The following is a 57,671-nucleotide window of genomic DNA, read 5'->3' as shown; positions in this document are numbered from 1 at the left end:
TTGGTTTCGCCCAAATGAGAAGCGAAGCTTCGCAAGGAAGGCATCTTGCGGAGCAACACTCCTCACCGCAAAACTCGTCAGCCTCCATCGACTAGTAAATTTGTCGCAGAAACAATCATTTTTAAATCTAGTCCTGCCTCAAACAGTTGCGGATGACTTTTCTACTTGTCAAATATGATCATGAATTTAAAAAAGAAAATTCTAGTCAATTTCTTAACTGACTGGCATTACTCATCTGAGGCTCTTTTTTATTGAGCATAACGCTTAAATAAAAGCAGCGTCATCAATATTCCTAAGATAGAAAGACAGGCTGTGACTGTCGCGATATGGGCCCATTGTTGTGTCGTGGATACCAGTGCCGCACTCAGAGGAGGTACAAAGAATTGCGCACAGGCTGAAACCTGTAAAACCAGACCGACACTGGCGGCTGCGGCATTGGCACGCGGTGCATAGCGCAGGGTAATCGCAAAGATCGTGGTCGGAATCATCCCGCCAATGAGTGAAAACAGTACGGCACTCACAAACTGTAATTCAAATGACAGCCAAGAGCTTGCCGCAAAAGTCAGCAAGCTGCTGCACAGCATGGCGATAAATCCTGTGCTTAACAGGGTTTTGGGTTTCCAGCCACCTTGCAGCAACATACCTGCGCCAAAGGTACCGCCTAAATTAGCAAGCACCACCATCGAGACCAGAGCCCCTGCGACTTTTAAATCAATCCCATGTTCGACATACAGGGTAGGCAAGAATCCAGTCACGGTTATCCACTGACTGGTATAACAGGCAAAAATAATGGCCAAACACAAAATCGGTGGGTGAGTCAGGGTCACTTTAATAATTTGCCAGAAGGAGGTATTTTCTGTGCCGGCTTGCGGGTGATTCGGCTGTACCGGTGTGACCGCTTCAAGATATAAATACCGTTTAATCATCACTGCAATGAGCAGACAGAGACTCCCTAAAATGGCCCAAATGCTTTGCCAGCTCAGGTATTCAAGCAACATGGGAATGGTAAAGACAGCAAGACTGACACCAACCCCCATATAGGAACTCCAGAGTCCCATTTTAAAATTGAGTGTTTCAGCTCGGCTGATACGTTTGAGAATGGCAGGGGCGCATAAGGAGATAGTTAAAAATCCGATCCCTTCAGTAAAACGGAAGAAATACAACGCCGCGACATGCTGAATCCAGAGGCCTGCCATACTGCTGAGGCCTAAAATGATCAATGCCAAGATCAGACAGCGTTTTAAACCGACTTTTTCTGACAATGCACCAATACACAAGGCAAACAGCATCCCCGCGCCTTGAACCAGAGATAGGGAAAAACCGGCTTGCGTAAAGCTGAGACCTAAATCCTGTTGTAAAATGGGAAGAACCGCAGAAAGTTTCCCGACATGAATAGCCGCCAAATAGCCGGCCAAAATAATCCATAGGTCACGAATTGATATTTTTGACATTTATAATGATTTAATCCATTCAATCAATGTGCTAATACAGCTAAAAAAGTATATAGCGATATGGATAACATAAAATTTTATTAAGATTTATATGATTTAGGCATAAGTTAATAGAGCAATTAAACTGGTGAATGAATAGAAATTGCTGAGAAAATCCCGAAAAACAAATAGATCTAACAAATACAGTGAGGGAAAGATTAAATGAAAGAGGGTTAAAATTGTGTTTATATGTCACTTAAGTCTAAGGAAAAATGCCTGCCTGATAACAAAACTAGTTTAAACTTTAAAATCGTATGAAAAAAACAATTAATGCCTTGTTGAAATAAAGTAAATAAACTTTCAAGGCCCTACAATTGTGATTACAATTGACCACTTAAATCAGATTTCCTGTTCCATTTTTTAAATTGAAGAATTAGACCGTGACCGACGCTCAGCAAAAACAGCCTAAACATGTCATGATGATGGCCGCAGGTACGGGTGGACATGTGTTTCCAGCGTTAGCCGTTGCAAAAAACTTACAACAACAAGGGATTGAAGTGTCTTGGCTGGCTACGCCTGCAGGCATGGAAAATCGTTTATTAAAAAATCAGAATATTCCTATTTATCAAATTGATATTCAGGGTGTGCGTGGTAATGGTTTTGTACGTAAGGCCTTGGCCCCTTTTAAAATCATGAAAGCGACTTTTAGTGCCATGAAATACATGAAGCAGCTAAAAGTCGATGCCGTAGCCGGCTTTGGTGGTTATGTGGCAGGGCCGGGTGGTCTGGCTGCGCGTATTCTAGGCATTCCGGTGCTGGTTCATGAGCAGAATGCGGTGGCCGGTTTTACCAATAGCCAATTGTCGCGTGTTGCCAAGACGGTGTGTCAGGCGTTTCCGGACACCTTTCCCGCACAGGATAAAATCGTGACCACGGGCAATCCGGTGCGCCAAGAAATTAGTGACATTTTAAATCCGTCCTGGCGTTATCAGGAGCGTGAAAAAGCAGGATTACCCTTACGCATTTTAATCGTGGGCGGATCTTTGGGGGCGCAGGCCTTAAATGAACGGGTGCCTGAAGCCTTAAAACAGTTCAATGTGCCTTTAAATGTCTATCATCAGTGTGGTCAAAACCATGCTGAGGCGACGCGTGCACGTTATGCCAATGCTCCGGCAAATCTGCACGTCGAAGTCCAGCCTTTTATTGAAGATATGGCCAAAGCCTATAGTGATGCCGATGTGGTGATCTGTCGTGCTGGCGCATTGACGGTGACCGAAATTGCGACGGCAGGTGTGGCTGCGATTTTTGTACCGCTTCCAAGTGCGGTGGATGATCACCAGACTGCCAATGCCGGTTTTCTGGCCAAGATTAATGCGGCAAAAATCTGCCCACAGGCCAGCATGACCCCGGAAAGTTTAAAAACCTTATTAGAGCCGATGCTGAATCGCCAGCTATTAATGGAAATGGCGGTAAAAGCACGTCGACAGGCTCAACCCGATGCGACTCAACATGTGGTCCGTTTAATTCAAGAATTATCATTCGAGTAAACTATGTCTCCAGTAACCCCCGCTGAACAAGCGAAAAAATTAATTAAAGTGCCGGAAATGCGCCGTATCAAACACATTCATTTTGTGGGCATTGGCGGTGCAGGCATGTGTGGTATTGCCGAAGTATTGAAAAATCAGGGCTATAAAGTTTCCGGTTCAGATATCAAGGCATCCAATACCACGGCGCAGCTGGAAGAAAATGGGATCAAGGTTTATATCGGGCACACTGCAAATAATATTAAAGGGGCCAATGTGATCGTGGTGTCTACTGCGATTGACAAGGAAAACCCGGAAATTAAAACCGCGATTGAAAGTCGTATTCCTGTGGTTCGCCGTGCAGAAATGCTGGGTGAGCTGATGCGTTACCGTCATGGTATTGCGGTTGCCGGCACGCATGGCAAAACCACAACCACCAGTCTGATCACCTGTATGCTGGCAGAAGAAAACATGGATCCAACCTATGTGATCGGTGGTTTGCTGAACCGTACCGGTATGAACGCAGCCTTGGGCGCCAGCCGTTATATCGTGGCCGAAGCCGATGAGTCAGATGCTTCTTTCCTGCACCTGGAACCGATGGCTGCCGTGGTGACCAATATTGATGCCGATCATATGGATACCTATGGCGGTAGCTTCGATGTCCTAAAAGATACCTTTATCCAGTTCCTGCAAAAACTGCCATTTTACGGCTTGGCCGTAGTCTGTGGTGATGATGCCAATATCCGTGAAATCATGCCGCGGATTGCACGTCCGTTACTGACTTATGGTTTCAATGAAGACAATGACATCCGCGCAGTAGATGTTGATCAGGATGGTATGCAAACCCACTTTACCGTATTGCGTAAAGAGCGTGAGCCATTGCGTGTAACGGTCAACCAGCCAGGCTTGCATAATGTGCTGAATGCCTTGGCCGCGATTGGTATAGCAACCGATGAAGGCGTGTCTGATGCTTCAATCTGCCGTGCACTGGAAGGTTTCAGTGGTGTGGGTCGCCGCTTTGAAGTTCAGGGTGAGTTTGCGATTGAGGGTGGTGACGTGAAACTGGTGGATGACTATGGTCATCATCCAAAAGAAGTCGAAGCCACCATTAAAGCCGCGCGTCAGAGTCATCCGGATCGTCGCCTGGTGATGATGTTCCAGCCACACCGTTATAGCCGTACCCGTGACTGTTTTGATGATTTTGTGGAAGTACTTTCTACTGTAGACCAGTTATTGTTATTGGATGTTTATCCTGCCGGTGAAAAACCGATTGTAGGGGCGGACAGCCGTACTTTAGCCCGCAGCATTCGTTTACGTGGCGAAGTTGAGCCAATTCTGGTCGATGCGGTGGACGGTAATCTGAATCAGATCATGAGAAAAGTATTGCAAGCAAATGACTTGTTATTAACCCAAGGCGCAGGTAATGTTGGAGCAATCTCAGTCGAACTTGCGCAAAATCACTTATATATAAAATAGTCATCTTGCATGACTGAATTGAATTGACCAGATTGAAAAAAGTTTAAGGATATAAACGTGTCAAATGCTTCAAAATTCGGAAAAGTTGCCGTGTTGCTTGGTGGTAAATCTGCAGAGCGTGAGGTTTCTCTAGACAGTGGTACGGCGGTACTTGAGGCATTAGTGCGTTCAGGGGTCAATGCGGAAGCTTTTGACCCGCAGCAACGTAGTGTCACAGAACTGGTAAATTATGACCGTGCTTTCATTGTATTGCATGGTCGTGGTGGTGAAGACGGTCAGATTCAGGGTGTACTGGAATGGCTAAATGTGCCCTATACCGGTACGGGGGTACAAGGCTCTGCAATCGGCATGGACAAGGTCAAGACCAAGCAGGTCTGGCAGGGTTCGGAATTGCCGACAGCGCCTTATCGTATTGTTACCAAAGATTCCGATGCAGCTGATATCGTCAATTCTTTAGGCCTGCCTTTGATTATCAAACCGGTACATGAAGGTTCCAGTATCGGCATGAGCAAGGTTGAAAAAATTGAAGACTTTGCAGAAGCAATTGCCAAGGCAACTGAACATGATGCCGTGGTGATGGCAGAACAATGGATTACCGGCCGTGAATTCACCATTGTGGTTTTAAATGGTCAGGCGCTGCCTGTGATTCGTCTTGAACCACCTCAAGATGTTGCTTTCTATGATTATGAAGCCAAATATAACCGTAATGATGTGCAATATGGCATTCCATGTGGTTTGACCGAAGCTGAAGAGCAACAGTTAAAAGCCCTGAGTCTGCGTGCATTTCAGGCAGTCGGTGCCAGCGGTTGGGGCCGGATTGATGCCATGCAGGATGAACAGGGCAACTTCTGGCTGCTGGAAGTGAATACCGTACCGGGCATGACCAGTCATTCTTTGGTGCCAAAAGCGGCAGCTGCAGTCGGTTATAGTTTTGATGACCTGTGTGTTGCGATTCTGGAACAGACCCTGACCGGGTCGGCACACTAAATATGGCTCAACTTCCTGTTTCCATGCGCCGTAAACGTGCTGCGATTACCTCAATTCACGACAAGCCGCCGACACGCAAAGAAAAGCTGTCCAATTTTGGTGGCTGGTTATTGTTGTGTATTGCAGTGCTGGTGCTGGCCTTTGGAATATTGGGCTTATATAAAGTCATGACCAATACCGAAGTGGCAGAGCTGGGCGTGTTAGGTACCCGCTCGGCTGCTGAACAGCGTCAGGTCATGCAATATGTGTCACCGGTTGTGACCGAAAACTATTTTACTTCGGATCTGGAAGCGATCCGAGATCGTACCTTGGAGCTGTCCTGGGTGGATCGGGTGGTGGTTTCCCGAGCCTGGCCAAATGGCATTCGGGTACGGATCATGCCACATCATGCGATTGCACGTTGGGGCACAGGACGTTTATTGAGTGACAGTGGTGTCATTTTCACCGAAGTCACACCCAAGAATTATGAGGCATTACCGTTACTACATGGGCCAGCGAGCCATGCAGAAACCATGATGCGTCGTTATAATGAAATTAATCAGTTATTTTTGCCACACGGCATTCGTCTAAAAGAACTCTATCTCACCGAGCGAATGACCTGGTTTATGCAGTTTGATTCGGGTTTAAGAATAATTGTTGATAAAGATCAGACCATGAGCAAATTACAGCGCTTGAGCCATCTGTCTCAAAGCGACTTAAAGCCGGTCTGGTCTAAAATTTCGGCCATCGACCTGCGTTATCGCAATGGATTGTCGATACAGTGGAAAAATTCAATTCCGCCTAAAATTGTAAATGGACATTTTATTGTAACCATTGATGACACGGGCGTTGAGAATAAGGTAACAGTAAAGCCATAATGATCGGCTTTAAAAAATAGAGGCATTTAAAGCCATAAATCTAACAAACACGTAATGGTAGTAGTGAATAATGAGTGAAGCTGTTCCCTCGGTTGTGGCGATTGACATTGGGACACACAAAGTTTCAGTTTTGATTGGCAAGGTACACGCGCCAGACAATATCCAAGTGATTGGTATGGCCACCGCTCGTAACCGAGGCATGAGTAAAGGGAAAATTGTCAGTCTCGATAAAGTTATTACTGCAATTAAAAATGCCGTTCAAGAAGCAGAAGATATGGCGGAATGTCGTGTACATTCTGCCTGGGTTTCTATTCCAAGTGCCGAATTAAAAAGCTTTTATGCTTCAGGTCGTACCTCGATTGACAATAGCGAACATGCGATTACCACCAGTGAAGTGGTGCGTGCACTGGAATTGGCCAAAGCCAGTCATTTGACTTCAGATCATTATCTGGTCAGTGCTGTGCCTCTGGGTTTTGAGCTGGATGATTCACCGGAATGGGTGCTAAACCCGATTCGTATGTCGGCACATAGCATGACCGGGCATTATCATCTGATGATGCTGCCAATCAGTACCATGCAGAATATTGACCGTGCCCTGAAAGGTGCCAATATTGGCGTGGAAAAAATGGTGGTGTCGAGCCTGGCCACTGCCGAAGCCAGCCTGCTCAAAGATGAAAAAGAATATGGCGTCTGTCTGGTCGATATCGGTGCCGGCACCACCAATGTGGCGGTATATGTGGATGGTCGTCTGGCCTTAACCCATACCTTCCAGCGTGGTGGCGAGCATGTGACCCGTGATATTGCGGCGGTGTTACAGACCACGACCGAAGAAGCTGAACGCCTGAAACTGCTGTATGGCTGCGTAGACCTGAAAGTGGTTAAGCCTGACCATATGATTCAGTTCCAGGGGATTGATGGGCCACAAACCATCAGCCGGATTGAGCTGACCGAAATTATCATGGCGCGTTATGACGAGATTCTTGGATTGGTGCGTGATGAACTGGTGAAAAATGGCGCGATCCAGGGCTTGTATCATGGTGTGGTCCTGACCGGTGATGCCAGTCATATTGAAGGTATGGTGAGTTTTGTACGCCGTACCTTGGGTGTGTCAGCTCATTTGGGTAATCCACCAACGCAGGTGTATGCCGATGAACAGCATCAGGCGGCGCTACGCCGTTCGCAATATAGTACGGTCGCGGGTTTGCTGATGTTTAGTCAGAGTGATACTCAAGACACGATTGTAGAACAGGATGATGTAGAGCGATTATCGTTAACTCAGCGCGTCAAGCGGGCTTGGTCTGGCTTTAATGACACCTTGAAATCAATCTTTTAAGTCGATTTTTATTGTGAATATTGTTGAGAAGATGTAGTTAATCGGGCTTGTACTTGACAAGTTAACGCATGAGCAGCATTCTTAAAAACAATTTTATTAAGATTAAGGCAGTGTACGGGCTTAGTGACTGCCAATTATGAATTAGGAATTTTATAGGTCATGGCCTCATTTGAATTTTTCGAAGACGATCATAGCGATAGCAATGGTCAAGCCCGTTTCACTGTGTTTGGTGTAGGCGGTGCGGGTGGTAATGCTGTACAACACATGTTGCAGTCCGATATCCAGGGCGTAAAGTTTGTTTGTGCCAATACGGACAAGCAGGCACTCGATCGCATGGAAGCCGAATTTAAAATTCAGCTGGGTGAGCAAAGTACCCGTGGTCTGGGTGCAGGTGCCAATCCGCAAGTGGGTCAGACTGCAGCAGAAGAAAGCCGTGAACTGATCCGCCAGCAGCTTGAAGGGACCGATATGGTCTTTGTCACTGCGGGTATGGGCGGTGGTACCGGAACGGGTGCTGCGCCAGTGGTTGCTGAAATTGCCAAAGAAATGGGTATCCTGACGGTTGGTGTGGTGACGACGCCATTCAACTTTGAGGGCAAGCGCCGTTTACAATCTGCGGAAAAAGGCATTGAAGCGCTTGAGCAGCATGTCGACTCATTGATCATCATTCCAAATCAGCGTTTATTGAAAGTCTTCCGTGATATTTCAATGAAAGATGCCTATAAAAAAGCGGATGATGTGCTACTGAATGCGGTACGCAGTATTTTTGATCTGGTGGTACGTCCGGGTCATATCAACCTTGACTTCGCCGATTTGAAAACAGCGATGAGTACTCGTGGTTATGCCATGATGGGTGTTGGTTTAGGCCGTGGTGAAAACCGTGCCCGTCAGGCTGCTGAACAGGCTATTCGTAGCCCATTACTCGATAACGTAACCATCATGAATGCCAAAGGTATTCTGATTAACGTAACGGGTGGCGATGATGTCACTTTTGGTGAAATTGAAGAAATCACCGATGTTGTTAACCAGATTGTCGATTTGGATGAAGGTCAGGTGTTCTACGGTACGGTATTTGATCCGGATGCACGTGATGAAATCAGTGTGACCGTGATTGCAACGGGTTTAACCCGTCATGCAGCGGATTCGGTTGAACCGACCAAACGTACCAATGTACAGGCAACGCGCCCAGCAGCAGCTTCACAGGCTGTGGTAGAAGATGATGATGTACCAGCGATTCAGCGCCAACAGCATGAAACCGCTACGCCAGCGAATGTTTCAGCATCAGTTTCAAGCCCGCGTCCAACACCAATGAGTATTCAGGATTATCTTAAGAATCAACAGCGTAAATAACATGTAACATCATGTGTTTACCATGATTACACAGGAAAGGTGGCTTTTAAGCCACCTTTTTGTTTTTTCTCAATGGCCAAATATGCTAACGTATAGCGGTTTTATTGATGAACAGATGAAAGAAGCATGTTGAAACAACGTACCCTGAAACGTATCGTGAAAGCGAGCGGAATCGGTCTTCACAGTGGGCAAAAAGTCATGATTAACTTTGTGCCGCACCATGCCGATGGGGGAATTGTGTTTCGTCGTATTGACCTGAATCCGCCGGTCGACATTCCTGCCGATGCGATGCTGATTCAGGAAGCTTTCATGTGCTCGAATCTGGTTCAGGAAAATGCCAAAGTCGGTACGATTGAACATGTCATGAGTGCGATTGCCGGTTTAGGAATTGATAACCTGATTATCGAAGTCTCTGCCTCTGAAGTGCCGATTATGGATGGCAGTGCAGGCCCGTTTATCTATCTGCTCATGCAAGGTGGTCTGCAAGAACTGGATGCTGCGAAAAAATTCGTCAAGATTATTAAACCGGTTGAAGCACTGATTGATGATAAGCGTGCCATTTTTAGTCCGCACCATGGCTTCCAGCTGAATTTCACCATTGATTTTGATCATCCTGCTTTTAAAAAAGAACATCAGTCCGCCAGTATCGATTTCTCGACTGAAACTTTTGTTTATGAAGTTAGTGAAGCGCGTACCTTTGGTTTTATGAAAGATCTGGATTATCTCAAAGCCAATAATCTGGCACTGGGAGCCAGTTTGGAGAATGCCATTGGTGTGGATGAAACCGGAGTGGTGAATGAAGAGGGTCTAAGATTCTCTGATGAATTTGTACGCCATAAAATTTTGGATGCAGTCGGGGATTTGTATCTGCTTGGACATCAGATCATTGCCAAATTTGATGGTTATAAATCTGGACACGCTTTAAATAATCAGCTGTTGCGCAATGTGAAAAGTGATCCAAGCTGCTATGAAATTGTAACATTTGATGACGAGGCCAATTGTCCAATCATGTATGTGAATGTGACATAAGTCATTGTGTTTGTGTCTTTATGTTTTAGTTATTGCGTCAATAGTGTGACATGTGTCGCATAATACTGCTTTTCTAATTTATTACATTTGATTGCTATGTTACTTTTTATTGCTTGCCAAACGTAGCAAAGCTTGGCTAAGCTTAGAGTCGCTTATAAAGTCAGCTGCACCACGAAGTAATTCCTGTGTTTCTGCATTTAAGGCTCTTTCAGGTGTTGCTGCAACAGGTTGCGTTTGTGAAGGATTCCGCAAGCAAACTTGAAGTTTTGTAAGATCTGTTAATTCATTTATTTGAGAGAGTTGTGAAATGTATTGCTTTTGAAGATAGGCCAATTGACTGATCATGGCCTGGTTTTCACCGGTAATCGTTAACACACCATTTTGATAGCACACAACTTGCCAGCGTTCCGGTTGGGGCAATAGCGGTTGTACGAGTTTCGTAAGTTTCTGCCAGGCAGCAACTTGTGATGAGAGAAACGAAAAGTTTCCTGTTTTTATCTGTTTTCTGGTTTGTTGAAAAACGTTGACAGGTTCTGACATACATAATTCCTACATGTTTATGTCTTAATCTTATGCGCTTCTTTTAGTGGATATCAAGGATAGAGATCTTCAAGGAACTCGATTAAAGCAGTTTAGAGAGGTTTTTTATGCATATGCGACGTATTTTGTTGGCATTTTCTTTATCAGTTTCAGCTGCTTCGGTAGCCTTTGCAGATTTAGTCAATCTAAATCAAGAAAATGGTTCAACAGATCGTATCGAGCAATTGACGCGTACTCTGGCACAGGGTGCATATACTCATCCAGATGATATCGATATTCCGGTGCAAACCAAATTGAATGTCCAGCTACGTGAAAAGCCAGTTGAGCTTAACAATCGCACGCTGGCACAGAAGTATGCAAATACCTCATCTAATCGAGCTGCTGCAAATAGTGCTTATTCCTGGCTGATCGCTCATCCCTTACCCAATTCTCGCGTAAGTTCAAATTACGGTGGTCGTACCATGGGTGGCCGTGCTGAAAATCACTCAGGTCTTGATCTTGCAGCGCCAAGTGGTACACCAATTTATGCCACAGGCCCAGGTATTGTAACCAAATCAGGTTGGGGTACGGGTTATGGTCAATATGTTGAAATCAATCATGGCAATGGCTATTTAACACGTTATGCTCATGCTTCACGTCTTATTGCACGTGTGGGAGAGCAGGTACAGGCAGGTGATCATATTGCCAACGTTGGCTGTACTGGCCGCTGTACCGGTCCACACTTGCATTATGAAGTAGTAAAAGACGGTCAACGTAAAAACCCATCTACTTATTTGGCTATGTTACCTTAAGTATAGACCTGAATTTCTATTAGGCTCTTTATACATAAGCATCTCTCCAATAAGCATTTCAAAGCGATTAAGCTAAGGCTCTTCAACCCACATTGAAGGGTTCTTCAGATAATCGCTTTTAAGTCTGATATTATCACCAACTATTATAATGAATGTATAATAAATCTCCTATATTGACTATTTTTTGTTATGTTGTGTAATTAAACGTCACCAATCATTTAGTTCCTAAATAGTACTGCCAAATCGCATTCAGCCAGAGCCATACCTGCTGAGGTCTCAAATATGGTACATATAAGACATTAAATTAGGCTTTTAGGAACTGTAGATTATGGCGTTTTATGGCGATACAGACGCGCAAGAAACCCAAGAATGGCAAGATGCATTTGACTCTGTTTTGCAACACATGGGTACCGAGCGTGCAGCATTTTTATTAGAAAAACTTTATCAACGCGCAATTGCAAAGCATGTTCCTATTCAGCGTTTAAATACTCCCTACTTAAATACGATTTCCGTTGAAGAACAACCGGCAATGCCGGGCGACCAGGATATGGAACGCCGGATTCGTGCGCTGGTTCGCTGGAATGCCTTGGCAATGGTATTACGCGCGAATAAAACCGGTGATGATCTCGGTGGTCACCTGGCGAGTTTTGCTTCTTCCGCAACCCTTTATGATGTGGGCTTTAACCACTTCTTCCGCGCCAATAGCGACAGCTTCGGCGGCGACATGATCTATTACCAGGGTCACTGTGCACCTGGTATCTATGCGCGTTCATTTTTAGAAGGACGTTTGACTGAAGAGCATCTGAATAATTTCCGTCGTGAAGTAGGCGGTAAAGGTCTGCCATCTTATCCGCATCCTTATTTGATGCCGGACTACTGGCAGTTCCCAACCGTATCGATGGGTCTGGGCCCAATCATGTCGATTTATCAGGCACATATTCAAAAGTACCTGATGAACCGTGGCCTGATCAAAGAAGAAGATCGTAAGGTTTGGGCGTATTTGGGTGATGGCGAGATGGACGAGCCGGAAAGCCTGGGTGCAATTTCTCTGGCAGGTCGCGAAAAGCTCGATAACCTGATCTGGGTGGTGAACTGTAACTTGCAACGTCTGGATGGTCCGGTACGTGGTAATGGCAAGATCATTCAGGAACTTGAGTCACTATTCCGCGGCGCAGGCTGGCGTGTGATTAAAGTGGTGTGGGGCCGTCATTGGGATCCACTACTGGATAAAGATAAATCCGGTGCACTGAAAGCAGTGATGGAAGAAGCCGTCGATGGCGATTTCCAGCGTTACCAGGTCAAAGGTGGTGCTTACGCACGTGAAAAGTTCTTCGGTAAATACCCAGAAGCCAAAGAGCTGGTCAAGGATTTAAGCGACGAAGATATTGATAATCTGAACCGCGGTGGCCACGACCCGTACAAAGTCTTTGCGGCTTATGCCGAAGCATGTACGGCCAAAGGTCAGCCGACCGTGATTCTGGCGAAAACCGTCAAAGGTTATGGTTTGTCCGAGGAAATCGAAGCAGTCAACAAAACTCACCAAATCAAGAAGATGCAAATCAATTCTTTGAAATACGTGCGTGACCGTTTCAATCTTCCGTTCACCGATGAACAGCTGGAAGAAGTACCATTCTACCGTCCAAGTGAAAATTCGCCTGAAATCAAATATATGAAGGCGCGTCGTGAAGCATTGGGTGGTTATCTGCCGGCACGTCGTAAGGAAAGCGAACAGCTGGCGATTCCTGGACTTTCAGTATTTGATTCGGTCTTGGCCGGTTCAAATGGTAAAGAACAATCGACCACGATGGTGATGGTACGTTTAATCTCTGCGCTTCTTAAAGAGAAAGCAATTAAAGACCGTGTTGTTCCGATTGTGCCAGATGAAGCACGTACTTTTGGTTTGGAGGGCATGTTCCGCCAGCTCGGTATCTATGCTGCGCATGGTCAGAAATATACGCCTGAAGACCAAGAACAGTTGATGCATTATCGTGAAGCCAAAGACGGACACATGTTGCAAGAAGGAATTAACGAAGCCGGCGCCATGAGTGCCTGGGCCGCGTTAGGCACCAGTTATTCAACCAATAACCTGCCAATGATCCCGATGTACATGTACTACTCGATGTTCGGTTTCCAGCGTATCGGTGATATTGCATGGGCAGCCGGTGATGCACAGGCACAAGGTTTCTTGCTCGGTGCAACTGCAGGTCGTACTACACTAAACGGCGAAGGCTTGCAGCATCAGGATGGTCATTCCCATATTCTGGCCAATACCATTCCAAACTGTGTCTCTTATGACCCATGTTTTGGTTATGAACTGGCAGTGATCGTGCATGACGGTTTACAACGTATGTATGTGAATCAGGAACGTGTGTTCTATTACCTGACCGTGATGAACGAAAACTACGAGCATCCGGAAATGCCAAAAGGTGTTGAAGAAGGCATCAAGCGTGGTATGTACTTACTGGAAGAAGATGAAAAAGCCACGGTTCAGTTACTGGGCTCGGGTGTGATCCTGCGTGAAGTGATCAAGGCGGCGAAGATTCTGCGTGAGGAATATCAAATTCACTCAAATGTCTACAGTGTCACCAGCTTCAATGAACTGGCACGTGATGGTATGGCATGTGAAGAATACAACCGCCTGCATCCACTTGCTGAGGATGTGAAAGAAGCATGGATATCGAAACAGCTACGCGGTACCGAAGGTATTGTGGTGTCTGCAACTGATCATATGCGTGCCTATAGCGAACAGATTCGTGCCTATCTTCCAGATGGCCGCCCATTTGTGGCACTCGGTACCGATGGTTATGGCCGTTCAGATACACGTGGTAATTTACGTAGCTACTTCGGTGTCGATGCTGCCCATATTGTGGTGGCAACTCTGAAAAAACTGGCAGATGAAGGTGAAGTTGATCCGCGCCTGGTGAAAGACGCGATCTCGACGTTTGAGCTGGATACCGATCGTCCGGTGGCTTGGGCACCGCAAGACACCCCATCTGTACATGCTGTTGCTGACTACAAAGAGGAGAACTAAGCATGCAAATTACGACTCCCGATATTGGTGTAGATCAGGCAACCGTGGCCGAAATTCTGGTCAAAGTCGGTGATACGATTGCGATTGATGACAGCATCGTGTTGCTTGAATCCGATAAAGCCTCTGTTGAAGTGCCCAGCACTTCAGCAGGGGTGGTGAAAAGCATTCTGGTCAGTCAGGGTGATGAAGTGACTGAAGGCGCGGTACTGATTGAACTGCAAGCTGAAGATGGCAGTACGGATGTGGTCGAGCCACAGCAAGCAGATGCCTCACAAAAAACCTCAGAAAATACACCTACGTCTTTGCCTGATCAGGAAATCATGCAAGAACTGGCATCACATCAGCCAAAAGTTTCTGCTGCGCCTGAGGCTCAAGCAAGTTCACAAGTGGTCGATGTTCAAGTCCCCGATATTGGTGTAGAGAAAGCCACTGTCGGTGAAATTCTGGTCTCTGTCGGTGATGAAATCGAGGTGGATCAAAGCATCGTGGTGGTGGAATCGGACAAGGCGACTGTTGAAGTGCCAAGTACGGTTGCAGGTACGGTGGAATCCATCGACATTAAAGAAGGCGACACGATTAAAGAAGGTGTGGTGATTCTAAAAGTGAAAACTTCAGGATCGACCCCGACTGTTGCAGCAGAAGCGCCAAAAGCTGAAGCTGCGCCAGTTCAAGATGCTAAAGCGGAGCCAGTGGCTCAAGCTGCAGCAGCACCTGCGGGTGAGGTTGAAGTGATGGTGCCTGACCTCGGGGTAGACAAAGCAGCTGTGGCTGAAATTCTGGTTTCTGTCGGTGATACGGTTGAAAAAGACCAGAGCATCATTGTGGTGGAATCAGACAAAGCCACGGTTGAAGTGCCAAGCACAACTGCTGGGGTGATCAAGGCGATTCATGTTGAGCTGGGACAAAATGTCTCTGAAGGCATTGCACTGATGACAATTCAAGCTGAAGCGCAAGCAGAGGCTGCACCTGTTGCGGCTAAAGCGGAAGCACCGAAAGCAGCTGTTGCACCAGTAGAGACCACCAAAGCAGCACCTGCGGCATCTTCTACTCCAGCGGTGGCGACCTCTGACAATGCCGACAAGCTGACGAAAGAGCAGAATGTCGCCAACTCGAAAGTCTATGCCGGCCCTGCTGTACGTAAACTGGCGCGTGAACTGGGCGTAGTATTGTCAGAAGTTCAGGCTTCAGGTTCCAATGCCCGGGTGATGAAAGAAGATCTGAAGGCTTATGTCAAAGCGCGCCTGACTGCGCCGCAGGCTGCTCCTGTAGCCGCTGCTGTTCAAGCCGCAGGTCTACCAAAATTGCCAGACTTTAGTGCTTTTGGTGGTGTGGAAGAGAAAGCCTTAACGCGTTTGCAACAAGTGTCTATTCCGCAGTTGTCGCTGAATAATTTCATTCCGCAAGTGACCCAGTTTGATGCAGCCGATATTACTGAACTGGAAGCGTGGCGTAATGAGCTGAAAGGCAACTTCAAGAAAGAAGGCCTGAGCCTGACCATTATGGCCTTCATCATCAAAGCAGTTGCGCACTTGTTAAAAGAAGAGCGCGAGTTTGCTGGTCACTTGGCCGATGATGGCAAGTCAGTCCTGCTACGTAACGAGATCCATATGGGGATCGCGGTGGCAACGCCAGATGGTTTAACGGTTCCGGTATTGCGTCATCCCGATCAGAAGTCGATTAAACAGATTGCCACTGAGCTGGGAAGCTTGGGTCAAAAAGCGCGTGACAAGAAATTGTCGCCAAAAGATCTGCAAGGGGCGAACTTTACCATTACCAGCCTGGGCTCAATTGGTGGTACTGCATTTACGCCGCTGGTGAACTGGCCGCAAGTGGCAATTCTGGGAATTTCACCTGCCACCATGCAACCGGTCTGGAATGGTGAAGGTTTTGATCCACGCTTGATGCTACCGTTGTCTTTGTCATACGATCACCGTGTGATTAATGGTGCAGATGCTGCGCGTTTCACCAACAAGCTGACCCAGCTGCTTAAAGATATTCGTACTTTATTGATCTAATCTGATCAGATCATTTCAATCATAAACCTTGCTTCGGCGGGGTTTATTTTTGCCACATTGAAAAATAATGGATTTGATTCTATACTTGGCGCACTTCATTGGGGAGTAGCCGCCTTTTGCGCAAAGCAGAAGGGTGATGGTCAACATATTTGTCCTGAACCGGACATGGTCATCATAGCAAAGAACCAAATGAGCTTCTCGAAGCTTTCTTTTGTTGGCAAGACCTTTGATTTACCACTCTGCAGATTTTGGCTAGCAGGAGCGGTGAGTCATTGGTATTGGATGCTAGCCAGAGAAAGACCTCATGTATGAATTCTTACTGTCGACCGCAATCGTGGCACTGGCTGAAATGGGTGACAAAACCCAACTGCTGGCTTTGCTGCTTGCCGCACGTTTTCGCAAACCCGTTCCTATTTTAGTTGCTATTTTATTGGCGACGCTGATTAACCATGGCCTTTCTGCGGTATTGGGACAATGGATCACCACGGTGATTGGGCCGGAAGTGTTGCTGTGGATTGTGTCGATTGGTTTTATTGCGATGGCGGCCTGGATGCTGATTCCGGATGAACTCGGAGATGAAAATGCCAGTATCAATAAATGGCAAAAATTCGGGGTATTTGCTGCGACCTTCATTTTGTTCTTTCTGGCAGAAATTGGCGATAAAACCCAGATTGCCACAGTCGCGCTGGCAGCACGTTTCGATAGTATATTCTGGGTGATGCTCGGTACCACTTTGGGGATGATGCTGGCCAATGCACCTGCGGTATTTCTAGGAGATAAACTGGCGAACAGGCTGCCGATCAGCCTGATTCATAAAATTGGCGCGGCCATTTTCCTGGTGATTGGTGTCGCCACTCTGCTTCAATATTATTTATTTTAAAAATACAGTAATAATTGCATGAATCCTGAGCTAAAAACTCAGGATTTTTTATGCCTAAAATAAGCTTAAAACTTTGATAAGTAGTGTGATATGGCCAGTTTTATTGATTGTAAGTTCAACTAAATACTTATATGTTATATGGGTATAAAACAGCACTTTTAAATTTAAATCGGGGAATATATACATGGTTTTTGAACGCACCACATCGCAGGTCCTGTTTGATGACGGGACACATAAATGCATCAGTTTTACCAGTCTGGTCAAAGGTGAAGGCGTTCAGGCAAACCAGTTTTTAATCATTGATAACGAGCGGGCGGCGGTACTCGATCCGGGTGGTGATCTCACCTATGTTCCGCTAACCATGGAACTGAATAAATACACCCGGTTGACCAATCTGGATTATGTCATGGCTTCGCATCAGGATCCTGACATCATTACTTCGATGCCACGCTGGCTGGTATATACCGATGCCAAAGTGGTGGCTTCCAAGCTCTGGGCGCGTTTCTTGCCACATTTAAACTCGGCTTTTATGAGTGACCGGATGAAAGGCAACTGGCTAGATCGGCTGGTCGAGCTCCCGGATCATGGTCAGATCATTCCTCTGGGTAATGCCAATATTGTGGCGGTACCAGCGCATTTTCTGCATTCAGTCGGCAATTTCCAGTTTTATGATCCGATTGCCAAGATCCTGTTTTCGGGAGATATGGGTGCATCGATGGTCGATGATGCTGCCAAACCATTGGAAAACTTTGCTGCGCATATCCCAAAAATGAAAAGCTTTCATCAGCGTTATATGTGCAATAACAAGGTGATTCGTCTTTGGGTGAACATGGTGCGGGGCATGGATATCGAGATGATTGTGCCGCAGCATGGCACGCCTTTTATGGGTAAAGAGCAGATCACCCAGTTTCTGGACTGGATTGAAACGCTGCAATGTGGCACCGACCTGATGGACGAAACTGTTTTTACCTGTCCTGAATAGTTCACAGAAAAATAAAATTTTTCTTGTGTAGAAAAACAACATTTTTTATATTTCTTCTCCAAAAAACTTTTTTTTGATCATGAGAACTTATAAGAAATGTTATCTCAAGTTCCAACACCAGATGCATGTTTAAGCTGCGGGGCGTGCTGCGCCTATTTCAGGGTTTCGTTTTACTGGGCAGAAGGGATTCATATGCCTGAGCATTATACGGAACCTGTAACAGCAGTTTATTCATGTATGGCTGGAACCAATCAAAAAAATCCACGCTGTATTGCACTGGATGGCACCATCGGCCAGCAGGTCAGTTGCGGTATGTATGAGCTGCGCAGTTCATCCTGCAAAGAAGTACAGATCGCCGATGATCAATGCAATAAAGCCCGTTTGGCACATAATATGTTGCCTTTTATTCAGATTGAAAATGATGAAGCTGACAATGATGACAGTTTTGAATACGTCAGCTAAATCGACCCAAAGCAGAGTTTAGGCTCTGCTTTTTAGCTTTTCAAAGTATCGGGATTGAGTTTAAGCATCAGACTACTGTGGTCAGTTCTTTTCTGATGTCGTAGTTCTCAAATTGATTCACTGGAAAAATCCAGCCCTCAAAACTATTTTAATGCAAAAATAATTTTGCAATTGCAATGAAATTTAAGTCGATATTTGTTTATAATAGTGCACGGAAATTACCAGTGAGACTGTTATGTTGACCATCGTTCAAGACGCGTTAACCTTCGATGATGTCCTATTACTCCCTGCCTATTCTACTGTTCTCCCAAAAGATGTCTCTCTAAAGACACGCCTGACCCGTGGCATTAACCTGAATATTCCTCTTGTGTCTGCAGCGATGGATACGGTGACTGAGTCCCGTATGGCAATTGCAATGGCGCAAAACGGTGGTATCGGTATTTTGCACAAGAACATGGATATCGCTGTTCAGGCTGCAGAAGTGCGCCGTGTGAAAAAATTCGAAGCGGGTATGGTCAAAGACCCGATTACAGTTACTCCTGAAACCACAGTACGTGAATTGATTGCTTTGACTCAAGCCAACAATATCAGTGGTGTACCAGTGGTGAAAGATGGCAAAGTGGTCGGTATTGTCACCGGTCGCGATACACGCTTTGAAACCAATCTTGAGCAGCCAGTCAGCAACATCATGACTGGTCAGGATCGTCTGGTAACAGTTCGCGAAGGCGAATCGAAAGAAAATATCCAAGCCTTATTACAGCAGCACCGTATTGAAAAAGTATTGGTGGTGAATGATCAGCAAGAGCTGAAAGGCTTGATTACGGTGACAGATTTCCGTAAAGCTGAACTTTATCCAAACAGCTGTAAAGATGATTTAGGTCGTCTACGTGTCGGTGCTGCAGTCGGTACCGGTGCAGAAACCCCAAGCCGTGTTGAAGCACTGGTTGAAGCTGGTGTCGATGCGATTGTTGTCGATACAGCACATGGTCATTCTGCGGGTGTGATCGAACGGGTACGTTGGGTTAAAGCCAACTATCCACAAGTTCAGGTGATTGGCGGTAACATCGCAACTGGCGATGCTGCATTGGCTTTGCTTGATGCAGGTGCGGATGCGGTTAAAGTCGGGATTGGTCCGGGTTCAATCTGTACCACACGTATTGTGGCCGGTATTGGTATGCCGCAAATTTCTGCAATCGATTCTGTTGCTAATGCGCTGAAAGATCAGATTCCGTTGATCGCGGATGGTGGTATCCGTTTCTCTGGCGATATGGCCAAAGCGATTGGTGCGGGTGCAAGTACCATTATGGTTGGTTCATTGATGGCCGGTACTGAAGAAGCACCGGGTGAAGTTGAATTCTTCCAAGGCCGTTACTACAAAGCCTACCGCGGTATGGGTTCGTTGGGTGCCATGGCGGGTGCAACCGGTTCGGCTGACCGTTACTTCCAGGACTCTAAAGCCGGTGCCGAGAAACTGGTTCCTGAAGGCATTGAAGGTCGCGTACCGTACAAAGGTCCAATGGGCAATATCGTGCATCAGATGATGGGCGGCCTACGTTCTTCGATGGGTTATACCGGTTCTGCCGTGATTGAAGACCTGCGTCAAAATGCCAAGTTTGTGAAAATCACTTCTGCCGGTATGTCGGAATCACATGTGCATGATGTGACCATTACCAAAGAAGCACCCAACTATCGCGTGGGTTAATCTCCTGTGATTTAAAATTTTTAAAAGCCGTCATGCAAATGACGGCTTTTTTATTTTGGTGTAAAGTGTGGCACAGGGAAAAAATGGGTGAGATCAATCATCCGCTAAGAAGTGAGATAAAGATGAGTTATTTTGGTACGGATGGTATTCGTGGAAAGTTTGGCGAATTGCCGATTACCCCTGAGTTTGCCCTGAAATTGGGGTTTGCAGCCGGTAAAGTTTTAAAGCGTCATAGTAAAAAAGCCAAGCCCTTGGTGGTTTTGGGTAAAGATACCCGTTTGTCCGGTTATATTCTGGAAGCCGCCCTCCAGGCTGGATTAAATGCCGCCGGCGTTTATGTTCATCTATTAGGTCCACTGCCAACACCGGCGATTGCCCATTTGACCCGCGCCTTGCATGCCAGCCTGGGAATTGTAATTTCTGCTTCGCATAATCCGTATTTCGATAACGGTATTAAGTTTTTCTCGGCGGAAGGCAAGAAATTACCGGATGCCTTGCAAGAAGAAATCAATCAGGAACTCGAACAAGATTTCATCATTGAAGATACCGCGAGCCTGGGTAAAAGTATCCGGGTCAAAGATGCCAATGGTCGCTATATTGAATTCTGTAAATCGACTTTCCCCTATCATCTGGACTTGAATGAACTCACCATTGTGGTGGATTGTGCCAATGGTGCCGCCTATAACGTCGGGCCTGCTGTGTTCCGTGAGCTGGGCGCACGTGTGATTGCCATTCATAATGAACCGACCGGGTTAAATATCAATAAAGACTGTGGTTCGACTCATCCTGAAAGCTTGCAACAAGCCGTGATCCAGCATCAGGCCGACTTAGGTGTTGCTTTTGATGGCGATGCCGACCGTGTAGTTCTGGTGGATCAGTCTGGAAAGCTGATTGATGGCGACCATATTCTGTATATTCTTGCCACGCAAAGCTCGAAAAAGCCGGCAGGTATCGTCGGTACCTTAATGAGTAATATGGCACTGGAACTGGCACTGGAAAAAGCTCAGGTGCCATTATTACGTGCCAAAGTCGGCGACCGTTATGTGTTGCAAGGTCTGGAAGAAAATGGCTGGACCATTGGTGGTGAGCCTTCAGGTCACATTCTGACTCTGGACAAGAGCACCACAGGCGATGCGATCATTGCCGCCTTGCAGGTCTTAACGGTGATGGTGGAACAGAAAAAAGCCCTGCATGAACTGGTAGCTGATTTTCAACTGTTGCCAAATGTCCTGGTCAATGTGCGTTTAGATGCCATGTTTGATCCTTATTCAGTACCGGCCTTGGCCGCTGAATTTGAAAAAGCCGAACAGCAGCTGAAAGGCCGTGGCCGTTTGTTGATTCGCAAATCAGGCACAGAACCAGTCATCCGGGTGATGGTCGAAGGTGATGATCTGGCTGAAGTTACCACACTTGCAAATAGCTTGGCAGATGCTGTACGTGCCAATGCTGCTTAACGGGAGCATAAATGATGAGTGATCTGATTAAGGATCTGAGTGAGCTACGCCTGAATTATGAAAAAGGCGAGTTGCAGGAACAGCAGGTCAATCCGAATCCGCATATGCAGTTCCTGCAATGGTTTAACCATGCACTGGAAGCAAAATCGCATGAACCCTATGCTATGTCGCTGGCGACTGCCAATGCACAAGGGCGTCCGCATGTGCGTACTGTGCTGTTACGTGGCGCCACTGAAGCGGGTTATGACTTCTATACCAATTATGACAGTCAGAAGGGTCTGGATCTGGCTGAAAATCCGTATGCCGAGCTGTTGTTTTACTGGCAGGATCAGGAGCGCCAGATTCGTATTTCGGGTCGTGTAATGAAAATCTCGGAAGAAGAATCCACCGATTACTATCATAAACGTCCACGTGATAGCCAGATTGCCGCACATGTCAGTACGCCGCAAAGCGGGGTGATTGGTAGCCGTGAAGAGTTGCAACAGCGTTTCTGGGATTTACATCATCAGGTTGCGAATCAGCAAGAGCTGGACAAACCGGTCTTCTGGGGTGGCTATCGTCTCGAGCCAGATTATTATGAATTCTGGCAGGGTCGCCCCAACCGTTTACATGACCGTCTGAGTTATCGTAAAAGCGATGATGGCTGGACTTTAGAGCGCTTAATGCCATAACCATGCAAAAACTGGAAATCAAGCAGCGACCTTTTGTAACTCGTCCTGAAAACTTATCGGGTGTTCCTACATTTGTAGCCGAGATTCTGGCCCGGCGTGGGGTAGAGTCCGAGCAGGAGCTGGAACTCAAGCTGAAGCATCTGCTGGCACCGACCATGAAAGGGTTGCCTGAAGCCATTCAACTGATCGATCAGGCGATTGATCGTGGCCAGAAAATCGTGATTGTCGGTGATTATGATGCGGATGGCGCGACCAGTACTGCTTTGATGGTACTGGCACTTCGGGATATGGGGGCAAAGGTCGATTATCTGGTACCGGACCGTTTTAAATATGGGTATGGACTGACACCTGCAATTGCAGACCTGGCCTTTGTCAATTTTACCCCTGATTTACTGATTACCGTGGACAATGGCATTTCCAGCCATGACGGAGTAAAACAGGCGCAGGATCACGGCATGCAGGTGATCATTACCGATCATCATCTGACGACCAAGCTGACACCCGAAGCTGAAGCGGTGGTCAATCCCAATCAACTGGGTTGCGACTTTCCAAGTAAAGCCTTGGCCGGGGTCGGGGTGGCTTTTTACGTTCTTGCTAATTTGTCCACACATCGTAAAAAACTGGGAAAATCCACCACCTCAATTATTAACTATCTTGATCTGGTGGCGCTCGGTACTTATGCCGATGTCGCGAGCCTGGACTACAACAACCGGATTCTGGTCGATGCAGGTCTGAAACGGATTCAGCAAGGACACTGCCGCGCAGGAATCAGTGCGCTACTTGATATTGCCAAACGTGACCCCGCTGGTCTGAAAGCTCAGGATTTGGGCTTTGTGCTGGGCCCGCGGATTAATGCCGCTGGACGCATGGAAACTATGGACATTGGCATCGAATGTCTGCTGGCTCCTGATCTGGCCACGGCCTATCCACTGGCTGAACAACTCAATCAGCTCAATGTCGAACGCCGTCAGGTGGAAGGAAAAATCAAGCAGGAAGCGCTGCTTGAGCTGGATAAAATTCAGTGGGATGCAACTGAACTGCCTGCTGCACTGATTATGTTTGAACAGCATTGGCATCAGGGCGTCATCGGGATTGTAGCAGGACGTTTGAAAGAGCAGTTTCATCGTCCAAGTATTGTCTTCGCTGCTGATGAAGATGGCATTCATATTAAAGGTTCGGCACGCTCGATTGAAGGTATTCACATTCGGGATAGCATTGAACGGGTTGCGGAACAGTATCCGCATCTGGTCAGCCACTTTGGTGGACATGCAGCTGCGGCAGGTTTGACGATAAAAAAACAGTACTTTTCTGAATTTAAACAGGTTTTTGAAAATCTCGTTGCACAGATGGATGAGGATTTATTCACTGCAACTTTATGGACAGATGGGGAATTGCCAAGTTCTGCTTTTCAGATTGAAACAGTCGACTTGTTGCAAAACTTAAGTCCTTGGGGGCAAAAATTTCCCCAGCCGACTTTTGAGGGTATATTTAAAATCATGGACTATCGCTGGCTTAAAGATGTCCATCTGAAATTGCGCGTGGCTTTGGAGAATGGTCAGGTGGTGGATGCGATTGCCTTCAATGCAGCGGATAAATATAGTTTTGACCCAATGAAAAATACGCGGTTGGTCTATGAGCTGGATAAAAATATCTTTAACGGCAATGTCAGCCTGCAGATGCGGATTATTCATTTAGAACAGTAGCTAATAGGCCATAAAAAACCGCTCACTAGAGCGGTTTTTTCTTTTCAACGGAGAGATTAGAAGCGGAAAGTACCGTTAATTCCAAAAGAGTCAGCACCGTCAGTAGTCGTATAATTTACGCCAGCTGCAATAGCAGGGGTAAAGAATTTTTGTGCGCGTACTGAGAAGACAGTATCAAAATCTTCTAAAGTTGTATCGTTAATAGATACACCAACGCTTAACGTTGGATCAATATAAAGATCAGCAGCAACACCATATGCTGTTTCATCACCGAAAGCAGTTGACGCTTCAAAGTTAGCGTAGTGGTTGCCAATGAGAGTTACATATTTAGCACGTAGAGTAAAAGCAGTATCATCTGCTAATGCAGAAGCAGAGCTAAAAGTATTGATAAAGCCTTTTTTGCCTGCTTGATACGCATCGATATTTTCTTTTGAAACACCAACCGCTAAAAGTAGGCCATTAATCGGTAAATAACCAGCTTCAACAGCGTAACCTGTATTGTCATCAGACACTTTACCAAATTCATTTTCAACAGTTACTTCTGCACGGTTTAAGCTACCAGCAACGTAGAATTGCGAATCTGGAATAAAGAATTCACCATTGATGCCCACAGTATCAATTTTAAGCTCAGCGCCTTCATCGTCAGTATTCGCATGAGCATAAGCTAAACCAATATTACTTGCTCTACCTAAAAAAGCTGCTTCAGCAAGAGGTGAATTTTTAACTTGCACTCCGTTTAAATAATATTTTCCACCAATAGAAAATGTATTTACATCATCACTAAAACCATCAAGATCTGTGTTCTCATATCCAGCATTGAGTTCAGCTTGATAAGCATGTGCAGTTCCCAGACCAGCAAGAAGCGCTGTAGCAAGAGCAAGTTTCTTAAGTATTTAGATTTCTCTCTTTGTTATAAAAATATGACTGTTTGATGAATAGTTGTAACAAATTGTACAGCTTATATTCGCCCCGTCAATGTGCAAAAAATACCTAAATGCTTGTTAAGAGTGCAATAAAAAACCCATCCGAGGATGGGTTTCTATGAATGACTAATTTTTGGTTTTAGATTAGAAGCGATATTTCGCTGCTACACCAAAAGAGTTGTAGTCATTGTTAAACTGTTCGCCAAAGCCGACACGGCCTTCCAAGCTCACTTGCTGGTTAATGAACTTACGTGCATTGATACCAAATTCGCTTTTGTCTGTAATATCATTGTTATGATAATCAGCACCGATACTCAAGGTTTTGTCGATGAAATAATCTGCTGCCAGATTGTATTCATCTAGATCACCGAACGCTGCACCTGCTTCCAGGTTAATGTCTTTACCGTTACTTAATGTAGTCACATATTTAGCGCGAAGTGTTGGATCTACGCCGTCATCGTTGTCATTATCCCAACCTTTCAGACCTGCAGCAATCAATAAACCTGGAGCTGGTAGATAACCAACTTCAGCTGCATAGGTGGTTAAATCATTTTCGAAATCATCATTGTCTTTCAAATCATGACCATTGACGTTACCGCTCAGGTAGAAGTCAGAATTTGGTACAAAGTATTCAACACCTACGCCATAACGATGCGCGTCATTATCACCAATTTCATTATATTGATATTGCGCACTCACGTTACTTGCACGATCAAGGAATGCTGCTTCTGCTAATGGTGCATTACGAGTTTGAACTGGATTGAAGTAATATGTACCATCAACACCGAAAGAACCGCTGGTTCCACCGTTGTCCGGATCAATTACTCCCGCTGATCCACCAATTTCAGCCTGGTAAGCATGTGCTGCTGTTCCAGTCATGGCTATTGCTGAAAGTAGTGCTGAAGCAATCGCTAATTTTTTCATGGTTAATACCCCTCAAATCGTGAGTTAAAATATTACACTTTTTGTTACAACTTTAAGTGTAGACCAATTCCAAAGATCGTCAATCACAGGAAAGTTACCGCAATGTGAATAGCGTAATCTTATGTAATTTTATCTAAATAAGTCACTGAATAATAAAAGTAAATTTATAATGTAGTGTTTTATTAAAACTGTGTAGATATTGTGGAATGTATTGAAATTGCTACTTTTTATTTTTTTTAGCATGCCTTTTAAAAAAGAAAAAAACGATCCACAGGCTTCAGAGACTAACTGAATAAATAGCAGCAAAAAATAATAGAAACCATTAAATAAAAAAATAACTAATAAAGGGATTTTAGGGCGGTGCTGAATTCTACAAATAAGTCCTAAGAAATAATCATTTGAACTTTTAGCCAACACTGAGGACGCGCAAACTGCAAAAAAAGACTGTGCTATAATCGCGGGCTAAATAATTTGTGCCTAATTCTGATTGAGAGTAATTCACGTGGAAATTAATCCGTATCTAAACCAATTAAAAGACTTAAACGAACGTGGTCAGACACTACGGGGGTATCTTTGACTACGATCTGAAAAAAGAGCGTTTAGAGGAAGTCCTGCGTGAATTAGAAGATCCCACCATCTGGAATGACCAGAGTCGTGCCCAGGCCATGGCCAAAGAAAAAGGCGAACTTGAGAACGTATTAAATGTGCTGGATGGTTTGACCACACAGCTTGAAGATGCGCAGGCCTTGCTTGATCTGGCAGTGGAAGCGGATGATGAAGGCTTACTGGAAGATGTACAGGCTGAACTGACTACAGCTGAAGAAGAACTGGCTAAACTTGAATTCCGTCGTATGTTCAACAATCCGATGGATCCTAATCCTTGTTATTTAGAAATTCAGGCCGGTTCGGGTGGTACTGAAGCGCAGGACTGGGCATCCATGCTCATGCGGATGTACCTGCGCTGGATTGAACGCCATGGCTTTAAAGCAGAAATCATGGAAGAATCGGACGGTGATGTTGCAGGGCTTAAATCAGCGACGATTCGTGTAGACGGTGAATATGCCTATGGCTGGTTACGTACCGAGTCAGGCGTACATCGTTTAGTGCGTAAATCGCCATTTGACTCGGGCAACCGTCGTCATACCTCATTCTCGGCTGTGTTTGTTTCGCCTGAAGTCGATGACAATATTGAGATCGAAATTAATCCGGCAGATGTGCGTACCGATACCTATCGTGCATCGGGTGCCGGTGGTCAGCATATTAACAAAACAGATTCTGCGGTTCGTTTAACGCATGCACCGACCGGGATTGTAGTGGCCTGTCAGAACCAGCGTTCACAGCATGCCAACCGTGACCATGCTTGGAAGCAGTTACGCGCCAAACTTTATGAACGTGAAATGCAAATTCGTAATGATGCTGCAAAAGCGCTGGAAGATACCAAGTCTGATATCGGCTGGGGAAGCCAGATTCGTTCATACGTTCTGGATGATTCACGTATTAAAGACTTACGTACCAGTGTCGAAAGTTCCAATACCGGCGCGGTTCTGGATGGCGATCTGGATAAATTTATCGAAGCAAGCTTGAAACAGGGCTTGTAAGAAATTGTTTAAATAGCTGGCGTAACCAAGTTAGTACAGACTGTGACTCTTATATCTAAATTTATCGATATATAAATCGATAAAATGCGATATAATCGGTTTAGATGCTGAAACAAATTTTGTTACGCTACAGATTGTGATGTACCTATGGATCTTGATCTAATTTTTAAAGCCTTAGCCAATCCGATACGCCGGCAGATTCTGGAATGGTTGAAATCGCCAGAACAATATCTGTCTGTGGAAGAGTGTGGCGGCTTTCAACGTGGGGTCTGTGCAGGGCAGATTGAAAAGTTAGGACAAGTCTCTCAGTCCACCATGTCCAATCATTTGTCTGTCTTGCAGCAGGCCGGTTTAATCACCGCGACCAAGCACGGACAATGGTCTTATTTCTCGCGTAATGAAGCTTTGATTCAGCAATATATCGACTATATGCAACAACACCTTTAATCCAACAGGTGGGAGTACCGATGGCTGAATTAAATTCTCCTTTAACGCTCGGCGCGTTAGAACTTAAAAACCGTGTCATCATGGCACCGCTTACGCGTAGTCGTGCAACTGACGACCGCGTACCAACGCCAATGATGGCCGAATACTATGCACAACGTGCAAGTGCCGGTTTAATCATTTCTGAAGCCACGGTGATTTCTGAAGAAGCCAATGGTTACCGTAATACTCCTGGTCTCTTTACTGATGCGCAGGTAGCAGGCTGGCAGCAGGTGACTCAAGCGGTACATGACCAAGGTGGCCTGATTGTGGCGCAGCTGTGGCATGTGGGTCGTGTGTCTGATCCAGAACTGTTAAATGGTGAAACGCCAGTATCGGCGAGCAGTGTACAACAGGCCGGTCATGTCAGTTTATTACGTCCAAAACGTCCTTATGTGTTGCCGCGCGCGCTGGAAATTTCTGAAATTCATGCGATTACCGAACAATATAAACAGGCGGCAATTTGCGCCAAAGCTGCCGGTTTTGATGGAGTTGAACTGCATGCCGCCAATGGTTATCTGATTGACCAGTTCCTGCAAACCAAGACCAACCAGCGTGAAGATGAATACGGTGGTTCAGTCGAAAACCGTGCCCGTTTCCTGCTGGAAGTCATGGATGCACTGATTGATGTCTGGGGTGCAGGCCGTGTCGGAATTCATTTGGCACCGCGTGGCGATGAACACGATATGGGCGACAATGATCCACGTGAAACCTTTGGTTATGTGATGGAACAGTTGGGCAAGCGCCAGATCGCGTTCTTCTTTACCCGTGAATATCTGGCGGAAGACAGTATCTCGGAGTATATGAAACAGCGTTCAAACGGCGTGCCGTATATGGCCAATATGCGTTTAAGTCGTGACGATGCGATTGAATTGCTGGCTTCAGGCAAAGCAGATGCGGTAGCTTTTGGTAAGGCTTATATTGCCAATCCGGATTTATACGAGCGCCTACTCGAAGATGCACCGCTAAATGAACTAAAGCTGGAAAATATGATCGGAACCAATGTCGCAGAAGGCTATATTGATTATCCGACATTGGCTGAAGCAGACGCTTTAACTACTGTAGAATAATCTAAAAATGAGCCACATCGATTAACATGTCGATGTGGCTCTGTTATATTTTGTCGATTGAATCTGTTTCGAGGCGCATTTGGCTACTCCATTTTGGTATAACGCAGCGTTAGCTCTGATTAAACCCTTATATCAATCGCGTATTCGTAAACGTGCGACCGATCCTGAACAATTACAACAAGAACTGACAGAACGTTTCGGCCCATTTCAGCCGCCCAAAAATCTGCATGCCATCTGGTTTCATGTGGTCTCGGTCGGTGAGACCAATGCTGCCCAGCCTCTCATCGAACATTATTTAAAATCGGGTCATCCGGTGCTGGTCACCAATACCACCAAAACCGGTCAGGCACGGGCCAAATCACTTTTTTTAAAAACACCTTATCTGGATTTATTTCAAGCGGTCTATTTACCTGCTGATCAGAAAGTACTGATCCGTGATTTTTATCAGCAGTATCAGCCAAAACTGTTATTACTGATGGAAACCGAGCTTTGGCCGAATCTGCTGGATCAGGCACCAGAGTTTGATGTAGCCACGATTTTGTTAAATGCGCGTCTTTCGGAAAAGTCGGCCAAGGGCTATGCCAGGGTTAAAGGTCTGACCCGGAGCATGCTACAGCAGTTAAGTCAGCTTTTGGCACAAGATACTGCCACCCAGCAGCGTTATATCGAGTTGGGAATCACCGCCGAAAAAACCCAGGTTTTGGGCAATATCAAATTTGATATTACTGCACCACAAAGTTTTGTAGAACATGCTGCAAACTTGAAGCAAGCATGGCAACTGGCAGGTCGCAAAATTATGATACTGGCCAGTACCCATGCGCCTGAAGAAAAAGAAATTCTAAGCGCTTTAAAATCGGCTTTAGATAGCAACCCAAAACTTTTATGTATCGTCGTACCCCGTCATCCGGAACGTTTTGATGAGGTGTTTCAGGCTGCACAGAGTTTAAATTTAATAACTCAGCGCCGTAGTTTGGCCCAGAACATTGAAGCAGATACCCAGGTTTATCTGGCGGACTCGATGGGGGAAATGTGGCTCTGGTATGCTTTGAGTCAAGCCTGTTATGTCGGTGGCTCGCTGAATGAGCCGGGTGGTGGGCATAATATTCTGGAGCCGATTGCCTTGAATGTACCGACTGTTTTAGGCAAAAACTATTTTAATTTTCAGACCATTGTCGATGAATTCGTTCAAGCAGATGCAGTAGAAGTTGTGCAGGATGCGCAGCAGGCGGCAGAGGTATTGCTGGAACTTTTGCAAGATCAAATCAAGGCACAACGTTTAAATACAGCAGCGCAGAGAATTATGCAGTTAAATACGGGATCGCTTGCCAAGCATATTCAGGTGATTGATCGGTATCTTTAATTGATATTGATAAGTAACAGATATTGGATTTACCAAGACGGCAAGGATGCCGTCGTTAGGCTGTGTGGATTGAAGTTTTTTCAATATTTCTAAGCTGGCTTATCTAGCCTACTTTTCAAAGATGAAAAGTAGCAAAAATCTTTTGTATCACTGAAGGGATGTCCTTATCCCTCAGGGATACGCGCGACATCCATGTCGCTACCCTCTAGCGGATAGAGGTCATTCAACAGTTCTTCGGTATAAAATCTTCTATGAATATTGTCCTGCTTGACCATCGACAAACACAATCGGATCTCTGGACGATTTCATCGAAACGTCAACTGGAACATTTACAGCAGCATGTGCAGATTCAGGTTGGAGATACCTTAAAAGTAGGAGTGCTGGAAGGTCAGCGTTATCTCACCGAGATTGTCGAGATTTCTGAAAAGGCAGTGCGACTAAAACCGCTTCAAGAGGATGCTGTTCCAAAAAAATTACCCGTAACTTTAATTGTGGCCTTGCCACGGCCGAAAGTGCTGCGCCGTCTGATCATGGACAGTGTCACTTTGGGCGTGGAAAAAATCATTTTACTGCATAGTTATCGCGTCGATAAAAGCTACTGGCAAACCCCATTTTTACAGCAGTTAAATCATTATATCGAGCTGGGACTGGAACAGGCAGGGGATACGATAGCTCCGAAAATCGAGCTGTATAAACGTTTTAAACCTTTTGTTGAAGATATTTTGCCAGGCTTGATTACGGCTGACCGACCCGCTTATGTGGCACATCCTTATGCCGAACAATCCATGCCTTTTGCGATTCCGCATCCTTGTACGATGATCATCGGCCCGGAAGGCGGATTCATTCCGTATGAAGTAGATTTACTGGTTAAAAACGGCTGTCAGGCTGTGAGTCTGGGCAACCGTATTCTCCGCACTGAAACCGTGATTCCCTATGTCCTAGGTCGTCTGTTTAGCACGAGCTGAGGCATCTTCATTGCCTTCGCCGCGATAGACTTTGACTTCCTGTACCGGATAAGGAATTGAAATATGATGTTCGGCAAACGCCTGAATCACGCGTTCCTGCACCGCACTGATTGAGGTTCCTGTGCCTGTCTCAGTGGTATCGACCCACCAGAGCGCTTTTAAGGTAATGGAAAAATCAGCCAGCGCCGTGACATTGACACTAAAGCCCGGCTGACTGAGGATGGTCGGGTCTTTATCTAAAATGGCGGTAATCAGGTCTTTGGCTTTCTGGATATCATCTTCATAGCCAATACCCACTACAAACTCACAGCGACGGCGGGTATAGGCCGTGTTTACCGTCACGGCACTGGTATAGACCGTGGCATTGGGAATCACGATACGGCGGCCATCCGGTGAACGCAAAAAAGTCGCACGAATCTGGATATCTTCGACTGTGCCTTCCATGCCATTGACGATAATATCATCGCCAATCTTGAATGGTTCACCGAGTAAAATCAGCACACCAGAAAGCAGGTTCTGGAAAATATCCTTGAAGGCAAAACCAATGGCGACTGAACCAATCCCGAGGGCACTCATGAGCTGACCCGGGGTAAAGCCAGGCACGGCAATGACCAGTCCAATCAAAACACCAAAGAAAATAATAAAGGTACTGCCGACACGGTTCAGGACCAATACCAGATTCTGGCGGGTATAAGAGCGGTTCTCTAAAGTTTTGCGCACAAAAAACTTAAACAGTTTTGACAATAGCCAGAAGATGACAATGACCAACAGCGCAATACAGAAATAAGGCACACGCTCCCAGAAACCTTCCATGATCTTGTCAATGGTGCTATAGGCATCGTTGTACTTGGCAGTATGTTCAATCACGGTCTGGGTGGTTTTTTCAGTTGCCTGATGCAACAACTCCGTGGTGCCCTCAGTGACCTGGCTTAAGGTATTATTTTGCTCTGCCACAAAAATTCCATCATTTAAATTTTGCCTATTTTGCCTGATGTTGAGCAAAAAATTAAGAAGCGCTATCCGCCAGGAATGGATATTTCCTAAAAATAAGCAGACGGCTGTTAAAAATATTGTGTGGTTTTTTGCATGATCTCAGGCGGGATATGTGGCTGTTCTCCACCGCTCATATAACCCAATAAAGCCAGCGACCCAGATAGGCTCAGTAGTATCAGGACAATCATCAGCCAGGCCAGCATCTTTTCCCAGAGCAGGGTCATCCGCGCAGGGCCGTAGTCATTTATGCCGCGATCTCCCGAACCAAAAACGATATAAAGCCATACAAAAATGTTTACCAAGGGCAGCAACAGCAGCAGCGCCCACCAGCCACTGCGGTTCATGTCATGCAAACGGCGAACGGTCACCACTAAAGCGAAATAGGCATAGACCAGAATCATGATCAGCACGCCGATACCGGCCAAGCCTTGTAGTGAAAGCAGCCAGTTAGAATCCATTGAATGGACTGCAATATTCACAATATCAATACTTAAGCCCAGCGCAATACTGCTAAACAGGAAGATGAAATGTAGAAATGCTGACCACGCAATAAAACTCAGACGCCCGAAACGGCCTTTTATCGACAAGGGATGATCCGTTGCCACTAAAGCGGGAGGGGTGAAATAGGGAGATTCTGGCGATTTCATAAATATGATCCTGAACTGAACAAGACGAAATAAGAGCGAGAGCTAAATTCTATTTTTTAAAGGGCATTGCTACAGATCATACACAGTTATGCAGAATATTCTGTACTGTAAGTTGTGCTTTATTTTGTTTGAATTTGAATAAATAATCTACGACGAAAGCATGATTGCCGGATTCGAAATAAGCAGGCCATACTGCTATTATGCATAAAAAACAATCAACAACACAGCATTAACCTCTCGTGATGAGATAGAACAAAATCAAGGAAGTGACATATGCAAGAGATCTATCCAGTACCCGAAGATTTTAAAAAAACAGCACGCACGCTTGAAGACCAGTATTTCGAACGTTATCAACATTCCATCGAGCAGCCAGAAGCATTCTGGACAGAACAGGCACAACGTCTGGACTGGATCAAGCCTTTTACCCAAGTCAAAAATACCAGTTTCGATCCCGACAATTTTAAAATTGAATGGTTTGCTGATGGTCAGCTCAATGTCAGCGCCAACTGTCTGGACCGTCATCTGAAAGAACATCCCTATAAGCCGGCCATTATCTGGGAAGGGGATCATCCTTCACGGCACAAGATTATTTCTTTTGCCGAGTTGCATGACGAAACCTGCCGTTTCGCCAATGTGCTGAAAAAAAATGGCATTGCTAAAGGCGACCGGGTGATGCTGTACATGCCCATGGTCTCTGAAGCCGCGATTGCCATGCTGGCCTGCGCGCGCATCGGGGCGGTGCATTGCGTGGTATTTGGTGGGTTTTCACCGGATTCTCTGGCCAGCCGGATTGAAGACTGTCAGGCCAAAATGGTGATTACGGCCGATTCCGGTATGCGCGGCGGGAAACCGATTCCGCTGAAAGCCAATGTTGATGAAGCCCTGAAACTGGCTGGTACAGACTCCATTCAAAATGTAATAGTGGTGCATCGCACCGGCAACCCGATTGAAATGCAAGAGGGGCGCGACCTGTGGTATCACATGGAAATCATGTCGGTGAATGACATTTGCCCACCGGAACCGATGAATGCCGAAGATCCGCTATTTATCCTGTATACCTCAGGTTCGACCGGCAAGCCCAAGGGCGTGATGCATACCACGGGCGGTTATTTGACTTATGTGAATTGCAGTTTCCGCGAAGTGTTTGACATCAAACAGGATGATATCTTTTGGTGTACCGCAGATGTCGGCTGGATTACCGGACATTCCTATGTGCTGTATGGCCCATTGTCGAATGGCACCACGACTCTTATGTTCGAGGGTGTTCCGCAGTATCCGAGCTGGGCGCGTACCGGACACATTGTCGATAAGCATAACGTCACCATTCTCTATACCGCACCGACAGCCATCCGCGCCATGATGCGTGAAGGTGATGCCTTTGTGCGGGAAAGTGACCGCAGCAGCCTGAGAATTCTAGGTTCGGTGGGTGAGCCGATTAATCCTGAAGCCTGGAACTGGTATTACACCGTGGTCGGTGAAAGTCGCTGTCCCGTCATTGATACCTGGTGGCAGACGGAAACCGGCGGTTTTATGATTACGCCATTGCCAGGCGCGACTGATTTGAAACCGGGTTCTGCAACACGGCCTTTCTTTGGGGTACAACCTGCGATTGTCGATGCGGATGGTAAGGAGCTGGAAGGCGAAGCTGAAGGCAATCTGGTGATTAAAGATTCCTGGCCGGGCCAGATGCGAACCATCTGGGGTGATCCGGAACGTTTTATCGAAGCCTATTTCTCGACTTATCCGGGTACTTATTTTACCGGAGATGGCGCGCGTCGCGATAAAGACGGTTATTACTGGATTACTGGCCGGGTCGATGATGTGCTGAATGTGTCCGGACACCGTTTAGGCACAGCTGAAGTTGAAAGTGCGTTGGTGGCCCATGAAGCAGTGGCTGAGGCTGCTGTGGTGGGTATGCCGCATGACATTAAAGGGCAGGGAATTTGTGCCTTTGTCACCTTACAGGCCGACGTGACCAGTTCAGATGAATTGCGTGCTGAACTGGTGAGCTGGGTGCGCAAGATTTTGGGGCCAGTGGCGACACCTGATGCACTGTACTGGGCACCCGCTTTGCCCAAAACCCGTTCAGGGAAAATCATGCGCCGGATCTTGAGAAAGATTGCAGCCAATGAGCTGGATAGCCTGGGCGATACCTCGACATTGGCTGAACCACAAGTGGTGGATCATCTGATTGCAGAAGTACAAGCCAATCCTCGTTAAATAGCTAAAGTCCACAAGCAAAATACCGGCTGCACGCAGCCGGTATTTTTAGATCAGGAATAAGCTCTGCATGCTTTCGAATATAGCGCAACGTCTTGATCTGCTAAGCTGCCCACATGCTGAACATGAGTTAAAATAATGAATGTACAATCACCATATTTAGATCAATCTCCTGTCGATATTGCCCAGAAACTGGCAGAACAATTTGCCCAAACTGCCGCAGTGCGAGACAAGCAGGGCGGTAATCCCAAGCATGAACGAGACCTGATCCGTAACAGTGGTCTGCTCGGCTTGTCTATTCCTGTTGCCTATGGTGGACAGGGTGCAGACTGGCGGACAATTTTTAAAACCATTCAGACCCTGGCGCAGGTCGATAGCTCTCTGGCGCATATTTATGGATTTCATCATTTATTGATTGCCACCGTACAGCTATTTTCCCAACCTGAGCAATATGGCAAATGGTTTGCACAGACTGTCCAAAATAATCTGTTCTGGGGCAATACTCTCAATCCGCTGGATCGTCGTACCACGGCAACTCAAGTCTCAGAACATGAATATATTTTCCATGGTGATAAAAGCTTTTGTTCTGGTTCGATCGATTCGGATATGTTGCTGTGTTCAGGTTATAACGAAGCAGGAAAATTGCTGATTGGCGTGATTCCTACCCAGCGACAGGGTGTGAGCTTTCTAGGCGACTGGAACAATATGGGCCAGCGCCAGACTGACAGCGGCACCAGTCATTTTGAACAGGTCAACATTCACCGGGATGAATTGCTGCTCAATCCGGGGCCACTGAGTACGCCGTATTCCAGTTTACGTCCATTGATTGCGCAGCTGATATTTGTGCATATGTTTCTCGGTGTCGCCGAAGGGGCTTTTGAAGTTGCCAAACAGACCGTACAAACCCAAAAAGCCTGGTCAAAATCCTTGGCTGAACATGCAGTGAATGATCCTTTTACCCAAAAGCATTTTGCCGAGTTTTATGTGCAGCTGGAAAGCGTGCGTTTATTGGCAGATCAAGCCATTCAGACCTTGCAGAAAGCTTGGAATATCGGCCCTGATCTGACTGCCGAGCAGCGTGGTGAAGTCTCGATTGCGATTGCCACCGCCAAAATTGCCGCGACCAATAGCTCTTTATATATCACCCAGAATATTTTTCAGGTCATGGGTGCACGGGCAACGACTGCGCAACTGAATCTGGACCGGTTCTGGCGTAATGTTCGGACTCAAACCTTGCATGATCCGGTGGATTATAAATATCAGGAAGTGGGGGAATGGGTGCTGACCGGAAAAGTGCCTGATCCAAGTTTTTATTCCTGATCCTAATAATAAAACAGCCTCTATATGAGAAGCTGTTTTATTATTTTTAAGATGACGGGTCTTTTTTAAAGCTGCTTAAAAGCCTCGATTGCCCGGACACGGGAAGATTTTAAATCCACAAGCGGTTTTGGATAGTCCAGTTCACGGTCAGGGTTTTTGGCGTAGGGTTCATGAATGCTTTTGGCATCCAGATGCGCCAGTTCAGGCACCCACTGACGGATATAATCCCCATTCGGGTCGAACTTCTGTGACTGGCTGACCGGATTGAAAATCCGGAAATAAGGCACCGCATCCATACCCGTCGAAGCACACCATTGCCATCCGCCATTATTGGCTGCCAGATCACCATCAATCAGCTGCTGCATGAACCAGCTTTCTCCCAAACGCCAATCGATCAGCAGGTTTTTGCACAGGAACATTGCGGTAATCATGCGCACCCGATTATGCATCCAGCCGGTGGCCAGTAGCTGCCGCATCCCGGCATCTACAATCGGGATCCCGGTTTGGCCCTGTTGCCAGGCTGCCAAATCTTCAGGTGCATGCCGCCACTGGATTTTATCGGTATTTTCTTTAAACGGGCGATGTCTGGAAACGCGGGGAAAATCGAACAGGGTATGCTGATAAAACTCACGCCACAGCAGTTCATCCAGCCAGGTTTGTTGACCGAGATCATCGATCTGGAAATAGCCATGATGTTGTTTAAACAGCGCCTGAATGCACTGGCGGATCGAGAGAATGCCGATATTTAAATAAGGCGAGAGTTGACTGGTGCCATTAAGCGCTGGAATATCACGATCTGTTTGATAGCTGCTTAAGCGGTCTTCGATAAAATCATCCAGCATCTGTAGGGCATGAGTTTCATCTACGGGCCAAAGTTTTTCAGAATTTTCTATTGAATAGCGACCCGCAAACTTTTCCAGATCAAAATGTGTCAGCTCTGCAGGCAATTCGAGCAAGTCCTGAGACGCAATCACAGGATAAGCAGAAGGCACATCGAGAATCAGCCGCTCATAGCATTTTTTCTTAAAGGCACTATAGACTTGATAGGGTTGATTGGACTGATTGCGGATACTCGCCAATGGAAAGAGGGTGCGATCATGATACAGCTCGACCCGAATCTGCTGCTGTTCTAGTCGTTGCTGAACCTTGAAATCACGCTGTAGTTCATTGACCCCAACTTCAATATGTGCATGCACGCTATCAATCTGCAAGTTTTGGCAGAGTGCTAACATCTCATCAGCAAGATTACGCCACAAGCCGACTTCTCGCACAATTAAAGGAATATTCAGTTGTTCTAGTTGCTGTTTGAAAACCTGTAGCCGTCGCAGATAAAAATCGATTTTGATCGGCGCATCTTGATGTAACTGCCATTGCTCAGGAGAAAGCACCACCAAAGCCACACAGGGGCCTTGTTGAGTGGCATGCCACAAAGCGGCATGGTCTTGAATTCGAAGGTCTTGGCGAAACCAGATCAGATGCATGGTACTTTCTTAAATCAGGGAGTTAGCCTGCATTTTAGGCAATCTGCTACCGATGGAATAGTATTAAAATATTAATATGATAGGAGACTGATTTTTGCACGTACCAGTCTCTTTATACCATTAAGCTTTGGCTTGATAAATATTTTCCAGAGTATCCACCAAAGTACGGGTCATCTGGTCAATTTCATAATTCACTGTATCGCCCACCTGGATGTGCTTCCAGGTGGTCAGACGCAAGGTTTCTGGAATCAGGTCAATCGAAATTTCACTGTGGGCACGATCGACACGGTTCACGGTCAGGCTGCAGCCATTTAGCCCGATAAAGCCTTTTAGGAAGAAGTACTTGATATTGCCCTCTGGAATCTGTAAATCGATATGCAGGGTTTCACCGCGAGCTTCAATCTGGATGACCTTAGCCCTGCCTTCAATATGGCCATACAGATTATGTCCACCGTTTTCTGCACCGACTTTGGCAGAGCGTTCAATATTCACTTCATCACCAATTTTTAAGGCTTTCAAGGTGGTAAGCGCCAAGGTGACATTGGAAATATCAAAATGAATCTGTTTCTGCGCCCGGTCAATCGTGCTCACCGTGAGACAGACACCATTTACTGCCACACTGGCGCCAATAAACACATCTGCAAAAAAGCCGTGCTGATCACTGACCAACAGGGTAATAAAACCATCGCCTTTGCGAATCTCGATGACCTGTTCCAGGCCTTGGACAATACCGGTATACATAGTTAAAACGTCTATTCTTGCAATTGCATCCCATTGTAGGCAGGAAAGCTAAATCCGGCTAGCGCTTTACTGGACTGCTTGGTTTCTGTCCGGATAAAAAAACCCTCAAGCCGAGCCTTGAGGGGAAAATTTGCAATGTGCCGTCATTATTATAATATTTGGGCATAAGCACCACTTAGATTTAAGCGGATTTAGCCTGCACAACCTGCTGTTGTTGTACTTCTAGCTCACGCACCAATGGCAACACCTTTTCTCCAAAATATTCGACTTCTTCAATACAGTGCAAGAAACCGGAAAGCACCAGATCGACTCCAATATTTTTTAAAACTACAATACGTTCAGCAATTTGCTGCGGTGTGCCAATTAAATTGGTCTTGAAACCGTCGTTATACTGGACTAAATCTTCAAAACTTGATTTTGCCCAGTTGCCTTCGCCTTCAGTTGTCGAGGCACCGGCTTCACGTGTCGCTTCAGCAAAATTTTTCACTGCTTTGATATTGGCCTTATCAATAATTTCCTGTAACACCGCTTTGGCTTGTTCTTCAGTATCACGTGCGATGATAAAGGCATTGACCCCAATTTTTACAGTGTGATTATTGGCCCGGGCTTTTTCGCGAATATCATCAATCTGTTTTTTCAGCTCTTCAGGGGTGTTGCCATTGGTGAAATACCAGTCTGAAACACGTGAAGCCATATCGCGCGCCGCACGTGAACTGCCACCCTGAAAAATCTCGACCGGTTTATCCGGGAGCGGTTGTGGGCGTAAGGTATAGTCTTTAAATTGATAGAACTTGCCATCAAAATTAAAGTGATCCGTATTCCAGATTCCGCGCAAACTGCGAATAAACTCTTCTGAACGGGCATAACGCTGGTCATGCTCTGGCCATGCTTCGCCAATCGCATCAAATTCGCCACGGAACCAGCCACTGACCACGTTAATCGCAATCCGGCCATTGCTGAGCTGGTTAATGCTGGCCAATTGTTTTGCCGCAAGCGCAGGTTTCCACGGCCCGGGTAAAATTGCTGCAATTAACTTGATCTTGCTGGTTTGTGCGAGCAAGGCATGACTGAAGCTGACAGATTCATGCTGGTTTTCTGCACCATAGCTTGACGCAAAACGAATCTGGGTCAGACCATATTCAAAACCGCTTTTTTCTGCTGCTTGTGCCAGACGCACGTTATATTCATAGCTCCAGTCGGTACGCTGTTCGATGGTACTGACGACAAAACCGCCACTGACATTCGGAACCCAATACGCAAATTTGATGTCTTGCTGTATTTGCTGTTGTGACATATTTCAACCCTCGAAGTGAAAATCGCTGATCAAGCAACTTGCGTTTGCGCTGATTTTTTACTGTGCAAGCGGGATTCTGCTGCATCCAGACTTGGTACAGCCGCAGAGGGCAAGACTTCTTCTTGTTCGATTTGTTTATTGATGCTCAAGTTCTGGTTGGCCTGTTGGGTTTTTGCTTTAACGACTTCGGCACGTTGTCCTTTGGCCGGTGTCCATTCCAGAATAGGCAGGGCACGTGCTACTGCCAGGGTAATACGATCGCGGAGCAATTCACTGTGAATGGTATATTCAGGAGTGAAATCACGATCAGTCGCATACACGCCAATCGGTAAAGTCTGAGCCTGGAAGAAGCTGAATAATGGACGTAATTGATGTTCGAGCACCAGCGCATGTCGGTCACTACCACCTGAAGCTGCTAAAAGTACCGGTACATCGACCAGTGCAGTCTGCTCGACAAAATCAAAGAAATGTTTAAACAAGCCGGTAAATGAAGCGCGATATACGGGTGTACCAACAATCAGCGCATCTGCAGCTTCGACTGCGGCCAGATCATCCTGAACGCGCTGCGGTAATTGATTACGATAAATCGCACCACCCAGGAGCGAACCAATTTCACTAAATTTAATAAAATGTACATGAATTGGTGTCGCTTCACCCAGTTCATCAATAATGGCCTGAACCAAGGCTTCTGTTTTAGACGGATGATTTAAACCACCCGATACGGCAACAATATTTAAGGGTTTTTGCGCATTAAAATTAGACATGTTTAGAACCTGAAAAATAGGAGTAATCTCGGAATGTCCTTATTAATCCCGATTCAGTGCCGGGCTGTAAAATAACGAAAAGCTGAAAAGTTATCTGATTTTTCGATATATGAAAAAAGCCTGGTTTATAAGCATTAATTTTAATATAAGTTTTTGATATGTAGATTTATATTGAATATAGCTAAGCTTTTTAATTTAGGAATACGTTATATATAAAAAAGTGATGAGAATTAAATAATTATTGAAATACCGCGAAAAATGGTGATTTTGAAGAAAAACTGCATATTATTTTAAAAATTGTAGAGTCTTGCATATCCTTAACCGGGTTGTGTGGTTAGAATAGGGTCTACCGTGCCAAGATCTCTCTCACGTTGCCTATGAATATTTTAATCGTTGATGATCATCCACTATTTCGTCATGCCTTGATTCAGGCTGTACGTTATAGCCTGCCACAAGCCCAGATTCATGAAACTGCGGCAGTCAATGAATTTTATGAACGTCTAGAAAATGGCCCCGAGCCTGATCTTGTGCTGCTGGATTTAAATTTGCCAGGCGCATCAGGTTTTTCTGCCTTGGTACACGTCCGCGCGCAATATCCGTCGCTGCCGATCATTGTCGTGTCTGCGCATGAAGAAGTCAGTATTATCCAGCGTGCCATTGCGCATGGTGCCATGGGCTATATTCCAAAATCTGCCCATCCAAGCCATATTGGTGAAGCGATTCGCGAAGTGCTGGAAGGTGAGATCTGGTTACCGCCAAATCTGCCAGCCAATATGAACTTTGACCCGCGTGCTGCCGATGAAACGGCTTTGGCGGAACGGATCCAGTCTTTGACCCCACAACAGTTCCGAGTATTGATGATGGTGGCCGAAGGCTTGCTGAATAAGCAGATTGCTTATGAACTGGACGTGTCAGAAGCGACCATTAAAGCGCATGTGACTGCAATTTTCCGTAAGCTTGGCGTACAAAACCGGACACAAGCGGTATTGGCCATTAATGCACTGAATATTGAAGACCGGAAAATGTAAGTTCTGTATATCCGCATGGAAAAAGGCCTCCTTGGAGGTCTTTTTTTATCTGAATAATTCAGTGAAAAAGCATGCATATATTAAGCAATATAATCCTGCTTGCGGGTGAAATCATCGCAGAATAATGGATTTAAGGCACATTGCAATTCATCGATCTGATCTTCGGTGACATAACCCTTGGATTTCAGATACTCTGCCACGCGATCATCTCGCAGGCTCAGGAAAGTCGCATCATAAACACCCAGATCGACAAAGAGTGCAGCCGTTTCCAGACTGTTAAAACGGTCCAGATAGACTTCATTGTCATACATCAGGAAGATATGATCATCGCGCGTGTTCGGATCGACATGTAAACGCTGCGCTAGCTCATGCGGGCAGGTTTTAATAAATAGTAAATCAGACAGCTCGTCAAACTGGCTGGTATCCAGACAGTTATCTTCGTTTTTGACTTTACCCAGCCAGGCCTTAAACACCAGGACGGCACCACCACGCAGCAACATGCTCCAGATCTGATGACGAGTTTGCGCCGGCAGATCCGCTGTTTCAGCTTCTAAAGACTGAAGCAGTTTGTCTTCCTGCTCGGCAATCCGTTCAAACAGACCCAGTCCTTGCGGCTTGTAAGCATAAGGTTCAAAGACATCAAAATGTAATTCATCAAAAACTTGCAGTGCCAGCGGGACTGCACTCTGATACAGCGTTTCCAGCGCCTGATACTGGGCATCATTCAGCTTGCTGTATTTAAAGATCTGTGCCCAGTCAATGCTTGGCAATAAGGCATTGGCGCCATATTGACGGTGGAACTGCTGGGCCTGATTCAGGCCATGGTTTTGATCTATGTTCATGTGAAGAACTCCGATATGCAGAAAGATCAGCTACCCAAACAATCAAGGCATGTATGAGATGGAAACTGATCGTTTCTTATTCCTCTATTTTTAGAGCCAAGCATAGCTGATAAAAAATACGACTAAAGTTATAGTGCTGGAAAATTACCCTTTAATTATGAGTTAAAACAAATAGATAATTAATTGTAAATAAGTGTACTGCTGTACAGGTACAGATTGGTCATTTTTTGCCATGGTGAATTAGAAAATGAACATTTTGGTCAATTTATTCGGCTGTATTTTCGGCATATTTGCTGCTTTTAGCACATTAGAATAAATTTTATGCAAGCTAGGTGATTTTCTGTGGCAGTTGAGTATAAAAAATGCCCATTTTAAGCTTTAAAATGGGCATTCATGAATGCAATACAATCTTAGGAATCAGAAATTTTCAGTCCGGATAACCATGATCGTAAGGATGCAGGTTTCAGTGGTTTTTTCAGCAATACAATATTCAGCTCTTTCAGGCGCTGTGGCAATTCCGGATCGGAATCGGCAGTAATCAGCGCCACCGGAACATCATTGCGGCGCTGTTCCAGAATAAAGTCTAAACCGATCTTGTTCTGATTGAGATGCTGATCGACCAGCCAGACCTGAATATTTTCCTGCTGAATCAGCCTCAATGCCTGCTCTGGTTCGGTGGCTTTAAAGACTTGATAACCCCATTTGCTCAACAAGGTCGCCATCCCTTCCAGAATGGTTTCATCATTATCCAGACACAGGATTTTAAACGCCTTGGTTTTTAGTGGTACGGCCTGAACAGGTGCAGCGACGACTTTGGGTGCTGCAATGACAGGCACTTCAATCATAAAACAGGAGCCTTTGCCCAGCGCCGAATACACATGCACAGGATAATCCAGCATGCTGGTCATGCGTTGTACGATGGCCAGACCCAGTCCAAGGCCCTGTTCACCCCATGGAGAGGTATGGCCGCAACGTTCAAACTCCTGAAACAGCTTGATACGTTGTTCTTCGGCAATCCCCGGTCCGGTATCCCAGACGCCAATGCGGATATGATTCGGTTTGGTACTGGAGCGTAAGACCCCGACCATCACTTTACCTTTGGCGGTATAACGCAGCGCATTACTGACAAAGTTCTGGATAATCCGGCGAATCCACTGTGGATCGGTATCAATCCAGAACTGCGCATCATGTACACTGAATTGAATGCCACGTTGTGCCGCAATGGATTTAAACTGCAGTTCCAGATCACTGAGCAGGTCATGTAGCGGATAGGCCTGACGTTTCGGCTGAATGGTACCGCCTTCCAGTCGGGCAATATCCAGTAGCGCAGACAGCATGCTTTCTGCACCATGCAGGGCACGATCTAGTTGCTGCAAGGTCTTGCGGTCTTCGTCATTTTGCACGCTTTGTTCCAAGGCAGTACTGAACAGACGCGCCGCATGCATCGGCTGCAACAGGTCATGACTGGCGGCGGCAATAAAGCGGCTTTTCGACATATTGGCTTTGTCGGCCTGTTCACGCGCCAGTTGCTGTTCGGACAAGGCATCTGCCAGCTGTTGGGTACGATCCTGAACCCGGGCTTCCAAGACGGCTTCATTTTCACGGAAGGCAGTAATATCGGCAAAAGTCGTAACGAAACCACCCCCTTCGATCGGATTACCACGCATCTGAATGACCCGGCCATCTTTACGAATCCGTTCAAATTCATGGGCACTGCCGACCTGCATCCAGTGAATACGCTTGCGGACATGTTCTTCGACCGAACCCGGCCCACATTCACCACGTTCGGCGTTATAACGGATCAGATCTGCGATTGGACAGCCGACATAGACAATATCGGTCGGATAATCGAACAGTTTCAGATACTGATTATTCCAGGCCACCAGACACATGTTTTCATCGACTACGCTGACCCCTTGGGTCATGTGATCAATCATGGTCATGATCAGATTCTGGTTAAAACGTTGCCATTGCGAGGCCTGATCGAGAATGTTGGCGACCTGACCCAAGGCCAGGCCATTATTGACCATGGCCGTGGTCAGCAGGGTACGTGCCGAAGCTGCCCCGATGGTACCGGCCAGATATTGTTCGGTAAAACGCCACCACATGCCATTGGCGCTGCTATTTTCATTCAGTTCGACACTGTTTTGGGTACAAAATTGCTGAAAAGCGCGGGTAGTGGGCCCTTCACCGGTAATGCGCTTGGCCAGGGTAATCAGATCGCCGACTTTTAAACGCGCCACATCCTGATGCGAATAACTGACTTCAGTTGAGGGACTCTGCGATGGCAGTGGCTTGGTTTCATAATAGAAGAAACTTTCAGCCTGAATCTGTTCGGCAATACTCGGACGGAAAATCCGCGAGATCCAAATATATAGGATTGTATTCAGGCCCAGTGCCCAGACCACCCCATGCGTCAGCGGATCAAACGATTCGAAACCGATCAGCGCTTCAGGACGTAACCAGTTCCAGCCAAAAGGGCCGTTAGTGAGCAGACTTTGGCTAAAGCGGTGATAGGCTTCTGGCAGGCTGCGCAGAATGGTGGGAAACAGCAGGGTATAGGACCACAAGGCAAAACCGGTCAACAGACCCGCATATACGCCCTGCTTACTACCACCGCGCCAGTACAGGCCACCGATCAGGGCAGGGGCGAATTGTGCTACCGCACTAAAGGCCAACAGGCCAAAAACAGAAAGCTGATCAATATCATTAAAGAAGTTGAAGAACAGGAAGCCCATTAACATCACGCCCAGAATACAGATCCGGCGGGTAAATTTCAGTACCAGTGGCAAGCGTTTATCATGTCGGGAAATCAGTTTCAAACGCCATAGCGCTGGCATAATCAGATCATTACTGAGCATGATGGAAAGTGCCACAGAAGACACCAGCAGCATCCCGGTAGATGCGGAAAAGCCGCCCAAGAATGCCAATAAAGTGAGCCAGTCCTGATTATAGCTGAGGGGTAAGGACAGGACCGCCACATCTGGAATTGCCAGATATTGCGGCGCCGCATGCAATGCCCAGCTGGCAATCGGAATAATCGCCAGCGTGGTCAGAATCAGATAAACCGCAAACCAGCGCCGTGCACCGCGGATATGTTTTTCATCACGCAGCTCCACCACTGCCACATGGAACTGGCGTGGCAGGCAGATAACTGCCAGGGCTGCCAGCAAGGTCTGAACCCAGAAACTTTGCGGAACCCCAAACAGCTGGACATCACGGAAGGTGGTACTGATATCTGTGCTGATCTGTGCCATATTTCCTGGTGCTTCAAACATAAAGAAACAGGCGACTGCCAGCAGGGCAAAGAGCTTGACAAAGGATTCAAAGGCCACGGCCAGCATCAGACCGCCATGCTGTTCAGTATTGGCAATCTGCCGGGTGCCAAAGATCATCGCCAGAATGGCCAGTACACCGGTCAAAAACAGCACCCCATTGGTGGTGTTGGCAATTCCGGCAGATGGTTCCAGAATGACTGCGGCACTCAGGGCAATGGCGCGTAGCTGTAAAGCCAGATAAGGCACAATCGCGACCACTGCCAGAATGGTGACCAGCGATGCCAGCGGGCCACTTTTACCATAGCGCGCCGCGACAAAGTCCGCGATTGAGGAAATCGCATGATGCTGTCGTACCCGTCCTAATCGGCGCCAGATATCATAACCGACGGCAACGAATAACAGCGGGCCAAGATAGATCGGCAGGAAAATAATGCCTTCCCGTACCGCAGCGCCGGTAGCGCCATAAAAGGTCCAGGATGAACAGTACACCCCTAAAGTTAAACTAAACAATAGCATGCGCCCACGGGTACTCAGCCGGCTGGCATGTTTTTCCCCGTAAAAAGCGCAGATAAAGAGCAATGCGATATAGAGGGCAAGTACCCCTATGATGAGCCAACTGTTCATATAGCCTGATGTGTGCTGAGCATGCCGCTATGATAGCGCATCATGAACGCTGCAGTTTAAATTGGTCATTTTTTAACGACCAAAGTCTAAATTACAAGAACATATGATTCTTGTTAAGTTGTAATAGTGATAATTCGAATTAAAAAATAGGCAGCCCAAGGTTGGGCTTCAGGAGAGTAATTATGGATGAGGTACAAGTAGATCGCATTCTACAAAATCCAAAATTCAAAGAAATGGTTGCCAAGAAAAGTCGTCTTAGCTGGACGCTTACGGCAATCATGTTATTCGTTTATGTCGGCTTCATGCTTTTGGTCGGCTATAACAAAGAGTTTCTATTGTCTTCACTTTCAGGTGGTGTGACCACGTGGGGTATTCCACTCGGTCTGGGCATCATTGTTTTGTCGTTTCTCTTGTGTGGTGTGTATTCCTACATTGCCAATAACAAACTGGATCAATTGACCGAAGAAGCAATCCGTGAAGTTGAAGCAATCGCTCATGAAAAAGGACCACGTTAAGATGAAATGGAATTCTCTTATTGCCCTGGCGACCACCCTTATGGCTTCAGGTATGGCTTTCGCTGGTCCTGACTTGGGTGCAGCAGAACAGCAACCAACCAACTGGCCTGCAATTATCATGTTTGTGATTTTCGTAGGTGCAACACTGTTCATTACCAAATGGGCAGCGAAACAAACCACCAGCACCAAAGACTTCTATACGGCCGGTGGCGGTATTTCCGGTTTTCAGAATGGCCTGGCGATTGCCGGTGACTATATGTCAGCAGCTTCTTTCCTGGGTATTTCCGCGATGGTGTTCCTGTCAGGCTTTGATGGCTTGCTGTATTCACTGGGCTTTATGGTCGGTTGGCCGATCGTATTGTTCCTGGTGGCAGAACGTCTGCGTAACCTGGGTAAATACAACCTGTCAGACGTAGTGTCTTTCCGTTTACAGGAAAAACCGGTACGTACCTTGGCTGCTTTAAGCTCGCTGGTTGTGGTGGCGTTCTATCTGATTGCACAGATGGTGGGTGCAGGTCAGCTGATCAAACTTCTATTCGGTCTGAACTATAATATTGCAGTCGTGATCGTTGGCTTGTTGATGATGGCCTACGTGATGTTCGGCGGTATGTTGGCAACCACTTGGGTACAGATCATCAAGGCGGTGATGTTGCTGTCTGGTGCAACCTTTATGGCATTCATGGTCATGAAAGGTGTGGGCTTCAGCTTTACCAACATGTTTGAACAGGCGATTGGTGTCTACTCAAAAGTACATGACTTGAGCCTGACAGATGCGACCAAAATCATGGGTCCGGGTAGTCTGGCGTCTAATCCGATTGATGCGATTTCTTTAGGTCTGGCATTGATGTTTGGTACAGCAGGTCTTCCACATATTTTAATGCGTTTCTTCACGGTAAAAGATGCTAAAGAAGCGCGTAAATCAGTCGTAGTTGCGACAGGTTTTATTGGTTATTTCTACCTGCTCACCTTCATCATTGGTTTCGGTGCGATTCTGTATGTATCGAACAACCCGCAATTCCTTGATGTTGCGAAAATGGCATTGACTGGCAAGCTGGAGCTGGTTGGTGGTAATAACATGGCTGCGGTGCACCTGTCTGATGCAGTGGGCGGCGACCTGTTCATGGGCTTTATTTCTGCAGTCGCATTTGCCACGATTCTTGCAGTCGTTGCTGGTTTGACCCTGTCAGGTGCTTCAGCAATTTCGCATGACTTGTATGCCAACGTTTTGAAGAAAGGCCAAACCACGCCTGAATCTGAACTACGTATGTCTAAGATTGCGACTTTAGGTCTTGCGATCTTCGCGATGATTCTCGGGATTCTGTTCGAGAAACAAAACGTAGCCTTCATGGTCGGTCTGGCGTTCTCGGTTGCAGCATGTGCCAACTTCCCGGTACTGGTATTGTCTATGTTCTGGAAAGGCTTGACGACACGTGGTGCAGTGATTGGTGGTGTTGCAGGTCTGGTAACCGCAGTAACCTTGATTGTGCTGTCTAAAGCAGTATGGGTCGATACTTTGGGTATTTCTGATACACCAGTGAACCCGTTCAATGGTCCTGCAATCTTCGCGATGCCATTGTCATTCTTCTGCTGCTGGTTATTCTCTGTGACAGATAATTCAGCACAGGCTCAAGCAGAACGCAAAGCCTTTGATGCTCAGTTTGTACGTTCACAAACCGGTATCGGTATCTCAGGAGCATCAGATCACTAAGATTTGATATCCTGCAAAAAAAGTCCCGTAAGGGACTTTTTTTATGCCCTTATGCTCCAAATTTTTTAGAGCAAGCGCCGTACTGAATTTGGGTGCGCTAGATTTTACTTTGATTTTTTCAATCTTTGCATATAAATCGTACAGCTATATACTGCTTTAATCATGCTATGTTAAGCCTGATAAAATAACAATACATGCGTGCATGACTAGACAAACAAGAAGGGCAGTATGAAGCAATCTTTGCAGCAGTTCTGGCACAGTTTTACCCATCTGCCCTCAGCATGGCTGCTTTGTTTACAATTGCTGATTTTGATCTTGTCCATGTTGAGTTATGAAAACCTGCCCTATCGGGCAATCACCTGGATGCTCGGTGTCCTGGTGTTACTGGTCATTGCCAAGGTCATTCGCCAGACGCCGATGTTTACCATTTTAGGACTCAGCTTTGTGGCCGGCGCAATTCTATTTTCTTCACTGATTGTTTTGGGCCTGCGCTATACCTGGGTCTATGTGACGGCGAATCTGTTTGAAGCCAGTGCATATTTTAGTGCTGCTTATGGCCTGTTGCGTTATATGTTTCATGACCGCTATCTTACCAAAGATGAACTCTTTGCAGCTGGAGCGGTATTTACCTTACTGGCCTGGGGCTTTGCTTTTCTTTATAGTGTCTGCCAGTTATGGGTGCCTTATAGCTTTTCAGATCCTGACTTGCAAGCCCATCAGCCTTGGCTAGATTTGATCTTTCTCAGCTTTAGTGTCCAGTCCGCCACGGGCTTGTCGGATGTGATGCCGGTCAGTCCGCTGGCACGGATGCTGGCAATTATCCAGATGTTTGTCGGGGTGATGTATCTGGCGCTGATTGTATCCCGCTTAATTGCCTTGCAATATATCGCACGTCTACCTCATAAAAAGAACGTGAAAAATAGAGAAAACCCGCCTGAGTAATGAAGTTCATCCTTTTATTGTATTGGTTACAGTAACTTAACGGCTTTATTTTGTGTAACATCCTAAAATAGCAGGAGATCTAGCTTCCATAGACTGAATCTGTCTGATCATTTTGACCTTACCAATAATTATTTGACGCTGTTTGTCGATCCAATTTTTAAAAAATGGAGGAGGTATGCCTTCCACAAAACCATCCTGGTTTGCCAATATCAATCCAAATGTTTTTATTAGTACTGTCGCCATTATTGCGATATTTTTAGCGTTGGTCGTATTTGCACCCGATGCTTTTTCAGTTTTCACCCAGCAACTGAACCAGTGGATTACCACCTCCTTTAGCTGGTTCTATGTATTGTCGGTGGCGATATTTCTCATCCTTCTGGTTTATATTGCCCTGTCAGACATGGGTAAAATCAAACTGGGGCCTGATCATAGTCAGCCTAAATATAGCAGTACCTCCTGGTTTGCGATGTTATTCACTGCAGGCATGGGCATCGGACTAATGTTCTTTGGTGTGGCCGAGCCAGTAATGCATTATGTCACGCCACCTGCCGGCGAGCCAGAAACGGTAATGGCTGCACAGCAATCCATGCGAGTGACATTCTTTCACTGGGGGCTGCATGCCTGGGCCATTTATACGCTCGTCGGTTTGTCGCTGGCGTATTTTGCTTATCGGCATCAACTCCCCTTAAAAATTCGCTCAGCCTTGTATCCGCTGATTGGCAAAAAAATCTATGGCCCGATTGGGGATGGGGTCGATACCTTTGCCACCATTGGTACAGTCTTTGGCGTAGCCACGACTTTAGGTTTTGGCGTGACCCAGATTAACTCGGGTTTGAACTATTTGTTTGGCATTGAACAGGCACCCAGTACTCAGGTCATTTTGATTATTGTGGTCAGTGCCATGGCGGCGACTTCCGTATTTTTTGGATTAGACAAAGGAATTAAACGTTTATCTGAACTAAATTTGGTACTTGCACTGCTGTTGCTGATTTTTGTTTTTGTGGCAGGTCCGAGTATTTATCTGTTACAGACGACTATTCAGAATGCCGGCCAGTATGTTTCAAATCTGTTCAGTATGACCTTTAATCTGTATGCCTATCAGCCAAGTGGCTGGATTGGGGGCTGGACCATCATGTACTGGGCCTGGTGGATTTCCTGGTCGCCATTTGTCGGGATGTTTATTGCCCGGGTCTCGGAAGGGCGCAGTATTCGTGAATTTATCGTGGGTGTATTGCTGATCCCGACTGGATTTACCCTGATCTGGATGGGCTTTATGGGCAATGCTGCGCTGTATAGCATTATGCATGAAGCCAATACCAGCTTGCTAGAAGCAGTTCAACGTGATTCCTCTGTGGCTCTATTCGAATTTTTAGCTAATCTGCCTTTCAGCTCAGTGACCAGTATCATTGCGACTTTACTGGTGATGCTGTTCTTTGTGACTTCTGCCGATTCAGGAGCATTGGTGACTGATTATCTGACAGCAAAAAGTGAAAATTCACCGACCTGGCAGCGTCTGTTCTGGACCGTACTCATGGCTTTACTGGCTATCATCCTTTTACTGGCAGGAGGCTTAGAGGCTTTGCAATCGGCCACGATCATGAGTGCTTTGCCATTTACCTTCATTATGCTGCTGATGTGCTGGGGATTAATCAAAGCCTTACATCTGGATGTCACCAAAATGCATGCGCTGCAAGCCGCACGGATTACCCCGCGTGCGATCCAGAATCCGCGCAGCTGGCAACAGCGATTAGGCCTGATTATGCATTATCCGCACACTCAGGAAGAGGTGCAGCAGTATATTCAAAATACAGTGAATAAGGCATTTCTCAGCTTTCAGAGTGAATTGAAACGGCGCCGATTACACGTGACGATTAGTCCGCTAGAAGACGGTATACAGCTCCGTGTTGATCATCAGGATGAAATTAATTTTATCTATCAGGTCAATGCGACCCAGACTTTAAGTCCAAGCTTTATGTCGGAGCCGGAGTGTGCAGGAGCAGACTCCTATCAGGCGGAAGTATTCTTGAGAGAAGGCGGGCAGAGTTATGACGTGATGGAATGGACGCAGGAAGATCTGCTCCAGGATATTATTGATCAATATGAGCGACATTTGCACTTTTTAAGTCTGGTGCGTACACCGGAATAAGCGTATCTAAATCTGAAAATCAAGCAATAATAAAAAAGGACGCATCAAGCGTCCTTTTTTCTATTCAGCATCTAATTGAAAATTAGAAACGGAATTTAGCATTTACGCCAACAGTTTGTGTGTCACGTACTTGTGCATTTTGCGCAAGATTTGCTTCGTAGTTAGCATTTACATAAGTTGCGCCAACTGCAACAGCAGGAGTGATGAAGTAGTTTACGTTCGCACCCCAAGCTTTGTCTGGAGAACCAGCATAGCTAGATTCCATATAAGATGCGCCAACGCTTAACTGTGGGTTAAGGAAAAGCGTAGTACCTAGGTTGTAGGCAGTGTCTTCACCATAAACCAAGCCACTTTCAAAACCAATTGACATGTTAGTACCGTCAATCGCGCCTACATATTTAGTGCGGGCAGTGATTGCGTCTTGGTCTTCATCAATTGTTTCAGATTCTAAGCCAGCTTTAACAACACCATTAGAAAGAATGTTGAATGCATCATAAGAAGTTTGGTCAGCAACGCTGGTATAACCCACAGCCACCAAGAAGTTAGGAGCAACTAAAGCACCTAGTTCTAATGCATAGCGGTCGCCATTGCCGTCTGCTTTACCCGCTTTGTTATCCGCGATGGTATGGCTATAAGAAGCGCTTGCATAAACAGGCACAACTTTAGTTGGGATATAAGTTTCACCTTTCACGCCGTAAGTATGATTTACAGTACGTGAACGTCCAGCTTCTTCTTGACCATTTTCGCCATAGCTATACGCTAGAGCAACATTAGATGCTTGGTTTAGGAAAGCAGCTTCAGCTAAAGGACCTTTAGAAGCATCTACATCTTTAAAGTAATAAGTACCTTGAACAGCGCCAGTGAAGTCTTTGTCATTTGCAGTGTTATCGATGTACTCTGACTGACCTTGAACTTCGAATTGATATGCTTGAGCACCGGTCATCGCTAATAATACAGCAGTGGCTAAACCTAGTTTTTTCATGATATTTACCATTTTGTTACAAAAGATGTACAACATAGAACATATTGTATTGTAACAATTTATTAAGTCAATCCACTTCGAATTTAGTATTTTTTCGTCTTAAAATAATGTATTAGTTTTGTGTAATATTCATCTATTTAGCTTGAAATTGAATTTTATGTAAAATTTGTTTTATAACAAAAAGCTAGAGCTTAAAAATAGAACACTACGTCAAAGATTAAGAAGAAAATGTGTGGATATTATTATTCATTAATTGAATTGATTATTGATTTTTTATCGTAAAATTCAATTGATGTTTTAAGGATAAATTCATAAATATGTCAAAAAATATAAGATGAATTATATAATTCATCACGCTTTATTATAAATTGTACAAATTTAATGCAGAATTCCTCTAGAATTGTAATAGGTGTCTCTTTTTTGAACCAAAATGTGATGCTTTTTAATCTCGACTAGGCCAATCGGCTTTACATTGTTAATAGATTTTTACATAATATCAGTATCAGGTTAAAGTTCATGTTTCATTATGATTTAACGTGATTCTCCACAATTTTTTTATTGGCCCAGCTTTCCCCAAGGTTGGGCTTTTTTTTATCCGCATTTTTTATTTACTTTCTATTCATCTTCTAAGATAGAAACTGTTCTGTAGCAATGAACTTCAGCAATAAAAATAGTAAAAATAAAGCACTAAAATGGTGCATATTAATTCATTAATAGATGACCTAAAAATATAAGCACTAAAAAAAACCCCAGTTTTCATAGAAAACTGGGGTTTTTTCGCCAAAATTTGCGGGTAAACTAAAATATCTGCTGAGGAATAATTTAACTCGCCCTAATGCGGTGCATTATGCACCCAATTGTTGCATGTGTAAATAGTGCGGAAAGCAAGTTTTGATATTTTTTTTAATGCTTAAAAGTCCTGTATTTGTGTTGTATTTTTTGTAGGATAAAACCCATAAAACTTTAGCCTGAATTTAAAAAGTAGCGCTTTTAAAAATTAAAATCAAAAAAATATAGAAAAAACATTAACTAAGTTGAATTACCTACTTTAAGAGTATTTCATTTTATTTGTATAATAATCGCTCTATACAGCATTCTTTTGGCATTGGGGCGTAATAAAACAGCATGAACACCTTACGCTCAGGCTGGATCAGTAAACGTTTATACTGGGCTATGTCGATCATTATTTTAAGTTTGCTTTGTATCTGCATTCCCTTGATCGTCAGTAGTGGTCAAAATTATTTAAAATCGGTACAGACCTATCAACAGTTAGATGCACTACAACAGGTCGCTGATCTGGCCAATCGAATCTCCCGTGAGCGTGCTCCTGCCAATAAAGCCATGTCCAGTTCGGCAGAAGATTTTGCGCAGCATCAACAAGAATTAATAATTTACCGTCAGCAGGTGGATCAGCAGTTTTCCCAGACCGCTGAGGTATTGGCAGAATCCGGTTTCAACGATCTGAGTCAGCAACTTTTAAAGGTCAAAATCAGTCTTGACCATGGACGTGCCCAGGTCGATGCTTATACCCAGATGCCGCGTCAGCTGCGCAGTGCTCAGGAACTTGATCAGGCAATTCTGGCCATGTTTGCTGCATGGGACAGCTGTCGTGAAATTTTAAGAGGCGTGGTTATCGCTTCAGATAGCTCGTCGACTCATCTCTATCGTTATATTAGCCAGATTTTATTTTTATCCGATTTACGTGATCAGGCCGGTCGTGTGGCTTCGAGTATTATAGCGCATGTGACTTTTGCTACGCCTCTTCCCACGCAAAATATCACCCGTTCTTTACAGACTCAGCATCAGGTGCATTATCTTTGGGCATTGATTGAAACCATTCAACCGGCTGAAGACAAGACAGATGAATTTATCCGTTTACATCGCCGGGTAGAAACTGATTTTATTCAGCAAGGTCTGCCGATTGTTTCTGAACTGATCAATGATAGTGTGGAGAAACGTACCTATCATTTGACTGGAACCCAACTGACTGAAGCCATTGTCGATAAATTTTCGACCGTGGTTGACCTGCAAAGCTATCTGCTTCAGTACAGCAGAGAAGTGGCCATTCGGGAAATGACCACCAATATGAATCATTTGATCTGGACCGTATTGCTCTCTCTTATTTCCTTGCTTGCTGCCATTTCGACCATGATTTTTGCACGTAAGCAGGTTTTTTTGCCGCTCATTCAAGCTCGCCGAATACTTTTAAGTTTATCTAAACGTTCGGGCCGTCAGCCACCTGGTTTAAAAATACGCTCAGATAAGCATTCTGATTCTTTATTCGCTGCGATTCAGAAGTTACAGCAGATGTTACAAGAACGCGATGCTTTGGAATTCCGGTTAAAGAATATCGCGCATTCAGATGCCTTGACCGGATTATCAAACCGTTTTGCTTTGGAAGAATATATCCGTTTTCTGGAAAATCAGCCGGGTCAATTGAGCCAGACCTGTCTGATGATTATTGATATTGATCATTTTAAACAGGTGAATGATCAATATGGGCATATTATTGGCGATCAGGTGATTCAACTGGTGGCCGAGCGGTTAAAGGCCAATGTTCGGGCGACGGATTTGCTGGTGCGCTATGGCGGCGATGAATTTCTGGTATTGATTGAAAATATCCAGATGCAGCAGGCATTGATTGTGGCCGATAACATTCGGGCTGAAGTGGCTGAGCGTCATATTTTGACTGCAGCAGGAGACGAGATTCAGGTTTCGGTTAGTATCGGAGTCGCCATTGGTGCCGTGTCCTGGATGGCTTTATTGTCAAATGCTGATGATGCTTTGTTTAAGGCCAAAGCGAAGGGGCGCAATGTGGTGGCTGAGGTTTAAATTCTTAGCCCAGTACTTTTTAATTTAAATTTAAGCGAACTTATCACTCTTAGATGCTAATAAAGATGAAACCAGAACAAAGATTAGAGCAAATATTTAGAGAAAATGAAAACAAAGGTATGGCTGTGGCTATTACTGGATCTTGGGGAGTAGGTAAAACTTTTTTTTGGAAAAATTTTCTAAAAAACCAAACTCTTGAAGAGTATAAAAATGTTAGTAATTTCTATTACTATGCAAGTAAATTAAATTATATAAATGTATTTGAGAATAAAAAATATGCTTATGTCTCATTGTTCGGCATAGAAACTTTAGATGCTCTAAAGAATGAAATTGCCATAAAAATTGGTTGGAATCCACATTCTAGAAATATACATACTCATTACGGAATACCTCAACTTGTTAAAAGCTCATTAGCCCAATTCAAAGATATAAAACTTTCTCATTATGGAGTGAGTTCGAGTTCAAAGTTAATAGATTCCTTACTTTATTCAGAGGTAAAAAATTCAATTATTTGCTTTGATGATTTTGAAAGATTGTCTGAAAAAATTAAAATTCAAGATGTTATGGGTTTAGCAAATCAATTAAAGCTTGAAAGAAATTGCCAAGTAATTTTGATTTTAGATGAATCAAAAAGTGGAGATAATAAATATGCTGAATATAAAGAAAAATTGATTGATGAAACGATCAAGATTAACTCTGTTGAACCATTAATTCGTGAAAATACAAGAGATATAGATGAACCTTTAGTAAATTTAATGGTGAAATTTGCAGATAAATTAGAAATTCATAATTTTCGTTTTTTTCAAAAGGTCATAAAAATTTATAAAGAGTTTAGGGAGCAGTTCCCTGGAAAGATTGCTGATTCAACTAAACAAATAATTTTGATTAGGATTTTGCAAGGATATTTTTTAGAAAATTTTGGTAAGAAATATGAGTTGGACTGGGGTGATATTCGAATAGTAAGAGAAGAAGATCAAAGAGCGTGGTCTCAATCTAAAATTAAAATATATTCGATTTTAAAGGAGTTATCTTATGATTTTGTACGCACCGATACATGGCTAATTGAATTTAAAAAGAAGTTTGATCAAACAGGTGAACCAAATTTAGAGGTACTTATAGGTTTAATAAAATCTGATATGTACTCAGAAAAGAATAATATCATTAGAGAGCAATTAAATGAGTTAATGGAACAGTGGAGAAATTTAGAAGTAGATTCATTGTTTTGTCAGCATCTCTATGATGTAGCCCACCAACAAATCCCATTTGAGAACTTAGAAAATTTAGGTTTTTACTGTGATTTATTAAAAGAGTTTGGGGTAGAGCAATTAGCTATTCAACTCCAAGAGAGTATTAAGGAGTATCTATTTAATCAGTATGAAAGTAAAGGTTATCTTTTTGCGAATGAACATTTTAATTTTGGTTATAAGCCTGAAAATAGATTTCATAGTTACCTTAAATCTTTACAGGAGCAGAAGCCAAATCAAGGATTTCCTATCTTGATAGATGGGCAGAGTAAAACTTGAAGTGCGACATAAACCACCTAATTAATTTAAAGGGTTTATGGAGTATATAAAATTGTCATACCATCATCTTAACTTTGAAGATCGTACTGCATTAATGCTTGAGTCAAGAAAAGAAGGCTTTTCAGCCAGAAAATTTGCTGAACTCATTAAAAGACATCCTAGTACGATCTATCGTGAGCTTAAAAGAAATAGCATCAATGACGTTTATCAAGCTCAATATGCTTCTGATAACACCTTCGCTAGACGTAGACG

At 45.2% G+C, this 57,671-nt stretch carries 45 protein-coding genes and 1 riboswitch; of the genes, 32 read left to right on the top strand and 13 right to left on the bottom strand.

Annotated elements, in window-relative coordinates:
• Window positions 1–248 precede the first annotated feature (248 nt).
• A complete protein-coding gene (locus FTV30_RS03485; protein ID WP_180001019.1) occupies window positions 249–1,451 on the bottom strand; it encodes a CynX/NimT family MFS transporter in 1,203 nt (400 codons plus the stop codon).
• A gap of 419 nt (window positions 1,452–1,870) precedes the next feature.
• On the opposite strand from FTV30_RS03485, the gene murG reads away from it, so the two are divergent.
• The 7 genes from murG (at window position 1,871) to lpxC (ending at window position 9,985) form a co-directional block, all read left to right on the top strand.
• On the top strand, window positions 1,871–2,977 hold the full coding sequence (murG, locus tag FTV30_RS03480) for an undecaprenyldiphospho-muramoylpentapeptide beta-N-acetylglucosaminyltransferase (RefSeq protein ID WP_100356984.1): 1,107 nt from the start codon (window positions 1,871–1,873) through the stop codon (window positions 2,975–2,977).
• A gap of 3 nt (window positions 2,978–2,980) precedes the next feature.
• Window positions 2,981–4,429 (top strand): UDP-N-acetylmuramate--L-alanine ligase, encoded by a 1,449-nt coding sequence (gene murC, locus FTV30_RS03475; RefSeq protein ID WP_180001018.1) that lies wholly within the window; start codon window positions 2,981–2,983, stop codon window positions 4,427–4,429.
• Window positions 4,430–4,486: 57 nt separating this feature from the next.
• Window positions 4,487–5,416 carry a D-alanine--D-alanine ligase gene (locus FTV30_RS03470; RefSeq protein ID WP_005173261.1) on the top strand — a complete coding sequence of 310 codons (930 nt, stop codon included), beginning with the start codon at window positions 4,487–4,489 and terminating at the stop codon, window positions 5,414–5,416.
• Between the two features lie 2 nt (window positions 5,417–5,418).
• The gene (locus FTV30_RS03465) at window positions 5,419–6,273 is read left to right on the top strand and encodes a cell division protein FtsQ/DivIB (RefSeq protein WP_180001017.1); all 855 of its coding nucleotides are present in this window, start codon (window positions 5,419–5,421) and stop codon (window positions 6,271–6,273) included.
• A 70-nt stretch (window positions 6,274–6,343) separates the two neighbouring features.
• Window positions 6,344–7,606: a cell division protein FtsA gene (gene ftsA / locus FTV30_RS03460; protein ID WP_100354935.1), complete on the top strand. Its 1,263-nt coding sequence runs from the start codon at window positions 6,344–6,346 to the stop codon at window positions 7,604–7,606.
• 159 nt (window positions 7,607–7,765) lie between these two features.
• Entirely contained in the window at window positions 7,766–8,956 is a 1,191-nt protein-coding gene (ftsZ, locus tag FTV30_RS03455; protein ID WP_074383861.1) for a cell division protein FtsZ, read from the top strand.
• A gap of 126 nt (window positions 8,957–9,082) precedes the next feature.
• On the top strand, window positions 9,083–9,985 hold the full coding sequence (gene lpxC, locus FTV30_RS03450; RefSeq protein ID WP_005095032.1) for a UDP-3-O-acyl-N-acetylglucosamine deacetylase: 903 nt from the start codon (window positions 9,083–9,085) through the stop codon (window positions 9,983–9,985).
• Window positions 9,986–10,084: 99 nt separating this feature from the next.
• Here lpxC and FTV30_RS03445 read toward each other — a convergent pair whose 3' ends face one another.
• A complete protein-coding gene (locus tag FTV30_RS03445) occupies window positions 10,085–10,525 on the bottom strand; it encodes a DciA family protein (RefSeq protein WP_180001016.1) in 441 nt (146 codons plus the stop codon).
• 107 nt (window positions 10,526–10,632) lie between these two features.
• On the opposite strand from FTV30_RS03445, the gene FTV30_RS03440 reads away from it, so the two are divergent.
• From FTV30_RS03440 to recJ, 10 genes are all read left to right on the top strand, one after another.
• Window positions 10,633–11,316: a M23 family metallopeptidase gene (locus FTV30_RS03440; RefSeq protein WP_180001015.1), complete on the top strand. Its 684-nt coding sequence runs from the start codon at window positions 10,633–10,635 to the stop codon at window positions 11,314–11,316.
• Window positions 11,317–11,644: 328 nt separating this feature from the next.
• Window positions 11,645–14,347, top strand: coding sequence for a pyruvate dehydrogenase (acetyl-transferring), homodimeric type (aceE, locus tag FTV30_RS03435; RefSeq protein WP_100354934.1), 2,703 nt, complete (start codon window positions 11,645–11,647; stop codon window positions 14,345–14,347).
• A 2-nt stretch (window positions 14,348–14,349) separates the two neighbouring features.
• Window positions 14,350–16,362: a 2-oxo acid dehydrogenase subunit E2 gene (locus tag FTV30_RS03430; protein ID WP_180001014.1), complete on the top strand. Its 2,013-nt coding sequence runs from the start codon at window positions 14,350–14,352 to the stop codon at window positions 16,360–16,362.
• A gap of 88 nt (window positions 16,363–16,450) precedes the next feature.
• Window positions 16,451–16,593: riboswitch (yybP-ykoY riboswitch) on the top strand.
• Window positions 16,594–16,666: 73 nt separating this feature from the next.
• Window positions 16,667–17,242, top strand: a complete 576-nt coding sequence (locus tag FTV30_RS03425; protein ID WP_005173234.1) for a TMEM165/GDT1 family protein — start codon at window positions 16,667–16,669, stop codon at window positions 17,240–17,242.
• 184 nt (window positions 17,243–17,426) lie between these two features.
• On the top strand, window positions 17,427–18,224 hold the full coding sequence (locus FTV30_RS03420) for an MBL fold metallo-hydrolase (protein WP_005095047.1): 798 nt from the start codon (window positions 17,427–17,429) through the stop codon (window positions 18,222–18,224).
• Between the two features lie 96 nt (window positions 18,225–18,320).
• Window positions 18,321–18,686 (top strand): YkgJ family cysteine cluster protein, encoded by a 366-nt coding sequence (locus FTV30_RS03415; RefSeq protein WP_074383866.1) that lies wholly within the window; start codon window positions 18,321–18,323, stop codon window positions 18,684–18,686.
• Window positions 18,687–18,921: 235 nt separating this feature from the next.
• A complete protein-coding gene (guaB, locus tag FTV30_RS03410; RefSeq protein ID WP_005095051.1) occupies window positions 18,922–20,388 on the top strand; it encodes an IMP dehydrogenase in 1,467 nt (488 codons plus the stop codon).
• A gap of 122 nt (window positions 20,389–20,510) precedes the next feature.
• The gene (gene glmM / locus FTV30_RS03405; RefSeq protein WP_180001013.1) at window positions 20,511–21,842 is read left to right on the top strand and encodes a phosphoglucosamine mutase; all 1,332 of its coding nucleotides are present in this window, start codon (window positions 20,511–20,513) and stop codon (window positions 21,840–21,842) included.
• Window positions 21,843–21,856: 14 nt separating this feature from the next.
• On the top strand, window positions 21,857–22,513 hold the full coding sequence (pdxH, locus tag FTV30_RS03400) for a pyridoxamine 5'-phosphate oxidase (RefSeq protein ID WP_064095054.1): 657 nt from the start codon (window positions 21,857–21,859) through the stop codon (window positions 22,511–22,513).
• A gap of 2 nt (window positions 22,514–22,515) precedes the next feature.
• A complete protein-coding gene (gene recJ / locus FTV30_RS03395) occupies window positions 22,516–24,216 on the top strand; it encodes a single-stranded-DNA-specific exonuclease RecJ (protein ID WP_180001012.1) in 1,701 nt (566 codons plus the stop codon).
• A 56-nt stretch (window positions 24,217–24,272) separates the two neighbouring features.
• Here the strand turns inward: recJ and FTV30_RS03390 are convergent, their stop codons facing one another.
• The gene (locus FTV30_RS03390) at window positions 24,273–25,109 is read right to left on the bottom strand and encodes a putative porin (protein ID WP_180001049.1); all 837 of its coding nucleotides are present in this window, start codon (window positions 25,107–25,109) and stop codon (window positions 24,273–24,275) included.
• A 174-nt stretch (window positions 25,110–25,283) separates the two neighbouring features.
• Window positions 25,284–26,063: a putative porin gene (locus FTV30_RS03385; RefSeq protein WP_180001011.1), complete on the bottom strand. Its 780-nt coding sequence runs from the start codon at window positions 26,061–26,063 to the stop codon at window positions 25,284–25,286.
• A gap of 502 nt (window positions 26,064–26,565) precedes the next feature.
• Here FTV30_RS03385 and prfB point away from each other — a divergent pair.
• The 5 genes from prfB (at window position 26,566) to FTV30_RS03360 (ending at window position 31,539) form a co-directional block, all read left to right on the top strand.
• A protein-coding gene (prfB, locus tag FTV30_RS03380; RefSeq protein ID WP_100329506.1) for a peptide chain release factor 2 occupies window positions 26,566–27,661 on the top strand; the annotation gives its coding sequence in 2 pieces (ribosomal slippage) (window positions 26,566–26,637 and window positions 26,639–27,661; 1,095 coding nt in all).
• 147 nt (window positions 27,662–27,808) lie between these two features.
• Window positions 27,809–28,108, top strand: coding sequence for a helix-turn-helix transcriptional regulator (locus FTV30_RS03375; protein ID WP_005173210.1), 300 nt, complete (start codon window positions 27,809–27,811; stop codon window positions 28,106–28,108).
• 20 nt (window positions 28,109–28,128) lie between these two features.
• Window positions 28,129–29,214, top strand: coding sequence for an alkene reductase (locus tag FTV30_RS03370; RefSeq protein WP_005173209.1), 1,086 nt, complete (start codon window positions 28,129–28,131; stop codon window positions 29,212–29,214).
• Between the two features lie 79 nt (window positions 29,215–29,293).
• Window positions 29,294–30,574, top strand: a complete 1,281-nt coding sequence (locus FTV30_RS03365; protein ID WP_180001010.1) for a 3-deoxy-D-manno-octulosonic acid transferase — start codon at window positions 29,294–29,296, stop codon at window positions 30,572–30,574.
• Window positions 30,575–30,825: 251 nt separating this feature from the next.
• A complete protein-coding gene (locus FTV30_RS03360) occupies window positions 30,826–31,539 on the top strand; it encodes a 16S rRNA (uracil(1498)-N(3))-methyltransferase (RefSeq protein ID WP_180001009.1) in 714 nt (237 codons plus the stop codon).
• Here FTV30_RS03360 and FTV30_RS03355 read toward each other — a convergent pair.
• Entirely contained in the window at window positions 31,513–32,493 is a 981-nt protein-coding gene (locus FTV30_RS03355; RefSeq protein WP_180001008.1) for a mechanosensitive ion channel family protein, read from the bottom strand. The two genes, FTV30_RS03360 and FTV30_RS03355, sit on opposite strands and share 27 nt — an antisense overlap.
• Window positions 32,494–32,600: 107 nt before the next feature.
• Window positions 32,601–33,179, bottom strand: a complete 579-nt coding sequence (locus FTV30_RS03350; protein ID WP_159516479.1) for a DUF805 domain-containing protein — start codon at window positions 33,177–33,179, stop codon at window positions 32,601–32,603.
• A gap of 273 nt (window positions 33,180–33,452) precedes the next feature.
• Between FTV30_RS03350 and acs the strand changes: the two genes are divergently transcribed.
• Entirely contained in the window at window positions 33,453–35,399 is a 1,947-nt protein-coding gene (gene acs / locus FTV30_RS03345; RefSeq protein WP_074383876.1) for an acetate--CoA ligase, read from the top strand.
• 138 nt (window positions 35,400–35,537) lie between these two features.
• Window positions 35,538–36,719 (top strand): acyl-CoA dehydrogenase family protein, encoded by a 1,182-nt coding sequence (locus FTV30_RS03340; RefSeq protein WP_180001007.1) that lies wholly within the window; start codon window positions 35,538–35,540, stop codon window positions 36,717–36,719.
• A gap of 65 nt (window positions 36,720–36,784) precedes the next feature.
• Here FTV30_RS03340 and FTV30_RS03335 read toward each other — a convergent pair whose 3' ends face one another.
• The 4 genes from FTV30_RS03335 to msuE all read right to left on the bottom strand — a co-directional run bounded on the left by FTV30_RS03335 (window position 36,785) and on the right by msuE (window position 40,999).
• A complete protein-coding gene (locus tag FTV30_RS03335) occupies window positions 36,785–38,200 on the bottom strand; it encodes a deoxyribodipyrimidine photo-lyase (RefSeq protein WP_100534522.1) in 1,416 nt (471 codons plus the stop codon).
• Between the two features lie 120 nt (window positions 38,201–38,320).
• The gene (locus tag FTV30_RS03330; RefSeq protein WP_180001006.1) at window positions 38,321–38,941 is read right to left on the bottom strand and encodes a riboflavin synthase subunit alpha; all 621 of its coding nucleotides are present in this window, start codon (window positions 38,939–38,941) and stop codon (window positions 38,321–38,323) included.
• 181 nt (window positions 38,942–39,122) lie between these two features.
• Window positions 39,123–40,235, bottom strand: a complete 1,113-nt coding sequence (gene sfnG / locus FTV30_RS03325; RefSeq protein WP_180001005.1) for a dimethylsulfone monooxygenase SfnG — start codon at window positions 40,233–40,235, stop codon at window positions 39,123–39,125.
• Between the two features lie 29 nt (window positions 40,236–40,264).
• Window positions 40,265–40,999 carry an FMN reductase gene (gene msuE / locus FTV30_RS03320; RefSeq protein WP_180001004.1) on the bottom strand — a complete coding sequence of 245 codons (735 nt, stop codon included), beginning with the start codon at window positions 40,997–40,999 and terminating at the stop codon, window positions 40,265–40,267.
• Between the two features lie 377 nt (window positions 41,000–41,376).
• On the opposite strand from msuE, the gene FTV30_RS03315 reads away from it, so the two are divergent.
• Window positions 41,377–42,027 carry a response regulator transcription factor gene (locus FTV30_RS03315; protein ID WP_004281370.1) on the top strand — a complete coding sequence of 217 codons (651 nt, stop codon included), beginning with the start codon at window positions 41,377–41,379 and terminating at the stop codon, window positions 42,025–42,027.
• A gap of 80 nt (window positions 42,028–42,107) precedes the next feature.
• On the opposite strand, the gene FTV30_RS03310 is transcribed toward FTV30_RS03315, so the two are convergent.
• Both FTV30_RS03310 and FTV30_RS03305 read right to left on the bottom strand, forming a co-directional pair.
• Entirely contained in the window at window positions 42,108–42,869 is a 762-nt protein-coding gene (locus FTV30_RS03310) for a hypothetical protein (RefSeq protein ID WP_005095093.1), read from the bottom strand.
• Window positions 42,870–43,279: 410 nt separating this feature from the next.
• Window positions 43,280–46,771, bottom strand: a complete 3,492-nt coding sequence (locus tag FTV30_RS03305) for a PAS domain-containing hybrid sensor histidine kinase/response regulator (RefSeq protein WP_180001003.1) — start codon at window positions 46,769–46,771, stop codon at window positions 43,280–43,282.
• 182 nt (window positions 46,772–46,953) lie between these two features.
• On the opposite strand from FTV30_RS03305, the gene FTV30_RS03300 reads away from it, so the two are divergent.
• The 4 genes from FTV30_RS03300 (at window position 46,954) to FTV30_RS03285 (ending at window position 52,082) form a co-directional block, all read left to right on the top strand.
• Window positions 46,954–47,286 carry a DUF485 domain-containing protein gene (locus FTV30_RS03300; RefSeq protein WP_004890697.1) on the top strand — a complete coding sequence of 111 codons (333 nt, stop codon included), beginning with the start codon at window positions 46,954–46,956 and terminating at the stop codon, window positions 47,284–47,286.
• Window position 47,287: 1 nt separating this feature from the next.
• Window positions 47,288–48,994 (top strand): cation acetate symporter, encoded by a 1,707-nt coding sequence (locus tag FTV30_RS03295; protein WP_180001002.1) that lies wholly within the window; start codon window positions 47,288–47,290, stop codon window positions 48,992–48,994.
• Window positions 48,995–49,222: 228 nt separating this feature from the next.
• Window positions 49,223–49,936 (top strand): ion channel, encoded by a 714-nt coding sequence (locus FTV30_RS03290; RefSeq protein WP_005095099.1) that lies wholly within the window; start codon window positions 49,223–49,225, stop codon window positions 49,934–49,936.
• 175 nt (window positions 49,937–50,111) lie between these two features.
• On the top strand, window positions 50,112–52,082 hold the full coding sequence (locus FTV30_RS03285) for a choline BCCT transporter BetT (protein ID WP_180001001.1): 1,971 nt from the start codon (window positions 50,112–50,114) through the stop codon (window positions 52,080–52,082).
• 82 nt (window positions 52,083–52,164) lie between these two features.
• On the opposite strand, the gene omp33-36 is transcribed toward FTV30_RS03285, so the two are convergent.
• The gene (omp33-36, locus tag FTV30_RS03280) at window positions 52,165–53,076 is read right to left on the bottom strand and encodes a porin Omp33-36 (RefSeq protein WP_257220456.1); all 912 of its coding nucleotides are present in this window, start codon (window positions 53,074–53,076) and stop codon (window positions 52,165–52,167) included.
• 1,113 nt (window positions 53,077–54,189) lie between these two features.
• On the opposite strand from omp33-36, the gene FTV30_RS03275 reads away from it, so the two are divergent.
• From FTV30_RS03275 to FTV30_RS03265, 3 genes are all read left to right on the top strand, one after another.
• On the top strand, window positions 54,190–55,896 hold the full coding sequence (locus FTV30_RS03275) for a diguanylate cyclase (RefSeq protein ID WP_180000999.1): 1,707 nt from the start codon (window positions 54,190–54,192) through the stop codon (window positions 55,894–55,896).
• A gap of 65 nt (window positions 55,897–55,961) precedes the next feature.
• Complete coding sequence (locus tag FTV30_RS03270) at window positions 55,962–57,419, top strand: P-loop NTPase fold protein (protein WP_180000998.1); 1,458 nt, start codon at window positions 55,962–55,964, stop codon at window positions 57,417–57,419.
• A 94-nt stretch (window positions 57,420–57,513) separates the two neighbouring features.
• A partial coding sequence (locus FTV30_RS03265; protein WP_240487635.1) for a helix-turn-helix domain-containing protein occupies window positions 57,514–57,671 on the top strand: 158 nt, incomplete at its 3' end.

This window comes from Acinetobacter sp. YH12255 (genome assembly GCF_013417355.1).
GTDB classification, from domain to species: Bacteria; Pseudomonadota; Gammaproteobacteria; order Pseudomonadales; family Moraxellaceae; genus Acinetobacter; species Acinetobacter pseudolwoffii.
This window is presented reverse-complemented; position numbering and strand designations above follow the sequence as displayed.

Excerpts from the sequence above, each read along its gene's own strand:
- FTV30_RS03430 (WP_180001014.1), top strand. The coding sequence starts at position 14,350 with ATGCAAATTACGACTCCCGATATTGGTGTAGATCAGGCAACCGTGGCC.
- FTV30_RS03335 (WP_100534522.1), bottom strand. The coding sequence starts at position 38,200 with ATGCATCTGATCTGGTTTCGCCAAGACCTTCGAATTCAAGACCATGCC.
- FTV30_RS03425 (WP_005173234.1), top strand. The coding sequence starts at position 16,667 with ATGTATGAATTCTTACTGTCGACCGCAATCGTGGCACTGGCTGAAATG.
- FTV30_RS03300 (WP_004890697.1), top strand. The coding sequence starts at position 46,954 with ATGGATGAGGTACAAGTAGATCGCATTCTACAAAATCCAAAATTCAAA.
- FTV30_RS03440 (WP_180001015.1), top strand. The coding sequence starts at position 10,633 with ATGCATATGCGACGTATTTTGTTGGCATTTTCTTTATCAGTTTCAGCT.
- FTV30_RS03465 (WP_180001017.1), top strand. The coding sequence starts at position 5,419 with ATGGCTCAACTTCCTGTTTCCATGCGCCGTAAACGTGCTGCGATTACC.
- FTV30_RS03360 (WP_180001009.1), top strand. The coding sequence starts at position 30,826 with ATGAATATTGTCCTGCTTGACCATCGACAAACACAATCGGATCTCTGG.
- pdxH (WP_064095054.1), top strand. The coding sequence starts at position 21,857 with ATGAGTGATCTGATTAAGGATCTGAGTGAGCTACGCCTGAATTATGAA.
- FTV30_RS03275 (WP_180000999.1), top strand. The coding sequence starts at position 54,190 with ATGAACACCTTACGCTCAGGCTGGATCAGTAAACGTTTATACTGGGCT.
- ftsZ (WP_074383861.1), top strand. The coding sequence starts at position 7,766 with ATGGCCTCATTTGAATTTTTCGAAGACGATCATAGCGATAGCAATGGT.
- FTV30_RS03315 (WP_004281370.1), top strand. The coding sequence starts at position 41,377 with ATGAATATTTTAATCGTTGATGATCATCCACTATTTCGTCATGCCTTG.
- omp33-36 (WP_257220456.1), bottom strand. The coding sequence starts at position 53,076 with ATGGTAAATATCATGAAAAAACTAGGTTTAGCCACTGCTGTATTATTA.
- FTV30_RS03340 (WP_180001007.1), top strand. The coding sequence starts at position 35,538 with ATGAATGTACAATCACCATATTTAGATCAATCTCCTGTCGATATTGCC.
- recJ (WP_180001012.1), top strand. The coding sequence starts at position 22,516 with ATGCAAAAACTGGAAATCAAGCAGCGACCTTTTGTAACTCGTCCTGAA.
- FTV30_RS03290 (WP_005095099.1), top strand. The coding sequence starts at position 49,223 with ATGAAGCAATCTTTGCAGCAGTTCTGGCACAGTTTTACCCATCTGCCC.
- lpxC (WP_005095032.1), top strand. The coding sequence starts at position 9,083 with ATGTTGAAACAACGTACCCTGAAACGTATCGTGAAAGCGAGCGGAATC.
- murC (WP_180001018.1), top strand. The coding sequence starts at position 2,981 with ATGTCTCCAGTAACCCCCGCTGAACAAGCGAAAAAATTAATTAAAGTG.
- acs (WP_074383876.1), top strand. The coding sequence starts at position 33,453 with ATGCAAGAGATCTATCCAGTACCCGAAGATTTTAAAAAAACAGCACGC.
- FTV30_RS03415 (WP_074383866.1), top strand. The coding sequence starts at position 18,321 with ATGTTATCTCAAGTTCCAACACCAGATGCATGTTTAAGCTGCGGGGCG.
- FTV30_RS03350 (WP_159516479.1), bottom strand. The coding sequence starts at position 33,179 with ATGAAATCGCCAGAATCTCCCTATTTCACCCCTCCCGCTTTAGTGGCA.
- FTV30_RS03305 (WP_180001003.1), bottom strand. The coding sequence starts at position 46,771 with ATGAACAGTTGGCTCATCATAGGGGTACTTGCCCTCTATATCGCATTG.
- FTV30_RS03310 (WP_005095093.1), bottom strand. The coding sequence starts at position 42,869 with ATGAACATAGATCAAAACCATGGCCTGAATCAGGCCCAGCAGTTCCAC.
- msuE (WP_180001004.1), bottom strand. The coding sequence starts at position 40,999 with ATGTCTAATTTTAATGCGCAAAAACCCTTAAATATTGTTGCCGTATCG.
- aceE (WP_100354934.1), top strand. The coding sequence starts at position 11,645 with ATGGCGTTTTATGGCGATACAGACGCGCAAGAAACCCAAGAATGGCAA.
- FTV30_RS03385 (WP_180001011.1), bottom strand. The coding sequence starts at position 26,063 with ATGAAAAAATTAGCGATTGCTTCAGCACTACTTTCAGCAATAGCCATG.
- FTV30_RS03295 (WP_180001002.1), top strand. The coding sequence starts at position 47,288 with ATGAAATGGAATTCTCTTATTGCCCTGGCGACCACCCTTATGGCTTCA.
- FTV30_RS03330 (WP_180001006.1), bottom strand. The coding sequence starts at position 38,941 with ATGTATACCGGTATTGTCCAAGGCCTGGAACAGGTCATCGAGATTCGC.
- FTV30_RS03445 (WP_180001016.1), bottom strand. The coding sequence starts at position 10,525 with ATGTCAGAACCTGTCAACGTTTTTCAACAAACCAGAAAACAGATAAAA.
- FTV30_RS03420 (WP_005095047.1), top strand. The coding sequence starts at position 17,427 with ATGGTTTTTGAACGCACCACATCGCAGGTCCTGTTTGATGACGGGACA.
- guaB (WP_005095051.1), top strand. The coding sequence starts at position 18,922 with ATGTTGACCATCGTTCAAGACGCGTTAACCTTCGATGATGTCCTATTA.
- FTV30_RS03285 (WP_180001001.1), top strand. The coding sequence starts at position 50,112 with ATGCCTTCCACAAAACCATCCTGGTTTGCCAATATCAATCCAAATGTT.
- FTV30_RS03375 (WP_005173210.1), top strand. The coding sequence starts at position 27,809 with ATGGATCTTGATCTAATTTTTAAAGCCTTAGCCAATCCGATACGCCGG.
- sfnG (WP_180001005.1), bottom strand. The coding sequence starts at position 40,235 with ATGTCACAACAGCAAATACAGCAAGACATCAAATTTGCGTATTGGGTT.
- FTV30_RS03270 (WP_180000998.1), top strand. The coding sequence starts at position 55,962 with ATGAAACCAGAACAAAGATTAGAGCAAATATTTAGAGAAAATGAAAAC.
- FTV30_RS03485 (WP_180001019.1), bottom strand. The coding sequence starts at position 1,451 with ATGTCAAAAATATCAATTCGTGACCTATGGATTATTTTGGCCGGCTAT.
- FTV30_RS03370 (WP_005173209.1), top strand. The coding sequence starts at position 28,129 with ATGGCTGAATTAAATTCTCCTTTAACGCTCGGCGCGTTAGAACTTAAA.
- ftsA (WP_100354935.1), top strand. The coding sequence starts at position 6,344 with ATGAGTGAAGCTGTTCCCTCGGTTGTGGCGATTGACATTGGGACACAC.
- glmM (WP_180001013.1), top strand. The coding sequence starts at position 20,511 with ATGAGTTATTTTGGTACGGATGGTATTCGTGGAAAGTTTGGCGAATTG.